The sequence below is a fragment of the Streptomyces sp. NBC_00285 genome, from assembly GCF_036174265.1.
Lineage (GTDB): Bacteria > Actinomycetota > Actinomycetes > Streptomycetales > Streptomycetaceae > Streptomyces.
The window spans coordinates 7,179,617-7,234,414 of the sequence record NZ_CP108055.1 but is presented as its reverse complement, the minus strand read 5'-3'; the positions used below and the strand labels follow the sequence as shown (position 1 = coordinate 7,234,414).

General features: G+C 70.4%; 55 protein-coding genes and 3 pseudogenes (2 of these 58 only partly in view). 33 read left to right on the top strand and 25 right to left on the bottom strand.

Annotated elements, in window-relative coordinates; all coding sequences use genetic code 11:
* Positions 1 to 312, top strand: the final stretch of a protein-coding gene (locus tag OHT57_RS33615) for an acyltransferase family protein (protein ID WP_328750478.1). It extends 759 nt beyond the left edge of the window; the window shows 312 of its 1,071 coding nt (coding positions 760-1,071); its start codon lies beyond the left edge, outside the window; its stop codon occupies positions 310 to 312.
* 252 nt (positions 313 to 564) lie between these two features.
* A complete protein-coding gene (locus OHT57_RS33610) occupies positions 565 to 1,065 on the top strand; it encodes a peptidylprolyl isomerase (RefSeq protein ID WP_328750477.1) in 501 nt (166 codons plus the stop codon).
* Between the two features lie 60 nt (positions 1,066 to 1,125).
* On the opposite strand, the gene ku is transcribed toward OHT57_RS33610, so the two are convergent.
* The gene (ku, locus tag OHT57_RS33605; RefSeq protein WP_443053512.1) at positions 1,126 to 2,175 is read right to left on the bottom strand and encodes a non-homologous end joining protein Ku; all 1,050 of its coding nucleotides are present in this window, start codon (positions 2,173 to 2,175) and stop codon (positions 1,126 to 1,128) included.
* 62 nt (positions 2,176 to 2,237) lie between these two features.
* On the opposite strand from ku, the gene ligD reads away from it, so the two are divergent.
* Positions 2,238 to 3,119, top strand: a complete 882-nt coding sequence (gene ligD / locus OHT57_RS33600) for a non-homologous end-joining DNA ligase (protein ID WP_328750475.1) — start codon at positions 2,238 to 2,240, stop codon at positions 3,117 to 3,119.
* Positions 3,120 to 3,467: 348 nt separating this feature from the next.
* Here ligD and OHT57_RS33595 read toward each other — a convergent pair whose 3' ends face one another.
* A complete protein-coding gene (locus OHT57_RS33595; RefSeq protein WP_328750474.1) occupies positions 3,468 to 4,271 on the bottom strand; it encodes a nuclease-related domain-containing protein in 804 nt (267 codons plus the stop codon).
* Positions 4,272 to 4,381: 110 nt separating this feature from the next.
* Between OHT57_RS33595 and OHT57_RS33590 the strand changes: the two genes are divergently transcribed.
* The 7 genes from OHT57_RS33590 (at position 4,382) to OHT57_RS33560 (ending at position 11,084) form a co-directional block, all read left to right on the top strand.
* Complete coding sequence (locus OHT57_RS33590; protein ID WP_328753403.1) at positions 4,382 to 4,888, top strand: protein-tyrosine phosphatase family protein; 507 nt, start codon at positions 4,382 to 4,384, stop codon at positions 4,886 to 4,888.
* Positions 4,889 to 5,047: 159 nt separating this feature from the next.
* A complete protein-coding gene (locus tag OHT57_RS33585; protein WP_328750473.1) occupies positions 5,048 to 5,806 on the top strand; it encodes a hypothetical protein in 759 nt (252 codons plus the stop codon).
* The gene (locus OHT57_RS33580) at positions 5,803 to 7,038 is read left to right on the top strand and encodes a HAMP domain-containing sensor histidine kinase (RefSeq protein ID WP_328750472.1); all 1,236 of its coding nucleotides are present in this window, start codon (positions 5,803 to 5,805) and stop codon (positions 7,036 to 7,038) included. The genes OHT57_RS33585 and OHT57_RS33580 overlap by 4 nt, the downstream gene beginning before the upstream one ends.
* Before the next feature lie 105 nt (positions 7,039 to 7,143).
* Positions 7,144 to 7,635 (top strand): SH3 domain-containing protein, encoded by a 492-nt coding sequence (locus OHT57_RS33575; RefSeq protein WP_328750471.1) that lies wholly within the window; start codon positions 7,144 to 7,146, stop codon positions 7,633 to 7,635.
* Between the two features lie 52 nt (positions 7,636 to 7,687).
* Complete coding sequence (locus OHT57_RS33570; protein WP_328750470.1) at positions 7,688 to 9,049, top strand: FtsW/RodA/SpoVE family cell cycle protein; 1,362 nt, start codon at positions 7,688 to 7,690, stop codon at positions 9,047 to 9,049.
* 17 nt (positions 9,050 to 9,066) lie between these two features.
* Positions 9,067 to 10,530: a peptidoglycan D,D-transpeptidase FtsI family protein gene (locus OHT57_RS33565; RefSeq protein WP_328753402.1), complete on the top strand. Its 1,464-nt coding sequence runs from the start codon at positions 9,067 to 9,069 to the stop codon at positions 10,528 to 10,530.
* 44 nt (positions 10,531 to 10,574) lie between these two features.
* Entirely contained in the window at positions 10,575 to 11,084 is a 510-nt protein-coding gene (locus tag OHT57_RS33560; RefSeq protein ID WP_328750469.1) for a DUF3291 domain-containing protein, read from the top strand.
* Here the strand turns inward: OHT57_RS33560 and OHT57_RS33555 are convergent.
* Positions 11,081 to 11,929 (bottom strand): DUF3824 domain-containing protein, encoded by an 849-nt coding sequence (locus tag OHT57_RS33555; RefSeq protein ID WP_328750468.1) that lies wholly within the window; start codon positions 11,927 to 11,929, stop codon positions 11,081 to 11,083. The two genes, OHT57_RS33560 and OHT57_RS33555, sit on opposite strands and share 4 nt — an antisense overlap.
* Before the next feature lie 9 nt (positions 11,930 to 11,938).
* Positions 11,939 to 12,208 (bottom strand): annotated as a pseudogene (locus OHT57_RS33550) (aminobenzoate oxygenase); the annotation flags it as partial.
* Between the two features lie 171 nt (positions 12,209 to 12,379).
* Between OHT57_RS33550 and OHT57_RS33545 the strand changes: the two are divergent.
* The 4 genes from OHT57_RS33545 to OHT57_RS33530 all read left to right on the top strand — a co-directional run bounded on the left by OHT57_RS33545 (position 12,380) and on the right by OHT57_RS33530 (position 15,738).
* Positions 12,380 to 13,318, top strand: a complete 939-nt coding sequence (locus OHT57_RS33545; RefSeq protein ID WP_328750467.1) for an AurF N-oxygenase family protein — start codon at positions 12,380 to 12,382, stop codon at positions 13,316 to 13,318.
* Between the two features lie 178 nt (positions 13,319 to 13,496).
* On the top strand, positions 13,497 to 14,144 hold the full coding sequence (locus OHT57_RS33540) for a TetR/AcrR family transcriptional regulator (protein WP_328750466.1): 648 nt from the start codon (positions 13,497 to 13,499) through the stop codon (positions 14,142 to 14,144).
* Positions 14,137 to 14,481, top strand: a complete 345-nt coding sequence (locus tag OHT57_RS33535) for a hypothetical protein (protein ID WP_328750465.1) — start codon at positions 14,137 to 14,139, stop codon at positions 14,479 to 14,481. Before OHT57_RS33540 ends, OHT57_RS33535 begins: the two co-directional genes overlap by 8 nt.
* 102 nt (positions 14,482 to 14,583) lie before the next feature.
* Entirely contained in the window at positions 14,584 to 15,738 is a 1,155-nt protein-coding gene (locus OHT57_RS33530; RefSeq protein ID WP_328750464.1) for a C40 family peptidase, read from the top strand.
* Here the strand turns inward: OHT57_RS33530 and OHT57_RS33525 are convergent.
* From OHT57_RS33525 to OHT57_RS33505, 5 genes are read right to left on the bottom strand one after another with little or no spacing between them, the layout of a single operon-like run.
* Positions 15,687 to 16,940, bottom strand: a complete 1,254-nt coding sequence (locus OHT57_RS33525; protein WP_328750463.1) for a styrene monooxygenase/indole monooxygenase family protein — start codon at positions 16,938 to 16,940, stop codon at positions 15,687 to 15,689. The genes OHT57_RS33530 and OHT57_RS33525 overlap by 52 nt on opposite strands.
* A gap of 24 nt (positions 16,941 to 16,964) precedes the next feature.
* On the bottom strand, positions 16,965 to 17,627 hold the full coding sequence (locus OHT57_RS33520) for a GTP-binding protein (protein ID WP_328750462.1): 663 nt from the start codon (positions 17,625 to 17,627) through the stop codon (positions 16,965 to 16,967).
* Positions 17,608 to 18,012, bottom strand: coding sequence for a DUF742 domain-containing protein (locus tag OHT57_RS33515; RefSeq protein ID WP_328750461.1), 405 nt, complete (start codon positions 18,010 to 18,012; stop codon positions 17,608 to 17,610). Before OHT57_RS33515 ends, OHT57_RS33520 begins: the two co-directional genes overlap by 20 nt.
* Positions 18,009 to 18,512 (bottom strand): roadblock/LC7 domain-containing protein, encoded by a 504-nt coding sequence (locus tag OHT57_RS33510; protein WP_328750460.1) that lies wholly within the window; start codon positions 18,510 to 18,512, stop codon positions 18,009 to 18,011. The genes OHT57_RS33515 and OHT57_RS33510 overlap by 4 nt, the downstream gene beginning before the upstream one ends.
* Positions 18,509 to 21,313 (bottom strand): sensor histidine kinase, encoded by a 2,805-nt coding sequence (locus OHT57_RS33505; RefSeq protein WP_328750459.1) that lies wholly within the window; start codon positions 21,311 to 21,313, stop codon positions 18,509 to 18,511. The genes OHT57_RS33510 and OHT57_RS33505 overlap by 4 nt, the downstream gene beginning before the upstream one ends.
* Positions 21,314 to 21,685: 372 nt before the next feature.
* Here OHT57_RS33505 and OHT57_RS33500 point away from each other — a divergent pair, with 372 nt between their 5' ends.
* The gene (locus tag OHT57_RS33500; RefSeq protein WP_328750458.1) at positions 21,686 to 22,495 is read left to right on the top strand and encodes a hypothetical protein; all 810 of its coding nucleotides are present in this window, start codon (positions 21,686 to 21,688) and stop codon (positions 22,493 to 22,495) included.
* A 48-nt stretch (positions 22,496 to 22,543) separates the two neighbouring features.
* Here OHT57_RS33500 and OHT57_RS33495 read toward each other — a convergent pair whose 3' ends face one another.
* Complete coding sequence (locus tag OHT57_RS33495) at positions 22,544 to 23,038, bottom strand: MarR family winged helix-turn-helix transcriptional regulator (RefSeq protein WP_328750457.1); 495 nt, start codon at positions 23,036 to 23,038, stop codon at positions 22,544 to 22,546.
* 235 nt (positions 23,039 to 23,273) lie between these two features.
* On the opposite strand from OHT57_RS33495, the gene OHT57_RS33490 reads away from it, so the two are divergent.
* A complete protein-coding gene (locus OHT57_RS33490) occupies positions 23,274 to 24,137 on the top strand; it encodes a lysozyme (protein WP_328750456.1) in 864 nt (287 codons plus the stop codon).
* Between the two features lie 92 nt (positions 24,138 to 24,229).
* Here the strand turns inward: OHT57_RS33490 and lon are convergent, their stop codons facing one another.
* Positions 24,230 to 26,647 carry an endopeptidase La gene (gene lon, locus OHT57_RS33485; RefSeq protein WP_328750455.1) on the bottom strand — a complete coding sequence of 806 codons (2,418 nt, stop codon included), beginning with the start codon at positions 26,645 to 26,647 and terminating at the stop codon, positions 24,230 to 24,232.
* A 204-nt stretch (positions 26,648 to 26,851) separates the two neighbouring features.
* Between lon and OHT57_RS33480 the strand changes: the two genes are divergently transcribed.
* Both OHT57_RS33480 and OHT57_RS33475 read left to right on the top strand, forming a co-directional pair.
* Positions 26,852 to 27,661, top strand: coding sequence for a GNAT family N-acetyltransferase (locus OHT57_RS33480; RefSeq protein WP_328750454.1), 810 nt, complete (start codon positions 26,852 to 26,854; stop codon positions 27,659 to 27,661).
* Positions 27,662 to 28,076: 415 nt separating this feature from the next.
* Positions 28,077 to 28,166: pseudogene (locus OHT57_RS33475) on the top strand (GNAT family N-acetyltransferase); the annotation flags it as partial.
* Between the two features lie 18 nt (positions 28,167 to 28,184).
* Here the strand turns inward: OHT57_RS33475 and OHT57_RS33470 are convergent.
* Positions 28,185 to 29,009 carry a rhomboid-like protein gene (locus OHT57_RS33470; protein WP_328750453.1) on the bottom strand — a complete coding sequence of 275 codons (825 nt, stop codon included), beginning with the start codon at positions 29,007 to 29,009 and terminating at the stop codon, positions 28,185 to 28,187.
* A 169-nt stretch (positions 29,010 to 29,178) separates the two neighbouring features.
* On the opposite strand from OHT57_RS33470, the pseudogene OHT57_RS33465 reads away from it, so the two are divergent.
* The 5 genes and pseudogenes from OHT57_RS33465 (at position 29,179) to OHT57_RS33445 (ending at position 36,380) form a co-directional block, all read left to right on the top strand.
* A pseudogene (locus tag OHT57_RS33465) lies at positions 29,179 to 29,831 on the top strand (spermidine synthase).
* Positions 29,832 to 29,954: 123 nt separating this feature from the next.
* The gene (locus OHT57_RS33460) at positions 29,955 to 30,692 is read left to right on the top strand and encodes a response regulator transcription factor (protein ID WP_328750452.1); all 738 of its coding nucleotides are present in this window, start codon (positions 29,955 to 29,957) and stop codon (positions 30,690 to 30,692) included.
* Entirely contained in the window at positions 30,689 to 31,795 is a 1,107-nt protein-coding gene (locus OHT57_RS33455; RefSeq protein ID WP_328750451.1) for a HAMP domain-containing sensor histidine kinase, read from the top strand. Before OHT57_RS33460 ends, OHT57_RS33455 begins: the two co-directional genes overlap by 4 nt.
* A gap of 295 nt (positions 31,796 to 32,090) precedes the next feature.
* Positions 32,091 to 35,894 (top strand): multifunctional oxoglutarate decarboxylase/oxoglutarate dehydrogenase thiamine pyrophosphate-binding subunit/dihydrolipoyllysine-residue succinyltransferase subunit, encoded by a 3,804-nt coding sequence (locus tag OHT57_RS33450; protein ID WP_328750450.1) that lies wholly within the window; start codon positions 32,091 to 32,093, stop codon positions 35,892 to 35,894.
* A 306-nt stretch (positions 35,895 to 36,200) separates the two neighbouring features.
* Positions 36,201 to 36,380: a DUF6104 family protein gene (locus tag OHT57_RS33445; protein ID WP_328750449.1), complete on the top strand. Its 180-nt coding sequence runs from the start codon at positions 36,201 to 36,203 to the stop codon at positions 36,378 to 36,380.
* A 558-nt stretch (positions 36,381 to 36,938) separates the two neighbouring features.
* Here the strand turns inward: OHT57_RS33445 and OHT57_RS33440 are convergent.
* Entirely contained in the window at positions 36,939 to 37,766 is an 828-nt protein-coding gene (locus OHT57_RS33440) for a hypothetical protein (RefSeq protein ID WP_328750448.1), read from the bottom strand.
* Positions 37,767 to 37,912: 146 nt separating this feature from the next.
* Here OHT57_RS33440 and OHT57_RS33435 point away from each other — a divergent pair, with 146 nt between their 5' ends.
* Together OHT57_RS33435 and OHT57_RS33430 are read left to right on the top strand one after the other, a co-directional pair.
* Complete coding sequence (locus tag OHT57_RS33435; RefSeq protein WP_328750447.1) at positions 37,913 to 39,028, top strand: DUF4097 family beta strand repeat-containing protein; 1,116 nt, start codon at positions 37,913 to 37,915, stop codon at positions 39,026 to 39,028.
* 1 nt (position 39,029) lies between these two features.
* Entirely contained in the window at positions 39,030 to 40,103 is a 1,074-nt protein-coding gene (locus tag OHT57_RS33430; protein WP_328750446.1) for a PadR family transcriptional regulator, read from the top strand.
* Positions 40,104 to 40,239: 136 nt separating this feature from the next.
* On the opposite strand, the gene OHT57_RS33425 is transcribed toward OHT57_RS33430, so the two are convergent.
* The 4 genes from OHT57_RS33425 to OHT57_RS33410 all read right to left on the bottom strand — a co-directional run bounded on the left by OHT57_RS33425 (position 40,240) and on the right by OHT57_RS33410 (position 43,667).
* A complete protein-coding gene (locus tag OHT57_RS33425) occupies positions 40,240 to 40,803 on the bottom strand; it encodes a Clp protease N-terminal domain-containing protein (protein WP_328750445.1) in 564 nt (187 codons plus the stop codon).
* Positions 40,803 to 41,012: a helix-turn-helix domain-containing protein gene (locus tag OHT57_RS33420; protein WP_007384656.1), complete on the bottom strand. Its 210-nt coding sequence runs from the start codon at positions 41,010 to 41,012 to the stop codon at positions 40,803 to 40,805. Before OHT57_RS33420 ends, OHT57_RS33425 begins: the two co-directional genes overlap by 1 nt.
* 97 nt (positions 41,013 to 41,109) lie before the next feature.
* A complete protein-coding gene (locus OHT57_RS33415) occupies positions 41,110 to 42,075 on the bottom strand; it encodes a zinc-binding dehydrogenase (RefSeq protein WP_328750444.1) in 966 nt (321 codons plus the stop codon).
* Between the two features lie 368 nt (positions 42,076 to 42,443).
* Positions 42,444 to 43,667, bottom strand: coding sequence for an NAD(P)-dependent malic enzyme (locus tag OHT57_RS33410; protein WP_328750443.1), 1,224 nt, complete (start codon positions 43,665 to 43,667; stop codon positions 42,444 to 42,446).
* Positions 43,668 to 44,358: 691 nt separating this feature from the next.
* Between OHT57_RS33410 and OHT57_RS33405 the strand changes: the two genes are divergently transcribed.
* Genes OHT57_RS33405 through OHT57_RS33395 form a run of 3 tightly spaced genes read left to right on the top strand, consistent with a single transcriptional unit; the run spans position 44,359 to position 47,035 of the window.
* A complete protein-coding gene (locus OHT57_RS33405) occupies positions 44,359 to 45,309 on the top strand; it encodes an ABC transporter substrate-binding protein (protein WP_328750442.1) in 951 nt (316 codons plus the stop codon).
* A 29-nt stretch (positions 45,310 to 45,338) separates the two neighbouring features.
* Positions 45,339 to 46,277: an amino acid ABC transporter permease gene (locus OHT57_RS33400; RefSeq protein ID WP_328750441.1), complete on the top strand. Its 939-nt coding sequence runs from the start codon at positions 45,339 to 45,341 to the stop codon at positions 46,275 to 46,277.
* The gene (locus tag OHT57_RS33395; protein WP_328750440.1) at positions 46,274 to 47,035 is read left to right on the top strand and encodes an amino acid ABC transporter ATP-binding protein; all 762 of its coding nucleotides are present in this window, start codon (positions 46,274 to 46,276) and stop codon (positions 47,033 to 47,035) included. Before OHT57_RS33400 ends, OHT57_RS33395 begins: the two co-directional genes overlap by 4 nt.
* A 58-nt stretch (positions 47,036 to 47,093) precedes the next feature.
* Here the strand turns inward: OHT57_RS33395 and OHT57_RS33390 are convergent, their stop codons facing one another.
* Positions 47,094 to 47,852, bottom strand: coding sequence for a class I SAM-dependent methyltransferase (locus OHT57_RS33390; RefSeq protein WP_328750439.1), 759 nt, complete (start codon positions 47,850 to 47,852; stop codon positions 47,094 to 47,096).
* 98 nt (positions 47,853 to 47,950) lie between these two features.
* Here OHT57_RS33390 and OHT57_RS33385 point away from each other — a divergent pair, with 98 nt between their 5' ends.
* The gene (locus tag OHT57_RS33385) at positions 47,951 to 48,580 is read left to right on the top strand and encodes a CGNR zinc finger domain-containing protein (RefSeq protein WP_328750438.1); all 630 of its coding nucleotides are present in this window, start codon (positions 47,951 to 47,953) and stop codon (positions 48,578 to 48,580) included.
* Here OHT57_RS33385 and sodX read toward each other — a convergent pair.
* Positions 48,484 to 48,921: a nickel-type superoxide dismutase maturation protease gene (sodX, locus tag OHT57_RS33380; RefSeq protein ID WP_328753401.1), complete on the bottom strand. Its 438-nt coding sequence runs from the start codon at positions 48,919 to 48,921 to the stop codon at positions 48,484 to 48,486. The genes OHT57_RS33385 and sodX overlap by 97 nt on opposite strands.
* Before the next feature lie 145 nt (positions 48,922 to 49,066).
* Here sodX and sodN point away from each other — a divergent pair, with 145 nt between their 5' ends.
* Positions 49,067 to 49,462, top strand: coding sequence for a superoxide dismutase, Ni (sodN, locus tag OHT57_RS33375; protein WP_005480378.1), 396 nt, complete (start codon positions 49,067 to 49,069; stop codon positions 49,460 to 49,462).
* 155 nt (positions 49,463 to 49,617) lie between these two features.
* Here sodN and ppk2 read toward each other — a convergent pair whose 3' ends face one another.
* The 3 genes from ppk2 to OHT57_RS33360 all read right to left on the bottom strand — a co-directional run bounded on the left by ppk2 (position 49,618) and on the right by OHT57_RS33360 (position 52,018).
* The gene (gene ppk2 / locus OHT57_RS33370) at positions 49,618 to 50,490 is read right to left on the bottom strand and encodes a polyphosphate kinase 2 (RefSeq protein ID WP_328750437.1); all 873 of its coding nucleotides are present in this window, start codon (positions 50,488 to 50,490) and stop codon (positions 49,618 to 49,620) included.
* Between the two features lie 118 nt (positions 50,491 to 50,608).
* Positions 50,609 to 50,842, bottom strand: coding sequence for a hypothetical protein (locus OHT57_RS33365; RefSeq protein ID WP_328750436.1), 234 nt, complete (start codon positions 50,840 to 50,842; stop codon positions 50,609 to 50,611).
* 21 nt (positions 50,843 to 50,863) lie between these two features.
* On the bottom strand, positions 50,864 to 52,018 hold the full coding sequence (locus OHT57_RS33360; RefSeq protein WP_328750435.1) for an inorganic phosphate transporter: 1,155 nt from the start codon (positions 52,016 to 52,018) through the stop codon (positions 50,864 to 50,866).
* 103 nt (positions 52,019 to 52,121) lie between these two features.
* On the opposite strand from OHT57_RS33360, the gene OHT57_RS33355 reads away from it, so the two are divergent.
* From OHT57_RS33355 to OHT57_RS33345, 3 genes are read left to right on the top strand one after another with little or no spacing between them, the layout of a single operon-like run.
* Positions 52,122 to 52,517 (top strand): helix-turn-helix transcriptional regulator, encoded by a 396-nt coding sequence (locus tag OHT57_RS33355; protein WP_328750434.1) that lies wholly within the window; start codon positions 52,122 to 52,124, stop codon positions 52,515 to 52,517.
* A gap of 9 nt (positions 52,518 to 52,526) precedes the next feature.
* Entirely contained in the window at positions 52,527 to 52,943 is a 417-nt protein-coding gene (locus OHT57_RS33350) for a VOC family protein (RefSeq protein WP_328750433.1), read from the top strand.
* A 43-nt stretch (positions 52,944 to 52,986) separates the two neighbouring features.
* Positions 52,987 to 53,727, top strand: coding sequence for a VOC family protein (locus tag OHT57_RS33345; RefSeq protein ID WP_328750432.1), 741 nt, complete (start codon positions 52,987 to 52,989; stop codon positions 53,725 to 53,727).
* On the opposite strand, the gene OHT57_RS33340 is transcribed toward OHT57_RS33345, so the two are convergent.
* The 3 genes from OHT57_RS33340 to OHT57_RS33330 form a co-directional block, all read right to left on the bottom strand.
* A complete protein-coding gene (locus OHT57_RS33340; RefSeq protein WP_328750431.1) occupies positions 53,714 to 53,944 on the bottom strand; it encodes a hypothetical protein in 231 nt (76 codons plus the stop codon). The two genes, OHT57_RS33345 and OHT57_RS33340, sit on opposite strands and share 14 nt — an antisense overlap.
* Entirely contained in the window at positions 53,941 to 54,273 is a 333-nt protein-coding gene (locus OHT57_RS33335) for a DUF952 domain-containing protein (protein WP_328750430.1), read from the bottom strand. Before OHT57_RS33335 ends, OHT57_RS33340 begins: the two co-directional genes overlap by 4 nt.
* Positions 54,274 to 54,527: 254 nt before the next feature.
* Positions 54,528 to 54,798: the 3' portion of a GNAT family N-acetyltransferase gene (locus OHT57_RS33330; RefSeq protein WP_328750429.1), read on the bottom strand. The gene runs 335 nt beyond the window's last position; the window shows 271 of its 606 coding nt (coding positions 336-606); its start codon lies beyond the right edge, outside the window; the stop codon is at positions 54,528 to 54,530.

The window sequence follows — 54,798 nt, the reverse complement described above, 5'->3', positions numbered from 1 at the left end:
TGCTCGCTGGTGCTGGCCGGGTGCTTCTTCGCCCTGGTGCCCGGGCGGCGGACCTGGTTCACCGTGCTGGGCGCAGGCACCCTCTACGGCTATCTCCTGCACGGCTTCCTCGTCCAGGGCGCCCGCTTCTGGGGCTGGTACGGGCCCGCGTGGGTCCATGGGCCTTTCGGCGTCGGCGTGGCCGCCCTCGTCGCCGCCACCGTCGTGACCCTGCTGTGTACGCCACCCGTCCGGCGGGCCCTTCGGTATGTGGTGGAGCCGGAGATGCGGTGGGCGTTCCGGCGGGAGGCGGTTCAAGCCGGGCGGACCTGAACCGCTTCGCCCTGCGGAGCACGGCACGAGGTCGTCCTCGACGGCTCGCGGAGCCGGCCTTCCCCGGCGTCACCCACACGGCGGTCATGGGCGGCCGACGGATCCGACGCTGTCGTACGGCGGTCGCGGGCGCGGGCGTCCTGGGAGGCAGGCGACGGCGAGCGGGCGGTGGTGGGTGTCCATGACCCCGGTACCCGCACAGCCGTGTGACAAGATGCTTCGGCCATGCCCCACCAGAAAGGGACGATTCCCATGTCCAGGGTCGAGCTGACCACTAACTTCGGCAGCATCGTTCTCGAGCTGGCCGACGCCGAGGCGCCCAAGTCCGTCGCGAACTTCCTGACGTACGTCGGCAACGGGCACTACGACGGCACGATCTTCCACCGTGTGATCGACGGCTTCATGGTCCAGGGCGGTGGCTTCACCCAGCAGATGCTGCAGAAGTCCACCCTTGAGCCGGTCCAGAACGAGGCCGACAACGGTCTGAAGAACAACGAGTACACCGTGGCGATGGCGCGTACCAGCGCCCCGCACTCGGCGACCGCCCAGTTCTTCATCAACGTCGGGGACAACGAGTTCCTCAACTACAAGTCCCAGACCCCGAACGGCTGGGGCTACACCGTGTTCGGCAAGGTCGTCGAGGGCAAGGACGTCGTCGACCGGATCAAGGTCGTGCCGACCGGCAGCAGCCGCGGTCACGGTGACGTGCCGGTCGAGCCGGTGATCATCGAGTCCGCGAAGGTCGTCGGCTGACGTCGCCGAACAGCTGACGGGACCTGCGGCTGCCGAGCCGTTTCGGAGGCAGTACGCAGGTCACGCGGTCTTCTTGCGGGCGGCCGTGGTCTTCTTCGCGGTCGTTGTCTTCTTCGCCGACGCCGTCCTCTTCGCGGCCGCGCTCTTGCCGGCTGTGCCGGTGCTCTTCGTTGACGACGCCGTCTTCTTCGTTCCCTGCGACGACTTCGCCGCCGTCTTCTTCGCGGCCGGGGTGCTCTTCGTGGCGGCCGTCGACTTCTTTCCACCCGTCTGCTTCGGTGCGGCCCGCGCCGACTTCCGCTGTGGCAGCTGCCTGACCTCCGCCTGCTCCTCGCCCCGCGACTCCTTGGCGTCCCGCACGCTCTTCTCCAGCGCGGCCATCAGGTCGAGGACCTTGCCGCTGTGGGCCGGTTCGGGGGACTGTGGCGGGGCCTCTCCGGCGGCCTTCGCGGCGACGACCTCCTCCAGTGCCTCGCGGTACTCGTCGTGCAGTTCGTCCAGGTCGATCTCGCCGAGGGTGTCCATCAGGGCGTCGGCGAGGTCGAGTTCCTTGTCGCTGACGGTGACCTTGGTGTCGGGGGCGAGTCCCTCCGGCGCGCGGACCTCGTCCGGCCACAGCAGGCCGTGCAGCGCGATGGCGTCCTCCACCACCCGCAGCATGCCCAGCCGCTCCCGCCCGCGCAGCGCGAACTTGGCGATGGCCACCTTGTTGCTGCGCTTCAGCGCCTCCCTCAGCAGGATGTACGGCTTGGCTGCGGGCACGCCGCCCGCCTGGAGGTAGTACGCGGCGTCCATCTGGAGCGGGTCGATCCGGTCGCCCGGGACGAAGGCGACGATCTCGATGGTCTTCGCCGTCGGAAGCGGCAGGTGGGCAAGGTCCTCGTCGGTGATCGGAATGACGGTGCCGTCCGCGTCCTCGTACGCCTTGCCGATCTCCGCCTGGCTGACCTCGCGGTCCTCCAGTTCGCACACCTTGCGGTAGCGGATGCGGCCGCCGTCCTCGGTGTGGATCTGGCGGAAGGAGATCGAGTGGCTCTCGGTGGCGTTCACCAGCTTGATCGGGATGCTGACCAGGCCGAACGAGATGGCGCCGTTCCATATGGATCTCACCAGCAGCACCCTTTCTGAGCTTTCGCACCGTTTTATTTAGATATGCGTGAGATTCTCATCGTATGACGCCGATCACAGAGGTGGAGGGGAGACGGCTCGCGCTCAGCAACCTGGAGAAGGTGCTGTATCCGGCGACCGGCTTCACCAAGGGCGAGCTGCTCCACTACTACGCCACGATCGCCGACGTCCTCCTCCCCCATCTGCGGGACCGCCCGGTCTCCTTCCTGCGCTATCCGGACGGGCCCGAGGGCCAGGTGTTCTTCACCAAGAACGTCCCCCCGGGTACGCCCGACTGGGTCACCACGGCCGAGGTCTCCCGTTCCGAGGGCCCGGCCCGGATGGTGCTGGTCCAGGACCTCGCGAGCCTGATGTGGGCCGCCAACCTGGTCACCGAGTTCCACACCCACCAGTGGCCGGTCGGCACCCTCGACGAGGCCGACCGTCTGGTCCTCGACCTCGACCCGGGCCCGCCCGCCACGGTCGTCGAGTGCTGCGAGGTGGCCCTGTGGCTCAGGGAACGGCTGGCGACGGACGGTATCCAGGCGTACCCGAAGACCGCCGGGTCGAAGGGGCTGCATCTGCTGGCGGCGGTCCGGGGATCGTCGTCCGACCGGGTGTCGGAGTACGCCAAGCAGCTCGCCATGGAGGCTGAGCGGGCGATGCCGCGGCTGGCTCTGCACCGGATGACCCGGAATCTGCGTCCCGGGAAGGTTTTCGTGGACTGGAGTCAGAACGCTGCCCGCAAGACCACGGCCACGCCGTACACCCTGCGGGCGCGGGCTCTTCCTCTGGTGTCTGCGCCGGTGACGTGGGCGGAGGTCTCGGGGTGTGGGGCGCCGGGGCAACTTGCCTTCCAGGCGGGGGACATGGGAGCACGGCTGGAGGATTACGGCGACCTGTTGGCTCCGCTTCTTGACCGTGCGGGGGCGGCGGCGTTGCCGTGAGGGGGTGCCGGGGTCGGGGGTTCGGTGAGTGCGGGTGCGGGTGCGGGTGCGTTGTGGTCGGTCGCGCAGTTCCCCGCGCCCCTTGGGTGGCTTGGCGGGTGCGGCGCCGTCGGGGCTGGTCGCGCAGTTCCCCGCGCCCCTGGGTGAGTGTCGGTCGGGTGGCTCCCCCGTGACTCTGGGTGGGTGCCGGGTCGGGACGGGTCGTTCCCTGTGCCCCTGGGTGCGCCACGTCGGGACGGGTGATTCGGCGGGTGCGGCGCCGTTGTGGCTGGTCGCGCAGTTCCCCGCGCCCCTGGGTGGGTGTCGTGCGCGCGGCTTGGGCTTGGCCCCCTGGCCCCTGGCTTTGGGTCAGGCCTTTGTCCAGGTGTGGCGGTCTCGGGCCATCGCGTGCAGGGCCTCCACGTCTGCCGGTTTCAGGACTCCGCCGAGTCGGGCGAGGCCTTCGAGGTCCGTGGCGTCGAGGATGCGGACCTCGCGGGGCGGGAGGGTGACCGTGATGTCGGTGGGGCCGACGAGGGCGAGGACCGGGCGGATCTCGGCCGTGAGGGCGTAGGAGGCCCGGTCGGCGTCGGCGCGGACGCGGCGCAGCAGTGGCTCGGGGGCGCGGCGGCCGAGGGCGACCATCGGGTCGGTGACCGTGACTCGCTGCTTGCGGGCGTACAGCGCGTGCACGGCGAACAGTCCGCCGGGGCCGATCACGAGATGGTGGACGTGGTCGCCGCCGGGGAGGGGGACGGAGTGCAGGGTGTGCCAGCCCGCTCCGTCCAGGCGGTCCAGGGCGTCGCCCACCGTCTGCTCGGCCTCCAGCGCGCGCCTGCGAGGGTCGCGGCGGAGCCGGTGCGAGGTTCCGGGGTCCCGGTCGAGAGCGATCTGGAGGACCTCGCCGGGCCGGTTGGGTGCGAGGTCGTCGTCCGGGTGGAGGGAGAGCCGGGCCAGTTCGGCGGGCGTCGGCACCGGGGGTGGGCCCACGGCCACCCGGCCGGTCAGGAAGGGCCCGAGGGCGTCCAGCACATCCTCTCGGCGGTCCTCGCTCAGCAGATTGACCCGGGCCGCCTCACGGTCGTACCAGGCGATGTTCCTGCCGTCCGTGAGGCAGACGTACAGACGTTCCTGACCGTGGCGCCAGGTCGGTACGACGCGCAGTCCGCTCATGCACCATCACCCCACCGACCATGGGAACAGGCGGGGTGCTGCGCAGGCAAGAAGGCGGCTACCTTTGGGTGGAGTTGCAGGGCTTGTCGCAGGGGCTTGGGGAGGCGCTGTTGCGGACCCGCAGGAAGCAACCCGATGTACCGGCTCCGGACCGGGCGTGGGACGAGGTCGTGCCCGGCCTGTGGATGGGCGGGCATGAGTTCCAGGGCCTTTCCGGGCAACGGGAGTTCGCGGTCGTACGGGACGAGTTCGACGTCGTGCAGACGTTATTGCGGCTGCCCGGCCACGGTCCCGATCCGGGCGTCGAGCACCATGTGTGGCCGATTCCGGACGGCCCGCTGGACGGGACGCAGCTCGCGGGCGTGATGCGCCTGGCACGGGCCGCGAGCGACGCACTGGACGAGGGCCGCAAGGTCCTCGCCCGCTGTTACCACGGCTACAACCGTTCGGGGCTGGTCGTGGCGCACGCCCTGGTCCACAGGGGGCATACGGCCGACGAGGCGATCCGGCTGATCCGGCGCCGGCGCTCGCCGTGGGCGCTGCACAACGAGCTGTTCGTGGAGTACCTCCGCGCCGGTCTGCCGACGGCCCGGCTGCTGGAGGAGCTGACCGAGTAGGGCCGTCCGGACCTGCCGGAACGCAAAGACGACTTCCACACGAATAAAGTGGCCGGGGCCGACGCACGCCCCCGGCCCGGAACCCAGGTGCACATCCGAGGTGCACATCCCAGTCGCACATCCCAGGTCAGACCTCAGGCGCACACCCCCAGGAGCACAGTGCCACCCGCCCGCCGCGCATCCCGTACGCCTCGCGCCGACACGGCACGCGCACGCCGTACGGCCCGTGCCGTCGCCGTGGTCGCGCTGCTGGTGGCGGCCGCGGCGGGCTGCGGTGACGCGGGCGACCTGGTCGGTGCTGGCTCGACGCCGACCGCGACCGGTCCGGACCGGCTCTGGCCGCAGCTGACGCCCGCCGCCAGCCCCGCCTTCACCATCGACGAGGTGGACACGGAGGTCGTCAAGGGCGTCTCCGTCCCCGGTGACGACATCCGCGCGGTGGACCCGGTCGCGGTCGTCCGCGCCGAGATCAGGTCGGCCCCCGGCGACTACTCCGCGGGGGGCTATGTGACGACGGCCCGGCTGATGGACGACTGCGGCAGGAGCGGCGCGGCCGGGAAGAAGTGCCCCGTCCTGCGGCCGTACTACCGCGACCTCACCGGCGACGGGCGTGAGGACCTGACGCTGGGCTTCCGCCAGCTGCCCGGCAGCATCACCGCCGTACGCGTGTACACCGTCGAGAAGCACCGGCTCGTGCAGGTCATGCACTGGGAGGACGCGGTCAGCGGGGTGGAGCTGGCCGGGCGGTCCGTCATCATCCGTTCGCCGTCCGAGGTGGCCGGGTACGAGTACCGGCTCCAGTGGACCTGGGACCCGGAACAGAAAGCGATGCTCCTCACCCACGACGAGATGCTCCGCACGGGCAAGAGCACCCATGGCCCCGGCAGCTCGCCCGGCCCGTCCGCGAGCACGCGATGAGACTCGCGCTTCCCCGCTGGTCCGGCACGCTCGCTGTGAAGGCCGCCGTCTTCATCACCGTCATGTGCTGCGCGCTCGCCGCGCTGCTCGGTGTCCTCGTGCACGTCTCGGTGACGAACCAGACCGTCGGCGAGGCGCGTGACCTGGCGTTGAGCCGGCTCAAGGACGCGACCGAGGCGTACGAGGCCGGGGACACGCTGAAGTGGGACGCCGGTGTGGATCCGCCGGACCTGCCCGGGTCGTTGCGGGCGCTGGCGGTCGCCGGGGACCGCGGCACGATGGTCGGCGTGCACGGCGGGCGCCCGACGATGTGGGCGGCGGGTCCGGTGGACGGGGACCGGTCGCTGGCCGTGGAGGTCGACTACTCGCAGAACGCGCGCACGATCGCGGCGCTGGACCGGGCGATCCTCTGGTCGTCGGGGCTGGCGATCACGGCGACGCTGCTGGTGGGTGCGTTCGCGGTCACCCGGGTGACCACACGGTTGCACACGACCGCGCGGGTGGCCCGGCGGATCAGTGCGGGCGACCTCGACGCGCGCGTCGACGATCCCCGTACGAAGGATCCGTCGCGGCCGCAGGACGAGGTGGCGGCGGTGGCCGCCGCGCTGGACACCATGGCGGCGTCCCTGCAGGGGAAACTGCTGAGCGAGCAGCGGTTCACGGCGGATGTCGCGCATGAGTTGCGGACGCCTCTGACCGGGTTGCACGCGGCCGCCGAGCTGTTGCCGCCGGGGCGGCCCACGGAGCTGGTGCGGGACCGGGTGGGGGCGTTGCGGACGCTGACCGAGGATCTGCTGGAGATCTCCCGGCTGGACACCGGGCGGGAGCGGCTCGAAGTGGACACGGAGCGTCTGGCGGCCGTGGCCGGGCGGGTGGTGCGGGCGTCGGGGACCGACACCGAGGTCGTCGTCGTGCGGGATGTGGCCGTGGACACCGACCGGCGGCGGCTGGAGCGGGTGCTGGGGAACCTGGTGACCAACGCGCACCGGCACGGGCGGGGGCCGGTGTCGTTGACCGTGGACGGGACGGTGGTGACGGTCCGGGACCACGGGGACGGGTTTCCGGACTACCTCGTCGAGCACGGGCCGCAGCGGTTCCGTACGGAGGGCGGGGCGCGCGGGCACGGGCTGGGGCTGACCATCGCGGTGGGGCAGGCGGAGGTGCTGGGGGCTCGACTGTCGTTCGCGAACGCCGAGGGCGGCGGGGCGGTCGCGACACTGACGTTGCGGTAGTTCCCGGGCGGGTTCTCCTATGGCCCCGCTCGAAAGGCGACCTTCTCGGCCTCCTCCTAACGTGGCGAACAGTCAGGTTCGTACCCCGCTCACGGAGGTAACCCCATGTCCCTGCGCTCCCGACTCTCCATAGCCGTCGCCGCCGGCGCTCTCGCCGTCACCGCCCTCGGCACACCTGCCGTCGCCGGTGACGACTGGGACGGCTCCGACGGCGACTGGGGGAACCAGCAGGACCAGACCCAGAATCAGGGCGAGGGCCAGGGCCAGGGCCAGGGCCAGTTTCAGGGCCAGGGCCAGGGCCAGAACCAGGACCCGGGTCACCACCAGACCCAGAACCAGAACCAGACCCAGAACCAGACCCAGCAGCTGTACAAGGGCGTCGTGACGGCGAGTTCGCTCGCGCTGCGCAGTGCGCCGAACCGCGGCGGGCAGATCATCCGGTGGGCCGACAACGGCGATTCCGTCAGGATCTTCTGCAAGACCGGCGGCCAGAACATCGACGGCAACTCCACCTGGTACCTCCTCACGGACGGCACCTGGGCCTGGGGGGCGGCCCGGTACATCCACGTCTTCGGCGCCACGCCACGCTGGTGCTGACACCCCGCACGAGCTAGGCAGACATCACTGCCTATTTGGGTAGGTTCCGGACATGAACAAGGCCGGAACCACCGTGGCCCCCGCGGACGCCCCCGCTCCCGCGGTACGCCTGCCCCGGCGCCGTGGCATCGAACTGGCCCTCATCGTCCTCGCCGTCCTGCTCTGCGTGTACGGCTACTGCGCTGTCGGCTTCGCCAAGAACGGCTCCGTCCCGCCCGGCGCCGTCGGTTACGGCGCCGGGCTCGGCGTGCTCGCGCTCGTCGCCCATATCGCCGTACGCCTGCGGGCGCCTCACGCCGATCCGCTCCTGCTGCCCATCGGCGTGCTGCTCAACGGCCTGGGCCTGGTGCTCATCCACCGGCTCGACCTGGAGACGCCCGGCGACCGCGCGGCCCCCGCCCAGCTGGTGTGGTCCACGGTCGGGGTGACCCTGTTCATCGTGGTCGTGCTCGCGCTGCGCGACCACCGTGTCCTGCAGCGGTACGCCTACGTCTGTGTCGCCGCCGCGCTGGTCCTGCTGATCCTCCCGATCCTGTTCCCCGCCGTGAACGGCGCCCGCATCTGGATCCGGATCGCCGGGTTCTCCATCCAGCCGGGCGAGTTCGCGAAGGTGCTGCTCGCGGTGTTCTTCGCCGCCTACCTGGCGGCCAACCGGAACGCCCTGGCGTTCGCCGGGCGACGGCTCTGGGGACTCCAACTGCCCACCGGCCGCGTCCTCGGACCGCTGCTCGCCATCTGGCTGATCAGCGTCGGAGTGCTGGTCCTGGAGCGGGACCTCGGCACCTCGCTGCTGTTCTTCGGCCTGTTCGTCGTTCTCCTGTACGTCGCCACCGGGCTCACCGGCTGGATCGCGCTGGGGCTGCTGCTGGCCGCCGTCGGCGCCTTCGCCGTGGGCTGGCTGGAGCCGCACGTGCACAGCAGGGTGGAGGACTGGCTGCATCCGTTCGCGTCGATCGACGCGGGCCAGGGCCCCAACCAGCTCGCGCAGTCCCTGTTCGCGTTCGCCGCGGGCGGGATCCTCGGCACCGGGCTCGGGCTCGGGCACTCGAACCTGATCGGCTTCGCCGCGAAGTCGGACTTCATCCTGGCGACGGCCGGCGAGGAGCTGGGCCTGGCCGGTCTGTCCGCGATCTTCCTGCTGTACGGCCTGCTCGTGGAGCGCGGCTACCGGGCGGGGCTCGCGCTGCGGGACCCGTTCGGGCGGCTGCTGGCGACCGGGCTCGCCTCGATCCTGGCGCTCCAGGTGTTCGTGATCGCGGGCGGGGTCGGCGGACTGATCCCGCTCACCGGCATGGCGATGCCGTTCCTCGCGCAGGGCGGCTCGTCGGTCGTCACCAACTGGGCGATCGTGGCCCTGCTGATCCGGGTGAGCGACTCGGCCCGCGGCCAGTACGACGGAGAGGAGACCCCGTGACGACGCGAGGGCCCGGCATGACCCGTTACATCCGGCACGCCGCCTTCTTCTGCGCCCTGCTGCTGACGGCGCTTCTCGTCAACGCCGTCCGCCTCCAGGTCTTCGAGGCGCGCGCCCACGACGAGAACCCGGCCAACCGCCGGGAGAACATCGCCCGTTACGGCCGACAGCGCGGCGACATCCTGGTGGGCGGGCGGCCGGTCACGGGATCCCGGGACACCGCGGAGCAGCTGCGCTACGAACGGACGTACACGGACGGGCCGTTGTACGCGCCGGTCACCGGGTTCGCCTCGCAGGAGTACGGCACGACCCTGCTGGAGCACGCCGAGGACGGGGTCCTGTCCGGCGCGGACCCGCTGCTGACGCCGTTCCCGCTGTGGAACGACTTCACGAGGAGGCACAACCCGGGCGGGAACGTCGTCACCACGCTCAACGGGGCCGCACAGAAAGCGGCTTACCGCGGTCTCGACGGGCGCAAGGGCGCGGTGGCGGCCGTGGAACCGTCGACGGGGCGGATCCTGGCGCTGGTGTCATCACCGTCGTACGACCCGGGGGCACTGTCGGGCAACGACCCGCGGGTGGGCCGGTCCTGGGCCCGGCTCAACGGCGACGCGGACAAGCCGATGCTCAACCGGGCGGTACGGCAGACCTATCCGCCGGGTTCGACGTTCAAGGTGGTCACCGCGGCGGCGGCGCTGGACGCGGGCGTGATCACGGACGTCGACGCGCCGACCGACTCGCCCGCGCCCTACACCCTGCCCGGCACCCGGACCTCGCTCACCAACGAGTCCGACGGCTGTGCGGACCTCTCCCTGCGGGATGCCTTCAGATGGTCGTGCAACACGGTGTTCGCCAAGCTCGGCGTGGCGGTGGGGGTGGCTGACATGACGGCCACGGCGCACGCCTTCGGCTTCAACGACCCCTCACTGCGGATCCCGTTCTCGGTGGCCCGGAGCACCTTCGACCCGACCGTCGACAAGGCGCAGCTGGCCCTGTCCTCGATCGGCCAGTACAACACCCGCGCCACTCCCCTCCAGATGGCGATGGTCTCGGCGGCCGTCGCCAACGGCGGGCAGATCCGCACGCCCTATCTGGTGGAGCGGACCACGACGGACGACGGCGCCCTGGTGTCGACGGCCGGTTCCCGTCCGGTACGGCAGGCGATGCATCCCTCGACGGCCGCACGGCTGAAGGAGCTCATGACGCAGGTGGTCACCGAGGGCACCGGCACCAACGCCGCCATCCCCGGTGCCGTCGTCGGCGGCAAGACCGGCACCGCCCAGCACGGCGTCGGCAACGCCGGGACGCCGTACGCGTGGTTCGTGTCCTGGGCGCAGGGCGAGCGGGACATCGAGCCGAAGATCGCGGTGGCCGTGGTGGTGGAGGACGCGTCGGCGGACCGGGGGGACATCACCGGGGGCGGGGTGGCGGCGCCGATCGCCCGGGCGGTGATGGAGGCGGTGCTCAACTCCAAGGAGTGAGACGGGGGTTGAACCGGACACGCTCCCGACCTACCGTTCGGTCCATGATTGAGGCCCCTGCGTACGAACTCGCCCAAGTGAACATCGGCCGCCTCAAGGCCCCTCTGGACTCAGCACAGTTGAAGGACTTCGTCGACAACCTCGACCCCGTGAACGCCGACGCGGACGCCGCCGACGGCTTCGTCTGGCGTCTGGAGGGCGAGTCGGGCGACGCCACGGACGTGGCCGTCTTCGGCGACGAGTGGCTGATCATCAACATGTCGGTGTGGCGCGACACCGACGCGCTGACGGCGTACATGTACCAGGGCCGGCACCGCGAGATGCTCGCCCGCCGCAGGGAGTTCTTCGAACGGGTCCAGGAGGCGATGGTCGCCCTGTGGTGGGTCCCGGCCGGCCACCGCCCCACGGTGGCCGAGGCCGAGTCCCGGCTGCTGCACCTGCGCACCAACGGGCCTACCCCGTACGCGTTCACGCTGCGGACGCCGCACCCGGCGCAGGGGGCGGAGCCGGTCTCGGCCCTGGAGATCCCGGACGATCTGGGGTGCTCGGTCTAGATCGGTCTGCGCATCTCCGAGCGGATCAACAGTGCCGTGGCCGCCAGCTTGTCCAGGTCCACGTCGGACGGGTCCTGGGTCATCGTGGAGGACCGGAGTTCGGCAACCGACGCGCCCGTGTTGGCGTCCGCCCAGGCACAGACGGGAACCGTCATGTCCGTACCGGCCTGGGTCTTGGTGAGGACCTCGCAGGTGACGGTGACGCCGTCGGAGCCGTCCGGATGGAAGTCCTGCGGCGCCAGGGCGAGCTTGGCACCCTCACCCTTGGTCGCTCCCTCCATCATGCTGTTCCGCGACCGATCGGGCGCCTTGAACCGGCCGTACATGCCCGACACCACGAGCGAGCCCTCCGTCGTGTTGCCGGCCAGGCTGTACTGAGCGACCGCGACCCCGTCGACCTTGGCGTTCGAGAAGCCGTCCGCCTCGTCCATGATCTTCTGCCCCTCGGAGCCGGAGACGTCCTGGGCGAGTTCGTACCGGCCGCTGAGCAGGGTCTTGGGGACGGAGAGGGTGTACTGGGCCGCCGGGTAACCGGCACCGCTCGCCTTCTCCACCCCACGCATGACCGAACCCGCCACCCCCAGGGCGACGAGTCCGCCCACGATGGCGAGGATCACCACGAGGGGGCGCCTCTTCGGGGGCGGGGCGACAGGCGGCGCCCCCCAGCCGTACGGCTGCTGCTGGGGGTACGGATTCCCGTACGGCGGCTGCTGCACGGGCGGCGGGCCGTACGGCTGCTGCTGGCCGTAGGCCTGCTGACCGTACGGCCCGGGAGCGTAAGGGCCCTGCGGAGGCTGCTGGTTGTAGGGGTTCTGCGGCCCGTACGGGCCTTGAGGCGTGGACACGTCAGTACGTTACTCCACGTGAGCGGCACCCTCTTCGATGGACTGCTCGACCTCCGCGACCCGCTCCCGCTCCTCCGTCTCGAAGCGCTCCGCGTCCAGTTTCTCGGCGACTTCCTCGTCCTGGGCCATCAGCAGGTCGAGGTTCGAGTCGCCCATCTCGAAGACGCCCATGTCGACGTGGGCCTGCTGCAGGCGTGGGCCCCACAGGCCGATGCCCTTGACGCAGGGGACGATCCGGGAGAAGAGCCACCGGCGGAAGAGGGCGAGGAGGCGGTCGCGGCCGTTGCCATTCTTTTGGCCAGGAAACATGGCCTCCCAGCTGAAGCGGGCCGCGCCCGTCGCCGGTACCTGCCAGTGGGGGTCCTCGGGGTCCGTGGTGTACAGGTCGGACGTCGACATATTGCGCGCAGGGGATTGACGGGCTTGCTGACAGGCAGTCTCATAAGAGCCATGACGAGTCTGACAGAAGTCGACGCGCTCGCAGGGCTGCGTGACGCGCTCGGTCTGCTCAAGGACCGGGAGCAGGTGGCCCAGCGGCTGCTCGACTCCTCCGCGAAGCACTCCTTCGATCCGGACAAAGAACTGGACTGGGACGCGCCCTTCGAGGAGGGCAAGTGGTTCTGGCCGCCGGAGCTGGTCTCGCTGTACGACACCCCGATGTGGCGTCGGATGAGCGAGGAGCAGCGGATTCTGCTGTCGCAGCACGAGGCCGCGGCGCTGGCCTCGCTGGGGATCTGGTTCGAGCTCATCCTCATGCAGCTGCTGGTCCGTCATATCTACGACAAGGCGGCCACGAGCGCGCATGTGCGGTACGCGCTCACCGAGATCGAGGACGAGTGCCGACACTCGAAGATGTTCGCGCGGCTGATCTCGCGGGGTGAGACGCCCTGGTATCCGGTGAGCCCGGCCCATCAGCGGCTCGGGCGGCTGTTCAAGACGATCTCCACGACGCCGGGGTCCTTCACGGCGACGCTGCTGGGCGAGGAGGTCCTCGACTGGATGCAGCGGCTGACCTTCCCGGACGAGCGCGTGCAGCCGCTGGTCCGAGGCGTGACGCGGATCCATGTGGTGGAGGAGGCGCGGCACGTGCGGTACGCCCGCGAGGAGCTGCGGCGGCAGATGGTCACGGCTCCGCGGTGGTCGCAGGAGTTCACGCGGGTGACGTCCGGGGAGTTCGCGCGGGTGTTCTCCGTGGCCTTCGTGAATCCGGAGGTGTACACGAATGTGGGCCTCGACCAGCGGGAGGCGCTGGCGCAGGTGAAGGCCAGCGGGCACCGGCGGGAGGTCATGCAGACGGGTGCGAAGCGGCTGACCGACTTCCTGGACGACATCGGTGTGCTCAGGGGTGTGGGTCGAAGGCTGTGGAGGTCGTCGGGACTACTGGCCTGACGCAGGCTGCGGGCCGGTGGGGGCTGGTCGCGCAGTTCCCCGCGCCCCTGAGTGGGTGCAGTCGAAGCATGCTCAGCAGCACCCACCTAGGGGCGCGGGGCTGTATCGATTTGCGGCTCCGCCGCGTGGGCGCGATCAGCCACGACGGACCCGCAGACGGCCGACTACCCTTCGAGGCATGACCCCCTCCGCGCCCGCCTACCGCAGACTCGGTGTCGAGGAGCGACGCAGTCAGCTTCTTGAGGCCGCCCTCGGCCTGTTCGCGCACCACGTGCCGGAGGACGTCTCGCTGGACGACGTGGCCGAGGCGGCCGGGGTCTCGCGTCCCCTCGTGTACCGGTACTTCCCGGGCGGCAAGCAGCAGCTGTACGAGGCCGCGCTCCGGTCCGCCGCCGACGAACTGGAGCAGTGCTTCGACGAACCCCGGGACGGCCCTCTCCTCGTCCGGCTCTCCCGGGCCCTCGACCGCTATCTCGCCTTCGTGGACCAGCACGACGCCGGCTTCAGCGCCCTGCTCCAGGGCGGCAGTGTCGTCGAGACGTCCCGGACCACCGCCATCGTGGACGGCGTACGACGGGCCGCCGCCGAGCACATCCTCAGCCACCTCGGCGCCGCCGAACCCGGGCTGCGGCTGCGGATGACCGTGCGGATGTGGATCACGGCCGTGGAGGCGGCCTCCCTGATCTGGCTCGACGAGGGCAGGCAGCCCGCCGTGGAGGAACTGCGGGACTGGCTGGTGGAGCAGTTCGCCGCCGCGCTCACCGTGACCGCGAACCGTGACCCGCAGACCGCCTCGCTGGTCACGGCCCTCGCGGCGGATGGCTGACACTGGTGCCGTGAAGAGCGAAGACACCCCCTTCGAGGGCGGCCCCATGGACGGCCGGGTGCTGCCCGTGCTGCTGGGACCGACCGGGCAGCCGCCGAAGACGTACACCATTCCCGTCCCCGACGCGGCCGGCGGCCCGCCCACCGTGCTGGTGTACAGGCGCGCGCCGAGGGGCCACACCAAAAGGCTGGGGATCCAACTGGGGTGGAAGTACGAGTACTCCCCCGAGGGTGAGGCCGGAGAGGGCAGGTCGGGCGGCGGGCTGAAGTGGCCCTGGTCCAAGGTCGGCAAGGCGGACGACAGGCCGGACGCCGGACCGGACGACACCCACGGGTGACGGGGTTGCGCCGAACGCCCACACCCGGCGCGCGAAAACCTGAGCGCCGCCTGATGCTCACCGTGCGGACCAGAGGGGCTGCTCCGCACGGGAGGTGATGGCGTGTCAGGAAGGCTTCTGCGTCTGGTGTGTACGGCGGCGGTGGCGGCCGGCACGTTCCTGGCACCGCTGCCCGCGGCCGCCGTACCGGAGCCGGAACCCCGTGAACGTTCCGTGGCCGAGCTGCTGACGGACCTTCAGCGGCTGTACCGGGACGCCGAGAAGGCCACCGAGACCTACAACGCCACCGAGGAGAAGCTGCGGCACAAGCGTGCCGAGCTGACCCGGCTGGACTCCGCGCTCTCCGAGGCCCGGCTCTCCCTCCACGACAGCCGGGGGGCCGCCGGGCGGCTGGCCCGGCAGCAGTACCAGAACAGCAACGACATCTCGCCGTACGTACGCCTCCTCCTCGCCCGGGACCCGCAGCACGCCCTCGAACAGGGCCATGTCATCGGCCAGTTGGCGAAGGAGCGCGCCCAGACGGTCGGTCGGCTGACCGGCACCGAGCACCGCGCCGACGAACTGGCCCGCAGGGCCCGCCGGACGCTCGACGAGCAACTCACCCTCGCGGCCCGGCAGAAGAAGGACCGGGACGACGTACGCGACAGGCTCGACGACGTGGCGGGGCTCCTCGCCTCCCTCACCGCCGAACAGCTCACCAGGCTGGCCGAGTTCGAGGAGAAGGGGGTCGAGAAGGCCCAGAAGGAGCTGACGGCCTCCGGCGCCCTGGGCGAAGGCGACCGCAGTGCGACCCGGGAGGGCGAGGAGGCCCTGGGGTACGCCCGGCGCCAGCTGGGGAAGCCGTACGAATGGGGCGCGGAGGGCCCGAAGACGTACGACTGCTCGGGCCTGACGTCGCAGGCCTGGGCGCATGCCGGCACCCCGATCCCGAGGACCAGTCAGGAGCAGTGGGCGCAGCTCCCGAGGGTCCCGCTCGATGAGCTGCGGCCCGGTGACCTGGTGATCTACTTCCCCGAGGCCACGCACGTGGCGATCTACCTGGGCGAGGGCCAGGTGATCGAGGCCCCGAGAACGGGCGAGCAGGTCAAGATCTCCCCGATCGCAGCTCACCCGCTGCTCGGAGCCGTACGCCCGGATCACCTACCTGAAGGGGCGCGGGGAACTGCGCGACCAGCCACGGCGGACCCGCACCCGCGCGGCGACGATCAGCCTCCCGCCACCGACGCCACGTACGCGCCCGCCTTGTCGGGCTCGTAGAAGAAGTTCTCGAAGTCGGCCGGGGCGTCGAAGCCGTTGGCGAACCGGTCCGCCACCGGCTGCAACTGGCCTCCCGCGCCGATCAGGTTGAGGATGTGCTCCGGGGGCGGCGCGAGCATGGCGTTCGTCCACTTGGTGACGTGCCGGGCGGTGTCCCAGTAGCGGTCGAACGTCGCCCGCATCCAGGCCTCGTCGAACTCCTTCTCCCCCTGGTCGAGGATGGAAGCGAGATACGAAGCCGCGCACTTGGACGCGGAGTTGGAGCCCTGCCCGGTGATCGGGTCGTTGGCGACGACGACGTCGGCGACGCCGAGGACCAGTCCCCCACCGGGCAGCCGGCCTATCGGATTGCGCACGGTGGGCGCGTACCGGCCGGCCAACGTGGCGCCGGCGTCGGTGAGTTCGGCCTTGGTGGCGCGCGCGTACTCCCAGGGCAGGAACTTCTCCATGAGTTCCAGGGTCAGGGAGAGGTGCTGCGTCGGGTCCTTGACGCCGTTGAAGGCGTCGAGCGGGCCGCCTGGTATGCCCTCCCAGAACAGGATGTCGGCGCGCCCGGAGGTGGTGAGCGTCGGCATGACGAACAGTTCGCCGACCCCGGGGACGAGGTTGCAGCGGACGGCCTCGGTGTCCGGGTGCTCGGGGCGGGGGCCCAGGCCGTGGACGTAGGAGACCGCGAGGGCGCGCTGTGGCTCGGTGTACGGGGAGCGCTCCGGATCCCGCGCGAACATGGAGACCAGCTCGCCCTTGCCGGCGGAGACCAGCACGAGGTCGTACGTACGGGAGAAGTAGTCGAGGTCGCCGACGGCCGCGCCGTGGATGACGAGCTGGCCGCCGCGCTGGGCGAAGGTCTCCATCCAGCCGGCCATCTTCACCCGCTGGTCGACCGACTGCGCGTACCCGTCGAGACGTCCCAGCCAGTCGATCGCGCGCTGCGAGGGCCCCGGGTCGAAGGAGCCGGGAGCCGCAACGGAGACGCCGAGCCCCTCGATCCTCGGGGCCTGGGACTCCCAGAAGTTCAGCTTCAGGTCGCGCTCGTGCTGGAGAGCCGTGTGGAACATGCACTGCGTCGACATGACCCGTCCGGCGCGGATCTCGTCCGCTGTCCGGTTGGACATCAGGGTGACCTCGTACCCGTGCGACTGGAGGCCTAGGGCTAGTTGGAGTCCGGACTGGCCGGCTCCGACGACGAGTATCTTCCGCATGCGGGTGATGGCTCCTGACCAGGGCTACTCGGGGGTGACGTCCAGTGCGTGGCGGACGAGGGAAAGGAGCGTCTCGATCACCGAGATCTTCCGCCGCGCGTCCATGATCATGACAGGTATGTGGGCGGGGATCGTCAACGCCTCCCGCACATCGTCCGGTTCGAAGCGGTCACTGCCGTCGAAGTGGTTGACCGCGACGACGTAGGGCATCCCGCAGCCGTCGAAGTAGTCCAGCGCCGGAAAGCAGTCCTTGAGCCGTCTGGTGTCCGCGAGGACCACCGCGCCGATCGCTCCGCGCACCAGGTCGTCCCACATGAACCAGAACCGCTCCTGGCCCGGCGTGCCGAAGAGGTAGAGCACCAGGTCGTCGTCGAGCGTGAGGCGGCCGTAGTCCATGGCCACGGTGGTGGTGGCCTTCTCCGGGGTGCCGGTGAGGTCGTCGACCTGCTCACTGGCCTCGGTCATCAGCGCCTCCGTCTGGAGGGGCTCGATCTCCGAGACGGTGCCCACGAGGGTGGTCTTGCCGACGCCGAAGCCGCCGGCCACGACTATCTTCGTGGCGATGGGCGCCCGGGTGCGGTCCGTCTGCCAGGACTTCAGGTTGTCGTCGGTCTCGGCATCGACGAACGGGGTGACGCCGAAGCCGCCGAAGGAGGCGGCCGCGGTGTCAGAGACGACGGAGTCCACTCAGCACCCTTTCCAGCAGAGCGCGGTCGGGACGGCCCGTGCCATGACCGGTCCCGGTGCCGTACACACGGATCTTTCCCTGGTCCGCGAGGTCGCTGAGGAGCACACGGACCACGCCGAGCGGCATCTTCAGCAGCGCGGCGATCTCGGCCACCGTGCGCATCCGGCGGCACAGTTCGACGATGGCCCGCAGCTCCGGCATGACCGAACGCAGCGAGCCGTTGCTCAACTCCTTGCGCTCCTCGGGGGCTTCGAGAGCCGCCACGAAGGTCTCGACCAGGAGGACGTGACCGAAGCGGGTGCGGCCACCGGTGAGGGAGTACGGACGGACGCGGGCGGATTTACGGTCGCCGCCGCGGACCGGGAGCCCGGGCCTGTTCGTCATCGGGCGTCCTCCGTCCCGTCGTTCTCCAGCGACTGCCGTAGCTCGCTGCGGAGTTCGGGGGTCAGGACGTGACCGGCCCGGCCGACGAACAGCGCCATGTGGTACGCCACCACGCTCATGTCGCAGTCCGCGGTGCCGTGGACACCGAGCAGCGAGCCGTCGCTGATCGACATCACGAAGAGGCTGCCGTCGTCCATCGCGATCATGGTGTGTTTGGTGGAGCCGAAGTCCATGAGCTTCGCGGCGCCGAGCGTGAGGCTGCCGATGCCGGAGACGATGGTCGCGAGGTCCGCGGAGGAGCCACGGGGGCCCGAGGGCTTCCCGTCACGTGCCTCACGTGCTTCCGCGTTCCGCTCGGCGTCGGAGGAGAGCAGGAGCAGACCGTCCGAGGAGACGACGGCCACGGACTGGACGCCCGGTACCTCCTCGACGAGATTGGTCAGCAGGAAGTGGAGATTGCGGGCTTCACGACTCAGTCCGAAGGTACTGGGCGCGGTCAACTGCTTGCCTCCTCGGCTGTGCCCCCCGTGAATTCTTCGGATGCGGTGCTGTGCGTGTCGGGCAGTCGGGTCTCGCCGGTCTGTTCCTCGATCTCCGCCGCCACGTCGCGGTGACCGGCCTCCGCCCCCCGGCGGAAGCCACCGAGCCTGCGGCGGAGGGCTTCGGCGTCCACCGCGCTGTTGCGCTGACGGGGTGCCGGGGCGGACGCGGTGATCTTCGGGGTGCGCTTGGGGAGGCCCTTGTCGGTGAGGGGCTCTTCGTCGGCGCGGGTGTGTTCCTCGTTCGCGGTACCGACCGCACCGCTTTCGTCGTCGGGTTCGACGAGTCCGCTGGGTGCGTAGGGCACATGGGGTTCGTGCTGTTCATGGGGTTCGACGGCTTCGTGGGCCTCGTCGGCCCTGGGGGCGCTCCGGGCCTCGACGGGTTCGCCGGCCGTCGGCTCCGGTGGTACCGGGGCAAGGAGTTCCATCGTCGTTTCGGCGGGGGACTCCGGCTTGCCGTGTTCCGTCGGTTCGTCCGCCGCCGCCTCGCGTACGGCCTCCTCCGCAAGCGTCACCAGCGGGTCGGCGGACTGCGAACGACCGTTCAGGACATTGGAGTTGACCTCCGCGTCCGCTCCCGGGAGGGAGAAGGAGTGGGTCGCGCCGGTCACCGGGCCGCCGACGGCCGGGACGGCGGACGTGGGGGCGGCGGTGAGCAGGGTCTTCGGGAGGACGACGACCGCGGCCACGCCTCCCTGCTTCTGCTCGCGCAGCTGCACGCGCACGCCGTGCCGGTGGGCGAGGCGGGCCACCACGTACAGGCCCAGGCCGAGTCCCTCGTCACCGTCGTCGTACGACTCGTACGCGGCCTCCGGGTCGAATTCGGCGAGCCGGGAGTTGAGGGTGCTCATGCGTTCGGCGGTCATGCCGATGCCCTCGTCCTGGACGGAGAGCATGACCTCGCCGCTCTCCAGCAGCCAGCCGGAGACCTCGACGGGCAGGTCGGGCGGGGAGAAGGAGCTGGCGTTCTCCATCAACTCGGCCAGCAGGTGCGAGAGGTCGTCCGCGGCGAACCCGGCCACGTGGGCGTGCGGCGGGAGGGCCGCGATACGGACCCGTTCGTAGCGCTCGATCTCGCTCACCGCGGCCCGCACGACGTCGACCAGTGGGACCGGGCCCGCGCTCTGCTGCACGTGCTCCGTACCGGCCAGGACGAGGAGGTTCTCGCTGTGCCGGCGCATGACGGTGGCGAAGTGGTCGAGCTTGAAGAGGGTGGCGAGCCGGTCGGGGTCCTGCTCGCGCTCCTCCAGGCCCTCGATGACCGCGAGTTGACGCTCGACGAGACCCAGGGTGCGCAGGGCGAGGCTGACGAAGGTGCCGCCGATGGTGGTGCGCAGCCGCGCCAACTGGGCGGCGGAATCGGTGAGTTCGCCCTTGAGCTGCTCGCGCGCGTCTGCCATCTTCTGCCGCTGTCCGACCAGGTGCTTGCGGTCGGCCTCCAGGGTGGTGACCCGCTCGGCGAGGGCGACGGAGTGCGCGTGCAGGGCGTTGACGGAGCGGACGACCTGAGCGAACTCGTCGTTGCGGCCCGTGAAGGCGACCGCTTCCTCGGCGGTGGGGTCCTCGGCCCCGGCGAGCCGGGCGGAGCCGCGGCGCAGCACGGACAGCGGGCGGGTGAGGGTGCGGGCCATGGCGGTGGCGATGCCGACGGCGAGCAGCATCAGCGCGCCCAGGACCGCGACCCGCAGCTCAAGCGCGGTGACGTCGTCGTCGCGCAGCTGGGCCAGCTCCTTGACGCGGCGCTCGAACAGCGCGGACTCGGCGCCGCGCATGAGGTCGACGCGGGCGGAGAGGGCCGCGTCGAGCTTGGCCGTGCCGGTGCCCAGGTCGCCGGTGGTGAGGGTGGGCTGGTCGGTGAGGACGGCGAGGTACTTGTCGGCGGAGTTGACCTCGGGGCCGGTGACCGTGGAGTCGTAGCTCGCCTTGGCGGCCGCGGGCGCGGAGTCCTGGAAGTCGGCGAGGGCGGCGTCCGAACGCAGCCGGGCCTGCTGGGCGGTGGCACTGAGCGCGTCGCGCTGCTTGGCGTCGGCGGCCGAGGACACCTTCTTGGTGCTGGTGAGGCCGGTGATCGGGTCGTAGTCGCTCTGGGTCGACGTCGGCACGCTGAGCGCCGCGAGCAGCAGTCCGCGGGTGGCGGCGGCCTGCTGTACGGCGGAGTCCAGTTCGGCGAGGGAGTAGGCGCCGGAGCCCGCGCGGGGCGGCATCCGCTCGGCCAGTTCCTCCGCGAGCCGGTGCAGTTCCGTGATGGCGGCGGAGTAGGCGTCGTGCGCTTCGAGGGCGGTGCTCTTGCCGGTGAGCGCGGACCGTCGTACGGCGGTGATGTCGTCGAGGTCGGCGCGCAGGGCCGTGGAGACGTCGGTGTCGGCGCGCAGTTCCTCGACCTGGCGGTCGACGCGGGCGCTGGACTGCTCGGTCGGTGCCTTCGCCTTGAGGCGGCCGGCGGCGATGTAGGAGGTGACCTCGTCGCGTTCGTCGGCGAGCGAGTGGGCGAGCGCGAGCGCGTCCTGGGTCTGTCCGGCGAACGTCACCAGGTCCTGGGAGTCGTGGAGTTCTGAGGACGCGGTGATCAGGGACGGGGCGCCGGCTCCGGCGACGGCTGCGGCCACGACGGCGGCGGCGAGAATCAGCCGCGTGCGGACGTGAGTGGCGCGGCCCTTGCCGACGGGAGTCCCGGGGGTGCCGGGCGTGGCGGCTGTGCGCTCCGCGCCCGTGCCGGAGGCCGTCTGCTTGCCTGTGCGACGAGGCCGCGTCTTCTGCACCGCTGCTCGCATTCCTGAACTCGTGAAACCCATGGGCCCGGGGTGACGCTCCGTCAACTGGCGTGCACACCGGGGTACGATTCCCGACCCTCCCAGCGCCGGTGGGCGGTGGCCGCGCATCGCCGGGGCCGCCACCCGAAGGAGTGAACCCCGGAGGGGAGTTGGCGGGCAAGTTCCTGCGGTAGACGCACGGACCCTGTGCGATCTGCCGGTTGGACGCCGACCACGACCGGTGGCAGTATTCGCCAGCACGTCCGCCCGGAGCAAACCATTCCACCTCAAACCAGGCGCCTGACCTGCGCGACTGCGTCAATTCCGCGCCCGTTGCCACTCTTTGGCGAAGCTTGTGGAGGGCTCGTGCAGACTGGCTGAATGCGTACGGAACTTGTCTCCGAGCCCGGCGATCCGAACCGCCCCAACGAGGACTTCGCGAGCGTCGCTCTACCCGCGTCCGGGCGGGGCGGCGTACTGATCACCCTCGACGGAGTCACCCCTCCCGACGGCCCGACGGGCTGTCCGCATTCCGTCCCCTGGTTCACGGCACGCCTCGGCGGGGCACTGACCGAACTGGCCGTTTCGCTCATGGATGTTCCGTTGGCCGAGGTGCTGTCGCGGGCGATCGCGCGCACGGCGGAGGCCCACGGAAAGGGCTGTGACCTTTCTCACCCGCGTACGCCCCAGGCGACCGTGGTGATGGCGCGCTGGTCCCCGTCGAGGGTCGAGTACCTGGTCCTGTCGGACTCGGCGCTGCTGGTGGAGGCCCCGGACGGCACGGTGACCCCGCATCTGGACGACCGCCTCTCCCGCCTCCCCCGCGCCTCCCTGGCCACGGACGCGCTGATCGACGCCGACCTCCGCAACAAGGAGGGCGGCTTCTTCACGGCGGCCGCGGATCCCGCGGTGGCGGAGCGAGCCGTCACGGGGGTGCTGCCCCGCTCCTCCGTCCGCACCCTGGTGGCCATGACGGACGGGGCGACCCGGTGGGTGGAGAAGTTCCAGGAGGGCGGCTGGGACGACTGCTTCACCTTCGTACGGAAGGAAGGGGCACGGGCCCTCGTGGAGCGCGTACGGGACCTGGAGCGGGGGGACGCGCAGGAGCGGGCGTTCCTACGGCGGAGCAAGACGCACGACGACGCGACGGTGGTGTACGCGGAACTGGACCGGGCGCCGGGCTCGCCCTGAGGTACTGGTCTCCGTCAGGCCTGGGGGCTCGGGCGGGACGCCCGGGCGCTACCTCTCCATTCCCCGGTTCAGCTGGTGCAGCAGGCGTGCCAGTTCGGTGACCTCGTCGGAGTCCCAGTGCGCCAGTCGGCCCGCGTACCGGGCCCGCCGTGCGTCGCGGACGCGTTTCACCCGGGAGCGGCCCTCCTCCGTGAGGTCGACCAGCCAGGCACGACCGTCCGCCGGATCGGGCTCGCGGGTGACCAGGCCCAGTTCCTCCAGGGCCCGCAGCTGGCGCGACATCGTGGCCTTGCCGACGCCGATGTAGCCGGCCAGTTCGGTGGCTCGCTGACGGCCGCATTCATCCAGACGGACGAGCAGACCGTAGGCCGCCGTCTCCAGGTCGGGGTGGACCTCGCGGGCCATCTCCCCCTGATTGGCCCGCGCACGTCGCAGCAGAACGGTCAACTCCCGTTCGAGAGCCAGGAATCCGGGCTGGTCCACACCGCCCGGTGACGCCTCGGCGCCACCCCTGCGCCCGCCGCCGTTTCCTTCTTCGTGCACGTCAGCCCCTGCCTCGGATTTCCCGGTCCTGAAGGTTTCCGCCAAATTGCGCCATCGCCGCAGCTCCGCAAGTATTTCGCAGGGCTGGACCAACGGCAGCCTCCGGTCCCCCTTCCCGCCCCCTCGTCCCCGTACGTAGCGTCTCCACCGGGCAGCCACTGGCATGCGCATGCCAGATTCAGCACGGCCCCGCATGTTCCCTTTACGAGCATCACCGAGCCTTCGGAGGCACGCCATGCCCGTGCACAGACCCGGACCGATATCCGCCCGGCGCCTCTTTCTCGTCGGACTCCTGCTCACCGCGCTCTCCCTGCTGCACCTCCCCGCCTCGACCGCCGACTCCTCCGAGAAACCCGGAGTGTCCGAGTCCGCCGAGGCCACCGCCACCCCGGCCCGCGGCTCCGCCCGCATGGGTATGGGCGTCGTCACGCATGACGGCCGGGGCGGTCTTCCCACCGGCACCCGCGCCGCCGCCCAGGCGGAGGGCGTCGACGTCGCCAGCTACCAGGGCAACGTCTCCTGGTCGACCCTGTGGAACAGCGGGGTCCGATGGGCGTACACCAAGGCGAGCGAGGGGACGTACTACACGAACCCGTACTTCGGCCAGCAGTACAGCGGCGCCTACGGCGTCGGAATGATCCGGGGCGCCTACCACTTCGCCACCCCCGACACCACGAGCGGCGCAACGCAGGCGAACTACTTCGTCGACCACGGCGGCGGCTGGTCCCAGGACGGCAGGACGCTGCCCGGCGTGCTCGACATCGAGTGGAACCCGTACGGCGACGCCTGCTTCGACAAGAGCCAGAGCGCGATGGTCACCTGGATCCGTGACTTCCTGAACCAGTACAGGGCGCGGACCGGCCGGAACGCCGTCATCTACACGGCCACCAGCTGGTGGACCCAGTGCACCGGCGACTACGGCGGCTTCGCCTCGGCCCACCCGCTGTGGATCGCGCGGTACGCGTCGACCGCGGGGACGCTCCCGGCGGGCTGGAACACGTACGCCATGTGGCAGTACACCTCGTCCGGACCGACGGTCGGCGACCACGACCGCTTCAACGGAGGACTCGACCGGGTGCAGGAACTCGCCAACGGCTGAGCCGCTACGCGGACACGGCGAAGAGCGGACACGGCGAAGGCCCGGGCCTCCCTCACGAGAACCCGGGCCTTCACCTCATCCAGTCACGTCCGTCACGCCGCGACCGGAACCTTCGGCGCGACCCCGTTCGTGGCCGGGGCCAGCGCCAGCTCCAGGACCTGTCGGACGTCGGTGACGGCGTGGACGTCGAGCTTGTCCAGCACCTCCGCCGGGACGTCGTCCAGGTCGGCCTCGTTGCGCTTGGGGATGATCACGGTCGTCACCCCGGCGCGGTGCGCGGCGAGCAGCTTCTGCTTCACGCCGCCGATCGGCAGGACCCGGCCGGTCAGCGAGACCTCGCCGGTCATGGCCACGTCCGTGCGGACCAGTCGGCCGGACAGCAGCGACGCCAGCGCCGTCGTCATGGTGACGCCCGCGCTCGGACCGTCCTTCGGGACCGCGCCCGCCGGGAAGTGGATGTGCACACCCCGGTCCTTCAGATCGCCCACCGTCAGTTCGAGCTCCGCGCCGTGCGAGCGCAGGAAGGACAGGGCGATCTGCGCGCTCTCCTTCATCACGTCACCCAGCTGGCCGGTCAGTGTCAGACCCGCCGCGCCCGTCTCCGGGTCGGCCAGCGACGCCTCGACGAAGAGCACGTCCCCGCCCGCTCCGGTGACCGCGAGGCCGGTGGCGACACCGGGGACCGCCGTACGGCGTTCCGCGGGGTCCTGTGCCGACTCGGGCACATGGTGCGGACGGCCGATCAGACCGCGCAGTTCCTCGTCCGTGACCGTGAACGGCAGTTCGCGCTCGCCGAGTTCGTGCTGGGCCGCCACCTTGCGCAGCAGCCTCGCGACGGACCGCTCCAGGGTGCGGACGCCCGCCTCACGTGTGTACTCGCCGGCGAGCTTGCGCAGGGCGCTCTCGTCGATGACGACCTCGTCGGCCGCGAGCCCGGCCCGCTCCAGTTGGCGCGGCAGCAGGTGATCGCGGGCGATGACGACCTTCTCGTCCTCGGTGTAGCCGTCGAGGCGGACCAGCTCCATACGGTCGAGCAGGGCCTCCGGGATGGCCTCCAGGACGTTCGCCGTCGCCAGGAACACGACGTCGCTCAGGTCGAGTTCGACCTCCAGGTAGTGGTCGCGGAAGGTGTGGTTCTGCGCCGGGTCCAGTACCTCAAGGAGGGCCGCCGCGGGATCACCGCGGAAGTCGGAGCCCACCTTGTCGATCTCGTCGAGCAGGACCACCGGGTTCATCGACCCGGCCTCCTTGATCGCCCGTACGATCCGGCCGGGCAGCGCGCCGACGTACGTCCGCCGGTGTCCGCGGATCTCCGCCTCGTCCCGCACACCGCCGAGGGCGACGCGGACGAACTTGCGACCCATGGCGTGCGCGACGCTCTCGCCGAGGCTGGTCTTTCCGACCCCGGGAGGCCCTACGAGTGCGAGTACGGCACCGCCGCGCCGGCCGCCGACGACCCCGAGCCCCCGGTCGTTGCGGCGCTTGCGGACCGCCAGGTACTCGGTGATCCGCTCCTTCACGTCCTGCAGGCCCGCGTGCTCGGCGTCGAGGACCGTCTTGGCGCCCTGGATGTCGTACGCGTCCTCGGTCCGCTCGTTCCACGGCAGTTCGAGGACGGTGTCCAGCCACGTGCGGATCCAGGATCCCTCGGGTGACTGGTCGGAGGACCGCTCCAGCTTGTCGACCTCCTTGAGCGCGGCCTCCCGCACCTTCTCCGGCAGGTCCGCGGCCTCCACACGCGTGCGGTAGTCGTCGGACTCCTCGCCGTCCTGCTCGCCGTTGATCTCCCGCAGTTCCTTGCGTACGGCTTCCAGCTGACGGCGGAGCAGGAACTCCCGCTGCTGCTTGTCGACGCCCTCCTGGACGTCCTTGGCGATGGTCTCGGCGACGTCCTGCTCGGCGAGGTGGTCGCGGAGGTGTCCGGTGGCGAGCTTGAGGCGGGCGACCGGGTCGGCGGTCTCCAGCAGTTCGACCTTCTGCTCGGTCGTCAGGAACGGTGAGTAACCGGAGTTGTCGGCGAGCGTGGAGACGTCGTCGATGGCCTGGACCCGGTCCACGACCTGCCAGGCACCGCGCTTGCGCAGCCAGGCGGTGGCGAGGGCCTTGTACTCGGTGACCAGTTCGGCGACATGGCCGGGCAGCGGTTCGGGAACGGTCTGGTCGACGCTCGTCCCCTCGACCCAGAGGGCGGCACCCGGGCCGGTCGTCCCGGCGCCGATCCGCACCCGGCTCCGGCCGCGGATGAGGGCGCCCGGGTCACCGTCGGCCAGGCGGCCGACCTGCTCGACGGTACCGAGCACACCGGTGCTCGCGTAGGTCCCGTCGATGCGTGGCACCAGGAGGACCTTCGGCTTGCCGGACTCCGAGCGGGCGGCGGCGGCCTGAGCGGCCTCCACAGCTGCACGTACGTCGGTGTCGTTCAGGTCCAGCGGAACCACCATGCCGGGCAGCACGACCTCGTCGTCGAGCGGCAGCACAGGCAGAGTGAGCGATGTGGACGTCGAAGCCATGATCTCCCCTTCGGCATTCAAGTTGAGCTATGCCGACTCAATGCACGTGAGCCTCTGCATGTTCCCCACCCACCGCCCTGTTCGCTGTGGGCGATCACGACTGCCGGAATCGGCACTTCGGGGCCTATCTTGAGCTCGGTAATAGTTGAAGTTGTTCATCGACTATTACATCTGTCACTGGATCGGCCATTGCGGAGGAGTCACATGGACGGGGTCGTACGGGCATGGGTGGACGGCTGGGTCGTGTCCCGCGGGGCCGCCCCGCCGGAGCGGGAGCCCTGGGGGTTCACGGTCGACGTCGGCCTGGTCGCGCAGGTGTCGCGGCACGTCTTCGCGGCCCTGGGCGACGACGTGGACGAGGAGGCCGTGCGCAAGGTGGCCGACGGGGTGACGGGCACCGGGGTGTGGCTCAAGGTGTTCCAGAACCCGGAGGTGGTCGGGGCCTGGCTGGGCGAGGGCTGGTGGGTGGACCCGGAACCGGGCTACCTGATGACGATCCCCCTGACGACCACACAGGCCGGGCGGACGGGCCGCCTCCCGGACCTGGTTGCGGGCACGGGCACCCCGAAGGCTGAGCAGACCGACGCTCCGGCGGCCGGACGTACGAACGGTCCGCAGACCCGACGCACCGGCACCCCCGGAACAGGACCTGCCGACGCCCCGGCAGCCGCACGCATGAACGTCCCGGACGGCTACCGGATGCGGGTGTGGTCCGCCGGTGGTGCCAGGCGGATGCTCGTCACCGCGCCGGACGGCTCTCTCGCGGCACGTGGCCAAGTCGCCCCGACAGGCGCGACCGCCGTCTTCGACCAGATCGAGACCGCGCCCGCCCATCGCCGCCGAGGCCTGGGCAGCGTCGTCATGCGCACGCTCCAGGCCTCGGCGGCCGCCGAGGGCGCGGAGACCGGCGTCCTCGCGGGAACGCCGGCGGGACGCGCGCTGTACGAGTCTCTGGGCTGGCATGTGGAAGCTCCGCTCACCAGTGCGAAGTTCGTGGGACCGGGCGCTGGGTGACCGTCCGTCGCCGCTTCACGGAAACCCGGAGGCGGCCCGGGACGGCCTCTGTCATGCTGCGCCGGTGATCCACCCGATACCTCCGGATCCGCCACCGGCCGCATGGCGGACAACGCCCGGCCGGCGCTCCGTCTTCCCGGCGGCCTCGGATCTGGTCCCCGGCGCACCGCGGACGTCTGCGGCCCGGTGACCGCGAGCCACCATCCGGCCGAAGGACGGGCCGAGAGGATCACCCGGGCGGACTTCGGCACCACCGCCCATGACGGCCGTACCGAAGCCTCCGCCCGAGCGGCATCGTCAGCCCAGCCGCTCTGAGCGGTCACATCAGGCGGACGGCCGACACACGCGCGTGCACGGCGATGACCGGACCCACCACCCCACCGGACCACACGGGGGACCAGCAACGATGACCACGTCCGACGACAGCGCGCCCATCCTGCGCCGGCTCGGCTTCCACGCGGTGACCACGACGACGCCGTACGTCTGGACGCCGCCAGGCCGCTGACAGCAGCGCCGGGGGGGGCTAGCTGTTCGGAAGGGGACGACGCGCACGGTGCGACCGTCGCACCAGGGGCCAGGTCGCGACGCCGATCGTGAGGGCGATCAGGTGGCCCCAGTCGGTCATCGGGTCGGTGAAGGCGATCAGGTCCGCCACCAGGATCCAGCCGAAGAGAGCGAGCAACGGCCAGCGCAGCCACGGCCTGAACAGCCCGGTCAGCGCGCCGAGGCTCGCGGCCACGCCGAAGCTGACGCCGTAGTCCAGTCGGTGCAGTGAGCTGGCGGGCAGGTGGCCGACGAGCACCGCGAGGCCGATGGGCACCTCGGTGGCGAGCGTCGCGCCCATGTGCCCGAGGAGGAAGACACCGGCCGTGCGCAGTCCCCCGATCCGTCGCTCCAGCGCGGTGAGGACGAACAGCAGGGCGACGGCGTACGGCGAGAGGATCCCGCCGGCGATCCACAGCGCGCTGGCCGGCAGTACCAGCAGGGGCGTCCGGACGAGGTGCGCGACGTCGGTGCTGGAGCCCTGGTGCAGGGTGTGCACGAGGGCGGGGTCCAGATGCGCGGCGACGAGTGAGACGGCGGCCAGGACGGCGCCGTAGCCGAACGTGAACGGTGTGCCGGTGGGGGTGGGGAGCAGCCGCCGGAGGCGGGGAACGCGAAGCCGGGGCCCGGGCCGGGCGACCGGAACGGCCGCTGCGGTCTGCGGATCCGCAGTCGCCGCCTCCGTCAGGCCCCGCTGCCGGGGCATCCCGTCGAGCAGTACCGCCACATCCGGAAAGGAGGCATCCGGTGCGGGCGGGTCCGAAGGGGGCGCGTCGGAGGGAGCTGTCGGCGCGGTCCGTTCCAAGGTGAGGTGCCCCTTCCGTTTCACCCCAGCCTTCGCGCCCGACCCACCCGCTGTCTGTGACCGACGCCACCTCGCACCCGATTCACAGGTACTTCTCAAGAAGAACGGCCCCGTACGCCGCACCTGCCGGGACGGGCCGACGCCCACCTCGCACGCCGTCCCCGAAGTCCTGGACCGTCGCGAGGGCCCTGGAGGAGAGGTCATCCTGCGGCGCCACGGCAGCTTGCTCCGGATCATCGCCAACGGCGGTTTCCTGACGGCCACTTCGGACGGTCGCTCGGAGCGCGGACTCCGGGACGCGGCGCTCGGCGCACTCGACGGCCGTCCTGATCCGCACGTCCTCATCGGCGGCCTCGGCGTCGGCTTCTCGCTCGCACACGCCGCCGCGAATCCCTGCTCGGGCCGCATCTCAGGGTCGTGGAGCGGGAGCCGCCCGGCGTCGACCGGCACCGCGGGGACAGGCCCGTGTCGGTGCTGCCCATCGAGGCACTCGCCGATCCGCGGACCAACAATCTGGAAACGGATGTAGTCGGATTCGTCAATGAGACATGCGCCACTTTTGACGCGCTCTGCCTCGACATGACCAACGGGCCCGATCGGACGGTCACGGAGGGCGACGGCGGACTCTACGCGCGTGCCGGACTCACAAGCTGCGCAAGGGTGTTGAAGCCGGGCGGAGTACTGGCCGTGCGGTGAGCCCGGCCCTCTGCGGAATTTGCGGGATCACTGGCAAATGCCGGGTTCCGGCAGGTACGTACCGAGGAGATCCCCGTTGCCCGGGGCGTTCCCGACGTCGTCCCTCTCGCCGTCCGACCTGGATAGCAAAGCTGTGGTGACTCCCCGTACTCTGCTTCCCTACGCCGATCATTCAAGCGTCAATCGCAGTCATGCGCAGACAAGGAATCACCCCACATGGTTCCGGAAAGCACTCCCCAGGGGCGGGCGATGGAGCAGACACAGACCTCCCACAACGGTTCGACGGCCACTCCGGGCGCACAGCGCCGGGTCCTGGTCGTCGAGGACGATCCGACGATCGTCGACGCCATCGCGACCCGCCTGCGCGCCGAGGGATTCCTCGTGCAAACGGCGGTCGACGGTCCGTCGGCGGTGGACACGGCCGAGGCCTGGCAGCCGGACCTGCTGATCCTCGACATCATGCTGCCCGGTTTCGACGGTCTGGAGGTCTGCCGTCGCGTGCAGGCCGCCCGTCCGGTGCCGGTCCTCATGCTGACCGCGCGGGACGACGAGACCGACATGCTCGTCGGGCTCGGCGTCGGCGCCGACGACTACATGACCAAGCCGTTCTCCATGCGTGAGCTGGCCGCTCGCGTGCACGTCCTGCTGCGGCGGGTCGAGCGGGCCGCGCTGGCCGCGGCCACACCTCGCTCGGGCATCCTGCGCCTCGGCGAGCTGGAGATCGACCACGCGCAGCGCCGGGTGCGGGTGCGCTCGGAGGACGTGCACCTCACGCCCACCGAGTTCGACCTCCTGGTGTGCCTCGCGAACACCCCGCGCGCGGTGCTCTCCCGTGAGCAACTGCTCGCCGAGGTGTGGGACTGGGCGGACGCCTCCGGCACCCGCACCGTCGACAGCCACATCAAGGCGCTGCGCCGGAAGATCGGCGCCGAGCGGATCCGCACGGTGCACGGCGTGGGCTACGCCCTGGAGACCCCGACGCCATGAGCGACGGTCCGGCCGGCCGGAGAAGCCCCAGGGAGCCCTGGGGCGGCGTGAGCCCTTTCTCGATCAAGACCAAGCTGGGCGCGCTGGTCGTCATCGCGGTCCTCATCACCACCGGGCTGATGATGATCGCGATGCGCACAGCCACCGAGCTGCGCTTCATCACGGTCTTCTCGATGATCGCCACACTGCTGATCACGCAGTTCGTGGCGCATTCGCTCACCGCGCCACTGGACGACATGAACGCGGTCGCCCGGTCCATCTCGCACGGCGACTACACCCGCCGGGTGCGTGAGAACCGGCGTGACGAGCTGGGCGACCTGGCCCAGACGATCAACCGCATGGCGGACGACCTGGAGGCACAGGAACGTCAGCGCAAGGAACTTGTGGCAAATGTCTCCCATGAGCTGCGCACCCCCATCGCGGGGCTGCGGGCAGTGCTGGAGAACATCGTCGACGGGGTCACCCAGGCCGACCCCGAGACCATGCGCACGGCCCTGAAGCAGACCGAGCGGCTCGGCCGGCTGGTGGAGACGCTGCTGGACCTGTCCCGGCTGGACAACGGCGTCGTACCGCTGAAGAAGCGCCGTTTCGAGGTGTGGCCGTACCTGTCGGGCGTGCTGAAGGAGGCCAACATGGTCGCCACCGCACGCGCGGGCATCGCGTCCGGGTCCGGCAGTCACACGCGCAACGACGTCCATCTGCACCTCGACGTGTCCCCGCCGGAGCTGACCGCGCACGCCGACCCGGAGCGCATCCACCAGGTCGTCGCCAACCTCATCGACAACGCGGTCAAGCACAGCCCGGCACACGGACGGGTGACGGTGAAGGCGCGGCGCGGGGCCCTGCCCGAGTCGCTCGAACTGGAGATCCTCGACGAGGGCCCCGGCATTCCGCGCTCGGAGTGGCACCGCGTCTTCGAGCGGTTCAACCGCGGCCAGGTCATGCGGCCGCACGGTCCGGGCAGCGACGGCGGCACCGGTCTGGGGCTCGCGATCGCGCGCTGGGCCGTGGATCTGCACGGCGGCCGGATCGGCGTGGCCGAATCCGAGCGGGGCTGCAGGATTCTTGTCACCCTGCCGGGACTTCCCTCTCTGCCAAGTTGACGTAAAGTTCGACGCGGAGCCACAAGATCCATCTCTGTTCCGCGCTGACGGACACGTGTGATCAGGCAGAGGGCCGCGCGGTCGTCGCGAGGAGCCCCGCCGGGCCCGTCCTTCAGCCATGTCTCACAGCGCGGAACCTCGGTTGTTTCCCGCCATTTCCTGCTGTGAAACCCGCTCTTTCATGTGACTTACACGACGATGGACCGACCCGGCCTGACCTTCGCGGTCTTGGGGGCGTAGCCTTTATTCCCGCTGTCCATCACCTTGTGAGAAGCGGAAGAGGGCGGTTGCCGCCGTGTCGCCACAGTCCCCCAGTAACTCGAGCATCTCGACCGACGCAGACCAAGCGGGCAAGAACCCCGCTGCCGCGTTCGGCCCGAACGAGTGGCTCGTCGACGAGATCTATCAGCAGTACCTCCAGGACCCGAATTCGGTAGACCGAGCCTGGTGGGACTTCTTTGCCGACTACAAGCCCGGGGCCGCTGCCGCCCCGGCTCCGGCGGGTACTGCGGCCGCGGGGGCCGCAGGGACCACCTCCCCAGCGGCTCCGGCGCCGTCTGCGGCTCCGGCTCCCGCCGCCCCGGCCCAGGCTCCCGCGCCGGCTCCGGCCGCCAAGCCCGCCGCAGCGGCTCCGGCCCCTGCCAAGGCCGCTGCTCCGGCTGCCGCCCCGGCACCTGCCGCCAAGCCGGCCGCCGCGAAGCCCGCCGCCACCGGTGGTTCCGCCGCGGAGGGCCCGGAGTTCGTGACCCTGCGCGGTCCCGCCGCCGCGGTCGCGAAGAACATGAACGCCTCCATCGAGGTCCCCACGGCCACGTCCGTGCGCGCGGTCCCGGTGAAGCTGCTGTTCGACAACCGCATCGTCATCAACAACCACCTGAAGCGCGCCCGGGGCGGGAAGATCTCCTTCACCCACCTCATCGGCTACGCGATGGTGCAGGCCATCAAGGCCATGCCGTCGATGAACTACTCCTTCGCGGAGAAGGACGGCAAGCCCACCCTGGTCAAGCCGCCGCACGTCAACTTCGGCCTGGCCATCGACCTGGTGAAGCCCAACGGCGACCGTCAACTGGTCGTCGCGGGCATCAAGAAGGCCGACACGCTGAACTTCTTCGAGTTCTGGCAGGCCTACGAGGACATCGTCCGCCGCGCCCGTGACGGCAAGCTGACGATGGACGACTTCACGGGCGTCACGGTCTCCCTGACGAACCCGGGCGGCCTCGGCACCGTCCACTCGGTCCCGCGTCTGATGCCCGGCCAGTCGGTCATCATGGGCGTCGGCTCCATGGACTACCCCGCGGAGTTCCAGGGCACCAGCCAGGACACCCTGAACAAGCTCGGCATCTCGAAGGTCATGACGCTCACGTCGACCTACGACCACCGGGTCATCCAGGGCGCCGCTTCCGGCGAGTTCCTGCGCGTCGTCGCCAACTACCTCCTCGGCGAGAACGGCTTCTACGACGAGATCTTCGAGGCGCTGCGCATCCCCTACGAGCCGGTCCGCTGGCTCAAGGACATCGACGCCAGCCACGACGACGACGTCACCAAGGCCGCCCGCGTCTTCGAGCTGATCCACTCCTACCGGGTCCGCGGCCACGTCATGGCCGACACCGACCCGCTGGAGTACCGCCAGCGCAAGCACCCCGACCTGGACATCACCGAGCACGGCCTCACCCTGTGGGACCTGGAGCGGGAGTTCGCGGTCGGCGGCTTCGCCGGCAAGTCCCTGATGAAGCTGCGCGACATCCTCGGTGTGCTGCGCGACTCGTACTGCCGCACCACCGGCGTCGAGTTCATGCACATCCAGGACCCGAAGCAGCGCAGGTGGATCCAGGACCGCATCGAGCGCTCGCACACCAAGCCCGAGCGCGAGGAGCAGCTGCGCATCCTGCGCCGGCTGAACGCCGCGGAGGCCTTCGAGACCTTCCTGCAGACGAAGTACGTCGGCCAGAAGCGGTTCTCCCTGGAGGGCGGCGAGTCCGTCATCCCGCTGCTCGACGCGGTGCTGGACTCGGCCGCCGAGTCCCGCCTGGACGAGGTCGTCATCGGCATGGCCCACCGCGGCCGGCTGAACGTCCTGGCGAACATCGTCGGCAAGTCGTACGCGCAGATCTTCCGCGAGTTCGAGGGCAACCTCGACCCGAAGTCGATGCACGGCTCCGGCGACGTCAAGTACCACCTGGGCGCCGAGGGCACCTTCACGGGCCTGGACGGCGAGCAGATCAAGGTCTCGCTGGCCGCGAACCCCTCCCACCTGGAGACGGTCGACCCGGTCATCGAGGGCATCGTCCGCGCCAAGCAGGACATCATCAACAAGGGCGGCACGGACTTCACGGTCCTGCCGGTCGCCCTGCACGGTGACGCGGCCTTCGCGGGCCAGGGCGTGGTGGCCGAGACCCTGAACATGTCGCAGCTGCGGGGTTACCGCACCGGCGGCACGGTCCACATCGTCATCAACAACCAGGTCGGCTTCACGGCCGCCCCGGAGTCCTCCCGCTCGTCGATGTACGCGACGGACGTGGCGAGGATGATCGAGGCCCCGATCTTCCACGTGAACGGCGACGACCCCGAGGCCGTCGTCCGCGTCGCCCGCCTGGCTTTCGAGTTCCGTCAGGCGTTCAACAAGGACGTGGTGATCGACCTCATCTGCTACCGCCGTCGCGGTCACAACGAGTCGGACAACCCGGCCTTCACCCAGCCGCTGATGTACGACCTGATCGACAAGAAGCGCTCGGTGCGCAAGCTGTACACCGAGTCCCTCATCGGTCGCGGCGACATCACCCTGGAAGAGGCCGAGCAGGCCCTGCAGGACTACCAGGGCCAGCTGGAGAAGGTCTTCACGGAGGTCCGCGAGGCCGTCACGGCCCAGCCGGCCGCCGGGCCCGTCTCGGACCCGCAGGCCGAGTTCCCGGTCGCCGTGAGCACCGCGATCTCCTCGGAGACCGTGAAGCGGATCGCCGAGTCCCAGGTCAACATCCCCGACACCTTCCACGTCCACCCGCGTCTGCTGCCGCAGCTGCAGCGCCGGGCGTCGATGGTCGAGGACGGCACGATCGACTGGGGCATGGGCGAGACCCTCGCCGTCGGCTCGCTGCTGCTGGAGGGCACCCCGGTCCGTCTGTCGGGCCAGGACTCCCAGCGCGGCACCTTCGGCCAGCGTCACGCGGTCCTCATCAACCGTGAGACGGGCGAGGAGCACACCCCGCTCCAGTACCTCGCCGAGGAGCAGGCCCGCTACAACGTCTACAACTCCCTGCTCTCCGAGTACGCGGTCATGGGCTTCGAGTACGGCTACTCGCTGGCCCGGCCCGACGCGCTCGTGCTGTGGGAGGCGCAGTTCGGCGACTTCGTCAACGGCGCGCAGACGATCGTCGACGAGTACATCTCGGCGGCGGAGCAGAAGTGGGGCCAGACCAGCGGCGTCACCCTGCTGCTCCCCCACGGCTACGAGGGCCAGGGCCCGGACCACTCCTCGGCCCGCGTCGAGCGCTTCCTCCAGCTGTGCGCGCAGAACAACATGACGGTCGCGATGCCGACCCTCCCGTCGAACTACTTCCACCTCCTGCGGTGGCAGGTGCACAACCCGCACCACAAGCCGCTGGTGGTCTTCACCCCGAAGTCGATGCTGCGCCTCAAGGCCGCCGCGTCGAAGGCGGAGGAGTTCACCTCGGGTCAGTTCCGCCCGGTCATCGGCGACTCGACGGTCGACGCGGCAGCGGTCAAGAAGGTCGTCTTCTGCTCCGGCAAGGTCTACTACGACCTCGACGGCGAGCGTCAGAAGCGCGGAGGCACGGACACCGCGATCATCCGCCTGGAGCGTCTGTACCCCCTCCCGGGTGCCGAGGTCCAGGCCGAGATCGCCAAGTACCCGAACGCCGAGAAGTACCTGTGGGTCCAGGAGGAGCCGGCGAACCAGGGCGCGTGGCCCTTCATCGCGCTCAACCTGATCGACCACCTGGACCTCGCGGTCGGCGCGGACGTTCCGCACGGCGAGCGGCTGCGGCGCATCTCGCGCCCGCACGGCTCCTCCCCGGCCGTCGGTTCCGCGAAGCGGCACCAGGCGGAGCAGGAGCAGCTGGTGCGCGAGGTCTTCGACGCATGAGCCTCTGAACCCGCCTGATCTGTGGGCCCGTTCCCGAGCGACTGGGGAACGGGCCCACAGTGCCACCCGGCTCCGCCGCACGCGTCTAGGGCCCTTCTGATGGATCTCCGTGGGAGAAGGAGCGGCGTTCGGTGCGTGCGCTCGGCGTGCGGTGTGAAGGGTCATGTGGCGGAGCCACCTGGCCCTTCGCGCCGTGCGTCGAGGGTGCGTGCCGGGCGTCGCGACGCCGCGGAGATCCATCAGAAGGGCCCTAGGCTGGTGGAAGCCCGTCCGATCCCCCCATCACGCACGCAGGAGAGCAGCGCCATGTACTTCACCGACCGCGGCATCGAGGAACTGGAGAAGCGGCGCGGCGAGGAAGCGGTCACGTTCGAGTGGCTCGCCGAGCAGCTGCGGACGTTCGTCGACCTCAACCCGGACTTCGAGGTACCGGTGGAGCGACTGGCGACGTGGCTGGCCCGGCTGGACGACGACGAGGACGAGTAGCCAGTCGCCCGGGCGTGCGGCCGCCTACTGGTAGCAGGGCGGGCCGCACAGCACGGTGACCGTGCCGCTCTCGCGGACCGCGGCGGAGGTGCTGTGAGTGACGGCCGCGGGGGTCCTGCTGGTCTCCCACGGCATGGGCGCGGCCATGGCCTGGGGCCCGAGGGCTGTAAAGGCCGCGGTGGCCACGAACACGACGGCCAGGGCACGCTTGCGCAGACGCATCCGAACTCCTTTACCGACCGGTTGGGTTCGACCGTCGGCGCCTGTCCCGGAAACGCTGCCGAGGCCGGCTCCCAGTGTCACCGTGAGCGCCGCCCCGGCCAAGGTCTCCGCCCAGGGCTCGGGCACATCTCCCTACGACCACCCCTACCGGCGGACCGTGTTCCGCCCCCGCTCGACGACGGCCACGGCGACTCCCGCGCCTGCGCCTGCGTCCGCGCACGCAACCAGCACGTCTGTCCTGGCCCGGGGCACGACCGCCATCAGCCCGTGCGAATACGTCCGGGCCTCACCGGCCCACCCGCGCGCCTCGGTCTCGCTCTGCGGGCGCGGCCCGTCTCAGTCCCGCGGGTGTGTCAGGCCGTACGCCACCCCCAGCACCCCGTGCGCCAGCAGGAGCGTCCCCGCAGCGAGCCAGCCGGTGCTGCGGTGCCGTAGGCCCCAGGCGGCCAGCGGGAGGCCTGCCGCCATCTGGGCGAGGGCCAGGCCCGGCCAGGGAAGCCAAGGAATCGGGCGGGGTCCCGCTGGCGCGCTGAGGCCGTCGGGGACCGTTTCCGGGCGGCAGTCCCACTCGACCGGGCGGGCGTCCGGCTGGACGCGGGCGGTCGCGCGGAGGCGGTCGGCGGGTTCGCCGGGGGTGAGGCCGGTGGGGAGCGTCATGCCCACGCGCGTGAGGACCGCCAGCAGGCCGCGCAGGCGGGCGCGGGCGTCGGACGCGGGGTCGGGTTTCGTCAGGGGGTCGAGGGACTGGACGTCCAGGACCGGGTCGAGGGCCAGGCGGGTCGCGAAGGTGCGCATCGCCTCGTCCTCGCCGGCCGGGGTGCCGTTGGCGAGCCAGACGTAGCCGACGGGGCGGCGGAAGCCGGACGCGAGGGTGTAACCGCTGCGGTCGGCGTCCCACCACAGCGCGAGTACGGGCCAGGGGGCACCGACGGCCAGGGCGGTGGCCCAGCCGGTCAGGACGCGGTCGACCGGCTCCTCGCCGGACAGCCAGGGCTTGCCCTCCGGTACGAGGACGCTCCAGCCCTCGCCCGCGCGCGTGAGCAGCATGGGCTCGCGCAACAACCGGGCGGCGGGGCCGACGGAGTCCGGCTCGGCCCGGCAGAGCAGCAGGCCGCCGGGGGCGGGACCGGCGCGACCGGTACGGGAAGTGGCTTCCGAGGGCATGGTCACACGCTAGGGCGATTACCGACGTTTAGTCACATTTAAGGACCAGGGGTCCCCAGGACGAGTGTCTTGACTTTCGAGAGCCACGATATATCGTGAATTGCAGGAGACGCGATATGGCGCGTTGCTACGGGGAGGTCTGCAGCATGTCCGAGTGGTCCGTCACTGAGCCCAGGAAGCTCACCTTCGACGAGCCGGTACGAGAGCTCCACGTCCGCATCGTGAACGGAACGGTGAACGTGGTGGGCACGGAAGAAGGTTCCGCGCGCCTGGAGGTCTCCGAGATCGAGGGGCCACCTCTGATCGTCACCCAGGAGGGCGGAACCCTCACGGTGGCCTACGAGGATCTGCCCTGGAAGGGCTTCCTCAAGTGGCTCGACCGCAAGGGCTGGCGGCGCAGCGCGGTCGTCTCTCTGGCCGTGCCGGCCGAGACCCGCGTCGAGGTGGGCGTGGTCAGCGCCGGGGCCGTGGTGTCCGGCGTGCGCGGACCGTCGGTGGTGAAGGGGGTCAACGGCGACACGACACTCGTCGGCCTCTCCGGCCCCGTCCGCGCCGACACCGTCTCCGGGAACCTGGAGGCCCAGGCCGTCACCGGCGACCTGCGATTCAACTCGGTCTCGGGCGATCTCACGGTCGTGGAAGGTTCCGGCCCCTCCGTGCGGGCCGACTCCGTCAGCGGCTCGATGATCGTCGACCTCGATCCGGACGGCCCCACCGATGTGCGGCTGACCAGTGTCTCCGGCGAGATCGCCATCCGGCTGCCCCAGCCCGCGGACGCGGAGGTGGTGGCCAACACCGCGAGCGGCACGATCTCCAACGCCTTCGAGGGCCTGCGGGTGCACGGCCAGTGGGGCGCCCACAAGGTCACCGGCCGACTCGGCGCCGGCACCGGCAAACTCCGCGCCACCACCGTCTCCGGCTCCATCGCCCTGCTGCGTCGCCCGCCCAGGGAGGACGAGGAGGAGCCGTGGGACAGGACGGACCCCTTCGCGAAGGACACCGACAAGGAATCTGACACGGCTGCCGATTGGGCTGAGGATTCGGCCGCGGACACAGGCGCAGGCACAGGCACAGGTACGGCTGGTGAAACTGCCTCCACCGAGCCTGCCGACACCATCGACCCGGCGGACGGCGGACACAGCACCTCGGGGGAAAATGACGTCTCCGGCCGGGCCGACGGCCCCGATCCGACGGACGATCCGACACGCGGCGACCTGACCCGCGACCCGGCCGACGGCACGACCGACAAGAAGGTGCTCTGACATGCCCCCCGTCTTCGCCCACGGCCGCCTCCGTCTCTACCTGCTGAAGCTGCTGGACGAGGCCCCGCGCCACGGCTACGAGGTGATCCGGCTCCTGGAGGAGCGCTTCCAGGGCCTGTACGCCCCCTCGGCGGGCACCGTCTACCCGCGGCTGTCCAAGCTGGAGGCCGAGGGACTGGTCACCCACACCACCGAGGGCGGCCGCAAGGTGTACTCCATCACCGACGCGGGCCGCGCCGAACTGGCCGACCGCAGTGGTGAACTGGCCGACCTGGAGCTGGAGATCCGTGAGTCGGTCGCCGAGCTCGCCGCCGAGATCCGGGCCGATGTGCGCGGCGCGGCGGGCGATCTGCGGCGCGAGATGAGGGCCGCCGCCACCGAGGCCCGCCAGGGCAGCGGCGCCAAGGCCGGCGGCGAACACGAGGGGCCCTTCGGGGACTTCACCGAGTTCGGCGACAAGGAGGCGTGGCGCACCGCCAAGGAGGAGATGCGCCGCGTCAAGCAGGAGTGGAAGGAGCAGGCCCGGCGCGCCAAGGACGAGAGCCGCCGTGCCCGCGAGGAGGCCCAGCGGGCCCGCCGGCAGGCCAAGGAGGCCCAGGACCGGGCCCGGGAGCAGGCGCAGGAGGAGGTGCAGCGCATCGCCCGGCGGGTCCAGGAGCAGGTGCAGGACCACTTCGCCCGCGGCGACTGGCCGACCGGGGTGCGCGAGGGGCTGACCGAACTGGCCAAGGAGTTCGGCGAGTTCGGGAAGGACTACGGCAAGGAGTTCGGGAAGGACTTCGGCTTCGGCCGGGGCGGCGCGAGGTCCGAGAAGGCCGAGGGGACGGCACCCGGCACCGAGTACTCGCACACCCCGGAGGACTTCCCCGCGGAGTACGAACCGTCCTGGGCCCACGAGGACCCGACCGGAGACCCGGCCCGCGACCTGGACCGCCTGCTCGACCGCTTCCGCGACGACATCCGCGACGCGGCCCGCGACCACGGCATCACGGCGGGTCAACTCCGTGATGCCCGCGGCCACCTGTCGGCGGCGGCGGCACACATAGGAGCACTGCTACGAGCCCCGAAGACATGAGCCACGCCGCATCCGGCAGTACCCGGCCCCGATCCCCCGGCCCGGCGGCCCAAGTTCGCAAAGGGGTTCGCGGCGGGACGGGGCCTCATCACCCTTGGGCGCGTCGCCATCGAACCCCGTCGCGGCCCTCTCCTGCTCAGCCGGCCTGTGCTGCTTCACCGCCGTACAGGACCCGGACGACCGACTCGTACGTCACCCCGTGGTCGGCGAGGACTTCCGCCGGCACGCCCGGCCTGACCGTCAGGGCCAGCAGGAAGTGCTCGTCGCCGATATGGCGGTCACGCCGGGCCACGGCGATGCGAAGAGCCTTCTCCAGGGTCTCCTTGGCGCCCCTCCCGAAGGAACGCCGCCCGGACCACCACCCCCGGTCCTTGCGGTCGCCGGACATCGCTCCGACCCCGTGCACCTCCTCGACCCGGGCGACGATCTCGGAGACGTCGATCCCGAGCCCGGCCAGCGCCTCGGCCTCCGCCTGGGACAGCCCTGCCCGGCGTCGCGCCTCACCCAGCGCCTCCCGGATCGCGTCCCCGCGTCCGGTGAGGCCGAGGGCAGCCAACGCGATCGAGGCCCGGCCGGCCTCCCGGTCCAGCAGCGCGAGCAGCAGGTGCTCTGCGTCCACGGCCTGCGCGCCCATCTCCTCGGCGTGCCCGGCCGCGCCCACGACCACCGCCCGGGCGTCCTTCGTGAACCGCTCGAACATCAATGCCTCCCGTACTTCTTGTGCACGGCCTGCCTGCTCACTCCGAGTTCCGCGGCGATCTCCTGCCACGACCAGCCCTGATTGCGCGCACTGCGCACCTGCACCGACTCCAGTTGCTCCAGCAGCCTGCGCAGTGCGGCGACGGCACGCAGTCCGACCCGGGGATCGCGATCGCCCGCGCGCTCGGCGAGATCCGTTGCTTCGGTCATGACGTCAACTTACGTTGACATCTCACGCACGTCAACCGTAGTTGACAAAGCCGACGGCCGGCCCGTACCCGGGCCGGCCGTCGGTGAGAAGAGGACGTCAGCTGTTCGTGAGCACGACCTTCCCGAACTGCTCACCCGACTCGACGCGTTGGAAGCCCTCGCGGGCGCGGTCCATCGGGAGCACCTCGTCGATGACGGGACGCACCCCCGTGGCGGCGCAGAACGCCAGCAGATCCTCCAGCTCGTCCTTGGTGCCCATGGTCGACCCCACGACCTTGAGCTCCAGGAAGAAGATCCGGGTCAGTTCGGCGTGCGAGGGGCGGTCGCCGCTCGTGGCACCGGAGATGACCAGCGTGCCGCCCGGCCTGAGCGACTTCACGGAGTGCGACCAGGTGGCCGCGCCCACGGTCTCGATGACGGCGTCGACCCGCTGCGGCAGCCGCGCGCCCGACTCGACGGCCTCAACGGCTCCCAGCTCCACCGCGCGCTTGCGCCTGGCCTCGTCTCTGCTGGTGGCGAAGACCCGCAATCCGGCGGCCTTCCCCAGCACGATCGCGGCAGTGGCGACCCCGCCGCCGGCACCCTGCACGAGCACGGAGTCGCCGGGCCGGACCCCCGCGTTGGTGAAGAGCATCCGGTACGCCGTCAGCCAGGCCGTCGGCAGGCAGGCGGCCTCCGCGAACGACAGTTCCTTCGGCTTGGGGAGGACGTTCCAGGTCGGCACGGCCACCTGTTCGGCGAATGTCCCCTGATAGCGCTCGGTGAGGATGGAACGGGGCTCCTTGGGGCCGACCCCGTGCCCGCTCTGCCCGACGACGGAGTGCAGGACGACCTCGTTGCCGTCCTCGTCGACACCGGCCGCGTCACAGCCGAGGATCATCGGCAGCTTGTCCTCTGCGAGGCCCACGCCGCGCAGGGACCACAGGTCGTGGTGGTTGAGGGAGGCGGCCTTGACGTCGACGACACTCCAGCCGGGGCGGGCTTCGGGGGCCGGGCGCTCCCCCAACTCCAGTCCGGAGAGCGGGTCGTCGCGGTCGATTCGGGCGGCGTAGACAGCGAACATGACCTTGACGATAGGGTCCGCGGCCAACGCGTGGAACAGGAACGCGTTGTGACACACGCCCTGTTGCGGATCAGGGCGCCCATAGGGGTGCCGGGTGAGGCTGCCGTACGTCAGCAGCCTGGTGGGGACGGGTCGCGCAGTTCCGCGCGCCCCTAACAACAGTGGGTAACCCACCCACCCCCCACCCCGGCCCCGACCCACCCACCGCACCCGCAGCGGATCGCCGCAGGCGCAAAGGGGCGCGGGGAACTGCGCGAAAAACGCCCGCCCCCACCAACCCGCAGACACCCGACAACCGAACCCCGCGAACCGCCGGAGGCACCCGCCCGGAACCCCCGGACGAGACCACCTCGGCGAAACGATCATGCTCAGCGCCGAGCGACACCCTCCGCACGAGCCGCCGCAGCAACCGCCGCAGTGACCGCCGGAGCAACCCGCTCGTCGAACGGCGACGGAATCACGTAATCGGCGGCGAGATCGTCACCGACCACCGAAGCCAGCGCCTCCGCCGCCGCGATCTTCATGCCCTCCGTGATCCGCGAGGCCCGCACCTGAAGGGCCCCGGCGAAGATCCCCGGAAACGCCAGCACGTTGTTGATCTGGTTCGGGAAGTCGGACCGCCCGGTGGCCACCACGGCCGCGTACTTGCGCGCGACATCCGGGTGCACCTCGGGATCCGGGTTGGCCATCGCGAACACGAAGGCACCCTCGGCCATGGAGGCGACGGCCGCCTCCGGGACCGTACCGCCGGACACGCCGATGAAGACGTCGGCGCCGGCCAGTGCGTCCTCCAGCGACCCGGACAGGCCGGCCTTGTTGGTGAACCCGGCGACCTCCCGCTTCACGGACGTGAGGTCGTCCCGGTCGCCGGACACGACACCGCGCCGGTCGGCGACGGCGACGTCCCCGATGCCCGCCTCGACGAGCATCTTGGCGATGGCGACCCCGGCCGCACCCGCGCCGGAGATCACCGCACGCAGGTCCCCGATGCCCCGCCCGCTCAGCCGCGCGGCGTTCCGCAGGGCCGCGAGCGTCACGACCGCGGTGCCGTGCTGGTCGTCGTGGAAGACGGGGATGTCGAGCCGCTCCTGGAGCCGGCGCTCGATCTCGAAGCAGCGCGGGGCCGAGATGTCCTCGAGGTTGATGCCGCCGAAGGACGGGGCGAGCCGCACCACGGTCTCGATGATCTCGTCGACGTCCGTGCAGGCCAGGGCGAGCGGAACCGCGTCCACGCCGCCGAACTGCTTGAACAGGATCGCCTTGCCCTCCATCACCGGGAGGGAGGCCTCGGGCCCGATGTCACCGAGTCCCAGCACGGCCGTACCGTCCGTCACGACGGCGACGACCGACGACTTCCACGTGTAGTCGTGGACGAGGTCCGGCTGCTCGGCGATGGCGCTGCACACCTTCGCCACGCCGGGCGTGTACGCGAGGGACAGGTCGTCCCTGTCGCGGATCGGCACGGTGGCCTGCACGGCCATCTTGCCGCCGCGGTGCAGCGCGAACGCGGGGTCGAAGGTATCGAGGGGCTCCGCCCCGCCGTCCTGGCCCGTATCGCTGTCGCTGCGAGGATTGACGATCTCCGCTGCCACTTTGTCTTACCCCTTAGGTCTTCATGGTTTGAGGGTGACCGCTCCTGGTGAGGAACGGGCGGGCACCGCGCACGGCCCTGGTCGTGGACACCTACGGATACGTACGAGCCGCTGCGCGACGGGCGCGCCGCACACGCGCCCTGAGCCCCGGATGAGGGGTGTAAAGAACCTTCTTACCGGACGACCGGCGCCGAGGACGAGTCCAATACGTCCAAGGTCACACGCCTCAGCGCAAATCGATCATCGATCATCGGAGCGCGGTGAGATGAATCATGGGGCGCGATCCGGCCAGGCCGTCGAGAGCCCTTGACGACCGCCGAGCGGGCGCTCAGGTCACCGCGCGCCGACCTCGGTCCATGCGCCCGCGCCACGGATCGCGCCGAAGATCTTCCGGCCGGAATGCCAGATTCCCGCAGATGGTCCGGTCGTGATGTACGGACATGGTGCGGTTCGGGGGTCACCCGTTATCCGATTTTGACATGACCGTCGCCCAGAATGGTCCAGTCCGAATGGCAAGATGCCGTAATCACATGAGGTCGCGACACTCGAAGGCGTGTGCTCTCGTCGACCTACGGAACCAAGGCGCCACCTCACCGCCTGAGGCACAGCCGAAGTTCCGTGGCAGCCGCCGGTCCCGTCGGCAGCCGTCCCGCCCATCGGCAAGTCCATCCATCCGCCGGAGGAACCCACCATGACCGCAAGCTCCACCCGTCGTACGACCGTCGCGCGCTCCAGGACAGCAGCGGTAGGTGCGATCGCGGTCGCAGGCGCCCTGATTCTCACCGGGTGCGGTGACCAGACCGGCAGCGGCAGCTCCGATGAGTCGTCCAACAGCGCGCCACTGTTCGGCAAGCTGCCCGCGAAGATCCAGAAGGCCGGCGTCATCAAGGTCGGCACCAACGCCGAGTACGCCCCCATGGAATACCAGGAGGGCGGCAAGATCGTCGGTGTCGACCCCGACATCGCGGCCGCGCTGGGCAAGCAGCTGGGCGTGGAGTTCAAGTTCACCTCCGGCTCGTTCGACGGCCTGATCAGCTCTCTGAACTCCGGCCGGTACGACGTGGCCATGTCCTCCATCACGGACACCAAGGCACGCCAGGAGGGCCTGGACGACAAGGGCAAGAAGCTCGGCCCGGGTGTCGACTTCGTCGACTACTTCACGGCCGGCACCGCCATCTACGTCCAGAAGGGCAACCCGAAGAAGATCAGCTCGGTCGACGACCTGTGCGGCCAGACGGTCGCCGTGCAGACCGGTACGACGTACGAGCAGATGCTGAAGGACCAGTCCAAGAAGTGCACCGACGGCGGTAAGAAGAAGCTGACCATCGAGTCCTTCGACAACGACACCGAGGCGCAGACCCGGGTGAAGTCCGGCGGCGCCGTCGCGGGCGTCAACGACTACCCGGTCGCCGTCGACATCGCCCGCAAGGCCGACGGCGGCAACGCCTTCGAGGTGGTCGGCGAGCAGGTCGACGCAGGTCCCTTCGGGCTCGCCGTGAACAAGGAGAACAAGGAGCTCACGAGCGCCCTGGAGGCAGCCGTGAACGCCATCATCGAGGACGGCTCGTACAAGAAGATCCTGGCGAAGTGGGGCGCCCAGACCGGCGCCATCGACAAGGCCGCCGTCAACGGCGGCAAGTGACGGACCCGCACCACTGAAGGGCAGTCACTGTGACTGACAAGATCGACAAGGAACCGGCGGACACGCCAGGGACGCCCATCGCCCCCGAGGCGATCAAGGCCATTCCCGTACGCCACTACGGCCGGTACGTCAGCGCCGTCGTCGTGCTGGCGCTGGTGGCGCTGCTGGTCAACGCGTTCGCCACCGCCGAGAAGATCCAGTGGAGCGCGGTCGGCGACAAGCTGTTCGACTCCACGGTCCTCGCGGGTGCCGGCCGCACCCTGCTGATCAGCGTCCTGTCGATGATCCTGGGCGTGGTCCTGGGCATCGTGCTCGCCGTGATGCGGCAGTCGAAGAACCCGGTGACCAGTTGGGTGGCCTGGGCCTACATCTGGTTCTTCCGCGGGACGCCGGTCTACGTCCAGCTCCTGCTCTGGTTCAACCTGGCGCTGATCTTCCCGCTCCTCAATCTCGGTCCGATCTACAAGGACGAGATGACGGACGTCATGACCCCGTTCATGTGCGCGCTGCTGGGCCTCGGCCTCAACGAGGCGGCGTACATGGCGGAGATCTGCCGCGCCGGCCTGCTGGCCGTGGACGAGGGCCAGACGGAGGCCTCGCACGCGCTCGGCATGAGCCATGCCAAGACGCTGCGCCGGATCGTGATCCCGCAGGCGATGCGGGTGATCGTGCCGCCGACGGGCAACGAGTTCATCAACATGCTGAAGACCTCGTCACTGGTGTACGCGGTGACGTACAACGAACTGCTGCGCGCCACCTCGACGATCGGCTCGACCAGTTACGCGGTGATGGAGATGCTGTTCGTGGCCTCCATCTGGTACCTGGTCATGACCAGCGTGTTCAGCGTCTTCCAGTACTACCTGGAGCGTCGTTTCGCGCGCGGCTCGTCGCGGAACCTGCCGCCGACGCCGTGGCAGCGGATCAAGGTCAACCTGATGGCGTTCAGCAGTGAAAGGGGCGGGGCATGACCGCCATGGTGAAGGCCGAAGGTGTCCACAAGTCCTACGGTCTGGTCGAGGTCCTCAAGGGCATCGACCTGGAAGTGAAGCAGGGTGAGGTCTTCTGCCTCATCGGCCCGTCGGGCTCCGGCAAGTCGACGTTCCTGCGCTGCATCAACCACCTGGAGAAGATCAACGCCGGGCGGCTGTACGTCGACGGCGAGCTGGTCGGCTACCGCCAGAAGGGCGACAAGCTGCACGAGCTGAAGGACAGCGAGGTCGCTCTCCAGCGCCGTGACATCGGCATGGTGTTCCAGCGGTTCAACCTGTTCCCGCACATGACGGCCGTCGAGAACGTCATGGAGGCGCCCGTCCAGGTCAAGGGCACGAGCCGGACCCAGGCCCGGGAGCGTGCGCAGGAGCTGCTGGAGAAGGTCGGCCTGGCCGACAAGGCGGGCACCTACCCCGCGCAGCTCTCCGGCGGCCAGCAGCAGCGGGTGGCGATCGCCCGGGCCCTGGCGATGGACCCGAAGCTGATGCTCTTCGACGAGCCGACCTCGGCCCTCGACCCGGAGCTGGTCGGTGATGTCCTCGACGTCATGCGCGACCTCGCCGAGTCCGGTATGACGATGGTCGTCGTCACCCACGAGATGGGCTTCGCCCGCGAGGTCGGCGACAGCCTGGTCTTCATGGACGGCGGCGTGGTCGTCGAGTCCGGCGACCCCCGCGAGGTCCTGGCCAACCCCCAGCACGAACGCACGCAGGCGTTCCTGTCGAAGGTGCTGTAGCGGTACGACGTCGAAGGGGCGGTACGGGATTCCCGTACCGCCCCTTTCGCGTGGGCGTCTACTTGAGGGCGAGCAGCAGCGTGTCCGAGGGTGAGCACCACACCGGCCGGGCCTCCCCGAAGCCCTTCTCGCGCAGCACGCGTGCGTGCCACGCGGCGGACGGCATGTCCCCGTCGGCGTGTTCGCCGTAGATCTCGAAGCGCCTGGCCGTCGGCGCGGCGAGGACCGGGTCCTCCGCGGCGAGCTGCCACCATTCGGCCCAGTCGAGGGCGCCGTCCCGCGTGGCCTGATCCATGTGGGCGTGGCGGTGGGCACGTTCCGCCGCGTTGATCCGGGGCGTGGCTTCGTCGATCATGTGGTCCGCGTTCATGAAGACACCGCCGTCGCGGACGAGTTCCGCGATCCGGCCGTAGAGGGCCGCGAGGGGTTCGCTGTGCAGCCAGTGCAGGGCCGTGGCGGTCAGGACGGCGTCGTAGGCGTCGTACGGCAGTTTCGCGGGCCAGTCCGGGTCCTTGAGGTCGGCGGTCACGAAGGAGACCCGCGCGTCGCCCGCGAAGGTGCCCTCGGCGATCGCGAGGAGCGCGGGGTCGAGGTCGACGCCGGTGCTGGTGGCCTCCGGGAACCGGGCGAGCAACCTGGCCGTGACACTTCCCGTGCCGCAGGCGAGGTCGAGCACGCGCGGCCGGGGCCCGACGAGTGCCTCGACCATGTCCAGCATGATCCGGAACCGGTCCTCGCGGTCCGGCATGTACACCTCTTGCTGCCGGTCCCAGCTCTTCTGCCAGGCCTTCCAGTCGGTAGTGAGTTCGGCCGTCATGGGAGCCCCTGTCCAGTCGCAGTCGTAATACCCTGGAAGCACGATCAGCTGTTACCCGACCGCACGACGACGATAGAACGCCTCCGTAAGGACTACAAGTGGAACTGGCCTATTACTCGGATTACGCCGTCCGTCTCGTCAACAGCGAGGACCCGGCCCGGGGCAAGGACTCCCTGACCTCGGTGGAGGCCGTTCGCGACCTGTTCGGCGGCAACGGCACGGGGGCCCGCCGGGCCACCGACGCCGACGTCACCCGGTTCCGTTCGGTCCGGGCACGGCTGCGCTCGGTCTTCGAGGCGGCGGACGGCGACGACGAGACGCTCGCCGTGGACCTGCTGAACTCCCTGCTGCTGGAGTTCCCGGTGAGCCCGCAGATCTCCGGGCACGACTTCCGCGACGACAACGGCCGCCCACTGTGGCACATGCACCTGGCGGACCACCCGTCCAACGCCACCGCCGGTTACGCGGCCATCGCCGCGATGGGTCTGGCCTTCCACCTCACCGAGTACGGCGTGGACCGGCTGGGCCTGTGCGAGGCGGCCCCCTGCCGCAACGCCTACCTCGACACCTCCACCAACCGCTCCCGGCGCTACTGCTCCGACCGCTGCGCCACCCGCGCCAACGTGGCCGCCTACCGGGCCCGCAAGCGCCTGGAGGCCGAGCGGTCGGGGAAGACGGGCCGGACAGCGGACAGCGCCCAGCGCACCGCGGACAGCGGCGAGCGCTGACCGGCCCGGAGCGGCCGGTACCGCAGCCGGGCCTTCCCGAGCACGAGATCCTCCGGTACGACGCCGTAGTCCGTGCTGTCGCCGCCCGCGAACGTGTTGTCCCCGAGCACCCACCAGCCGCCCTCGCGACGCTCCACCGCCCGTTTGACGACGAGCAGGTCCTGCTGGAAGGGATGCCGCAGGATCACGATGTCTCCGGCGCCGATCCTGGCGCCCCAGTGCACGACGAGCTGGTCCCCGTGCCGGAGCGTGGGCACCATCGACGGCCCGGTCACCTCGGCCACCCCCACGAAGGACAGCAAGGACCGCCCCCGCTCGGTCTCCTGCGACAGCTCCGGCATCCCCGGCACCTCCCCGGTCCGTTCATCCACCAGTCCCAGTCTGACCCCGGACTTTTGTCCTAAGCCCATGGGGGCACCCGCGATTTAGCCACTCCCAGGGAGTAATGTCGCACCTGAGAAGACGATCACGAGGAAGGAACGCTCCATGCTTTCCCGCCTGTTTGCCCCCAAGGTCAAGGTCAGCGCACACTGCGACCTGCCCTGCGGTGTGTACGACCCGGCCCAGGCCCGCATCGAGGCGGAGTCGGTGAAGGCCGTGCAGGACAAGATGGCCGCCAACGACGACCCGCACTTCCAGGCTCGCGCCACGGTCATCAAGGAGCAGCGCGCCGAGCTCGCGAAGCACCACGTTTCCGTGCTCTGGAGCGACTACTTCAAGCCCCCGCACTTCGAGAAGTACCCGGAGCTGCACCAGCTGGTCAACGACGCCCTCAAGGCCCTCTCGGCCGCCAAGGCCTCGACGGACCCGGCCACCGGTCAGAAGGCTCTGGACTACATCGCCCAGATCGACAAGATCTTCTGGGAGACCAAGAAGGCCTGACCTCCGCGTCAGCCTCCACCGACCCGCGATCGGTGCACCATCGCAGGTCGACGGGAACCCGAAGGGGCCCGGCCGGTTCCATACCGGCCGGGCCCCTTCGCCGTCCCGGATCAGCTCACGTTCGAGCCCTGTCACGACCGGTCCCGCCGAGGGCCCTAGTCCTCGCCCGCCTCCAGCAGCCCCGCCGCCGCGCCCACGACCCGCGGGTCCGGGGTGCCGACGACCTCCTCGTCCTTGTCGGAGTAGTCGAAGCGGGCCAGCACGCTGCGCATGGCCTCCACGCGGGCGCGCTTCTTGTCGTTGCTCTTGACCACCGTCCAGGGAGCGAAGTCGGTGTCCGTCTCGCGGAACATGGCGACCTTCGCGGCGGTGTAGTCGTCCCAGCGGTCCAGGGACGCGAGGTCCATGGGGCTGAGCTTCCACTGCCGTACGGGGTCGATCTGGCGGATGGTGAAACGGGTGCGCTGCTCGCCCTGGGAGACCGAGAACCAGAACTTCAGCAGGTCCACGCCGTCGTCGACGAGCATCCGCTCGAACAGCGGGGCCTGCCGCATGAAGCGCCGGTACTCGTCGTCCGTGCAGAAGTCCATGACCCGCTCCACACCGGCCCGGTTGTACCAGGACCGGTCGAACAGCACGATCTCGCCCGCGGTCGGCAGGTGTTCGACGTACCGCTGGAAGTACCACTGCCCGCGCTCGCGCTCGGTCGGCCTCTCCAGCGCCACCACGCGCGCGCCACGGGGGTTCAGGTGCTCCGTGAAGCGCTTGATGGTGCCGCCCTTGCCGGCCGCGTCCCGTCCCTCGAAGACGATGACGAGCCGGCGCCCGGTCTCCTTGATCCAGCTCTGCAGCTTCAGCAGCTCGATCTGCTGGAGCCGCTTGTGCCAGTCGTACTCCTTGCGCTCCATGCGCTGCGCGTACGGGTAGTTCTCCCGCCAGGTGTCGATCGGGCTCCCGTCCGGGCGGATGAGCACGGGGTCGTCGGGATCGGTGTAGTCGACCTTCAGGTCGGTCAGCAGGGGCGTCACCCTTGCTCCCCTCTCATCTCGGTGGATCAACGGCTCAGTGGCTCACTGGCTCACTGGCTCGGCCAGTGCGTGGGTCGGTGGGCCGGCCGGGAGGCCAACCGGTCCCTACGGCTACCCGTCAGTGGAACTGCGGCACGATCAGATAAATGCCGTACACCACCACCGCGGCGCAGGCGAGAAAGCACAGGCCCGCCTGCGCGACGCCGACGGCGGAGGTGCCCTCACCATCCTCGCGCGCGCCCTCGAAACGGGCGAGGCCGAGGACGCCGAGGGCGAAGACGACGACCACGGCGACGGTGACGCCGATGCTCACCGTGGTGACCTGGCCGAGTGCGGTCCAGTCGATGCTCATGACAGGAACTCCTGGGAGGGCTCAGGCGGCCGTGCCGACGCGGGTCGGCGGCTCGGTGCGGATGGTGACCTCGTGGGCGTCGTTGACGTTGTGCGCGCTCACCGGGTTGCGGCGGGAGGCCAGGACGATGCCCGCGGCGACGGCCGCGCCGATCAGGGCGACCACGACGGTGCCGAAGTTGCCGCCGTGCTTGACGGCGCTCGCGGAGATGCCGCCGACGAGCGCGGCGGCGGGCAGCGTGATCAGCCAGGCGAGCACCATCTTGCCCGCGATGCCCCAGCGGACCTCCGCCAGCCTGCGCCCGAGGCCCGCGCCGAGGATGCTGCCCGAGGCGACCTGGGTGGTGGACAGGGCGAAGCCGAGGTGGGCGGAGGTCAGGATGACGGTCGTGGACGCGGTCTCGGCGGCGAAGCCCTGCGGGGACTGGATCTCCGTGAGCCCCTTGCCCATGGTGCGGATGATCCGCCAGCCGCCGAGGTAGGTGCCGAGGCCGATCGCGAGACCCGCCGAGGCGATGACCCAGACCGGCGGACCGGCGTCATGGCCGAGGGCGCCCGCCGAGATCAGGGTCAGCGTGATGACGCCCATGGTCTTCTGGGCGTCGTTGGTGCCGTGCGCGAGGGAGACCAGGGACGCGGAGGCGATCTGGCCGAGCCGGAAGCCCTTGGTCACGGAGTCCTTGCGGCCGCGGGCGGTGAGCTTGTAGGCGAGGTAGGTGGCGATCAGCGCCGCCACTCCCGCCACGACCGGGGAGGCCACGGCCGGGATCAGGATCTTCTCGACCACCTTGTCGAAGTGCACGCCGTGGGAGCCGGCCCCGACCCACACCGCGCCGATGAGTCCGCCGAAGAGCGCGTGCGACGAGCTGGACGGCAGGCCGACCAGCCAGGTCAGCAGGTTCCACAGGATCGCGCCGACCAGCCCGGCGAAGATCATCCCCGGTGAGACCAGGGTGTCGTCCACGATGCCGCCGGAGATCGTCTTGGCGACCTCGGTGGACAGGAAGGCGCCCACGATGTTGAGGGCACCGCTCACCAGGACCGCGGTCCGCGGTTTCAGTGCGCCGGTCGCGATGGACGTGGCCATGGCGTTGGCCGTGTCGTGGAATCCGTTGGTGAAGTCGAAGGCCAGGGCCGTGACGATGACGACCGCCACGAGGAACGTGATGTGGTCCATGCCTCTCATGGGAACAAGCGCTTCCGTACGGCAGGCGAACGTGAGGCAAAGCCCGTTCCAGGTCCGTGCACCCAGCTCGTGAGCATCGTGCGATCCTGGCGTGATGGTGAGCATCGAGGACCTGGTGCGGCTGCGGCAGTCGCGCGACCGGATGGACCGCGAGTACACCGAGCCGCTCGACGTCACCGCGCTCGCCCGCACCGCGCTGATGTCACCGGGGCACTTCCAGCGCAGCTTCCGCACGGCGTTCGGCGAGACGCCGTACGGCTATCTGATGACCCGGCGCATCGAGCGCGCCAAGGCCCTGCTGCGCCGGGGCGACCTGTCGGTCACCGAGGTCTGCATGGCCGTGGGCTGCACCTCCCTCGGCTCCTTCAGCGCCCGCTTCACCGAGCTGGTGGGAGAGACCCCGAGTTCCTACCGCGCCCGCCGCCACGAGGAGATCGCGGGGATCCCCCCGTGCGTGGTCCGCAGGCACACCCGGCCCCGACGGGCCTAGCGTGGACCCATGGACATCAAGCTCAAGAACTGCTTCATCGCGGTGGACGACCACGACAAGGCGATCGCGTTCTACCGGGACGTGCTGGGCATGGAGGTGCGCAACGACGTCGGGTACGAGGGAATGCGCTGGGTGACGGTCGGCTCGCCGCTCCAGCCGGACATGGACATCGTCCTGGAACCGCCCGCCGCCGACCCGGACGCCTCCCCCGCCGACAAGGAGGCCATGGCCCGGCTGCTGGCCAAGGGTCTGCTGCGCGGGGTCAACTTCACCACCACCGACTGTGACGCCCTGTTCGCCCGGGTCCGGGAGTCCGGCGCCGAGGTGATCCAGGAACCGATGGACATGCCGTACGGCGTGCGGGACTGCGCGTTCCGGGACCCGGCGGGCAACATGCTCCGCTTCATGGAACGGTCCGACAGCTGAAAACCCCGTGGCGGCGGCGGACCACCGACCTACGATCACCGGTATGAGCACCCGCTGGACGTATGCCTTCGTGGACCGGCCCGTCGCGCGCTTCGCGCAGGCCTGCGACTTCTGGACGACCGTGACGGGTACGCGGCTGTCCGAATTCCGGGGCGGGCGGCGGGAGTTCGTGACCCTGCTGCCCGAGGATGCCGACTCCTGCGTCAAGCTCCAGGCGGTCGCCTCCGGCCCGGGCGGCGCCCATCTCGACTTTCCCGTCGACGACGTACGGGAGTTCGCGAGGTCTGCCGAGGCGCTCGGCGCACGGGTGGTCGCCGATCAGGGGACGCTGGTCGTACTGCGCTCCCCCGCGGGCCAGTTGTTCTGCACCGAGCCCTGGCGCGGGCAGTCGACCCGGCCGCCGGTGATCCACGGCAGCCGCCTCGACCAGGTCTGCCTCGATGTCCCGCCGTCGCTCCACAGCGCCGAAGTCGCCTTCTGGTCCGCCCTGTTGCCGGACTGGGACTCGGTGGCCGGTTCGCTGCCCGAGTTCCACGTGCTCAAGCCCCCGCCCGGCCTCCCGATCCGCATCCTCCTCCAGCGCCTCGGCGACGAACGCCCCGTCGCCGCCCATCTGGACCTCGCCTGCGCGGACATCGAGTCGACCCGCGCCGAACACGAGCGCCTGGGTGCCGAGTTCGTCGCCCGTCACCGCAACTGGACGGTGCTGCGCGACCCGGCCGGCGGCCTGTACTGCCTGACGCGCCGGGACCCGGAGACCGGCGGCCTGCCTAGCGGCTCCTGAAGAAGCACAGGGTCCGGCCCTTGTCGTCGGGGGTGGAGCGGGAGCACGCCGTCTCCCACCCCTCCGGGAGCGAGGGCGTCGGACTCGCCCGCTCCCACACGTACGGCCCCGACGGCTCCTCCGAGTCCCGCAGCCAGATCGTGAGCCCGCCCGCGACGACCACGAGAGCCGCCCACACCACCAGCGCCCGGCGCCATGAGCGGCGGCGGTCGCTCACCCCCACGGTTCCACGTCGACGACCGCGTCCACCGGCAGCGGTCCGTAGATGTGCGGGAACTCCTCGGCGCCGGGCTCGGGGGCCTCGTACTTCAGCGGTACGTCCAGCCGTGCGGGGTCGATGACGAGGAGCACGAGTTCGTCGGGCCCGGCGTAGGAGCCGTAGACGAAGGCGGCGACGGCAGGCACCTGTTCACGCGTCGAGCAGTGGATGAAGCCCTGCTCCTGGAGGGTGCGGCCGCGCGTCGACATCTCGTACGTGCCCCGGGCCCGGGCCTCCTCCCAGAGGGAGCGCTCGGTGAGGTGCACGATGGGGTTCGTTGTGGACATGCCGTCACGTTAAGGCCTTCGCCGCACCGCGGTCGCGTCGAGAGGCGGGTCCGGTCACCGTCCGGCGCACTGGCCATCCGGCCGCACCCCGGCGTCCTCAGCGGCGCCCCACCACGGTCCCACCCACAGGCGAGACCGGACCGAGGTCGGCGTTCCGGACGGTCGGGTGGGACGGGTCGTGGGGACGATCGTGCCTGTGACCTGGTCAGGGGCTCGACGCCGTACCGATCGCCCCCGCACGCGCCGAGCGTGCCCTACCGCCGCTGTCCGGGTTCGCGCCACATCGGCCACATCCGGGGGCCGTCCGGCAGCTCCAGCGGCTGCTCCACCGGCTCGAACCCGAGCCGCTCGTACAGCTCCCGACTCCGCTCGCTGCTCGCCTCCAGATACGCCGGCACCCCCTCCCGGTCGCACCGGTCGAGCACCGAACCGATGAGCGCGGTCCCCAGGCCCTCCCCCTGCCGGGCAGGGTCCACGCCGATCATCCACAGATACTCGTGGGCCCGGCCCGTGGGATGCACCTCG

What these genes read in the sequence shown, in the direction of transcription:
- OHT57_RS33610 (WP_328750477.1), top strand. Translation starts at nt 565, where the DNA reads ATGTCCAGGGTCGAGCTGACCACTAACTTCGGCAGCATCGTTCTCGAG.
- ligD (WP_328750475.1), top strand. Translation starts at nt 2,238, where the DNA reads ATGACGCCGATCACAGAGGTGGAGGGGAGACGGCTCGCGCTCAGCAAC.
- OHT57_RS33595 (WP_328750474.1), bottom strand. Translation starts at nt 4,271, where the DNA reads ATGAGCGGACTGCGCGTCGTACCGACCTGGCGCCACGGTCAGGAACGT.
- OHT57_RS33580 (WP_328750472.1), top strand. Translation starts at nt 5,803, where the DNA reads ATGAGACTCGCGCTTCCCCGCTGGTCCGGCACGCTCGCTGTGAAGGCC.
- OHT57_RS33575 (WP_328750471.1), top strand. Translation starts at nt 7,144, where the DNA reads ATGTCCCTGCGCTCCCGACTCTCCATAGCCGTCGCCGCCGGCGCTCTC.
- OHT57_RS33570 (WP_328750470.1), top strand. Translation starts at nt 7,688, where the DNA reads ATGAACAAGGCCGGAACCACCGTGGCCCCCGCGGACGCCCCCGCTCCC.
- OHT57_RS33565 (WP_328753402.1), top strand. Translation starts at nt 9,067, where the DNA reads ATGACCCGTTACATCCGGCACGCCGCCTTCTTCTGCGCCCTGCTGCTG.
- OHT57_RS33560 (WP_328750469.1), top strand. Translation starts at nt 10,575, where the DNA reads ATGATTGAGGCCCCTGCGTACGAACTCGCCCAAGTGAACATCGGCCGC.
- OHT57_RS33545 (WP_328750467.1), top strand. Translation starts at nt 12,380, where the DNA reads ATGACGAGTCTGACAGAAGTCGACGCGCTCGCAGGGCTGCGTGACGCG.
- OHT57_RS33540 (WP_328750466.1), top strand. Translation starts at nt 13,497, where the DNA reads ATGACCCCCTCCGCGCCCGCCTACCGCAGACTCGGTGTCGAGGAGCGA.
- OHT57_RS33535 (WP_328750465.1), top strand. Translation starts at nt 14,137, where the DNA reads ATGGCTGACACTGGTGCCGTGAAGAGCGAAGACACCCCCTTCGAGGGC.
- OHT57_RS33525 (WP_328750463.1), bottom strand. Translation starts at nt 16,940, where the DNA reads ATGCGGAAGATACTCGTCGTCGGAGCCGGCCAGTCCGGACTCCAACTA.
- OHT57_RS33515 (WP_328750461.1), bottom strand. Translation starts at nt 18,012, where the DNA reads ATGACGAACAGGCCCGGGCTCCCGGTCCGCGGCGGCGACCGTAAATCC.
- OHT57_RS33500 (WP_328750458.1), top strand. Translation starts at nt 21,686, where the DNA reads ATGCGTACGGAACTTGTCTCCGAGCCCGGCGATCCGAACCGCCCCAAC.
- OHT57_RS33490 (WP_328750456.1), top strand. Translation starts at nt 23,274, where the DNA reads ATGCCCGTGCACAGACCCGGACCGATATCCGCCCGGCGCCTCTTTCTC.
- lon (WP_328750455.1), bottom strand. Translation starts at nt 26,647, where the DNA reads ATGGCTTCGACGTCCACATCGCTCACTCTGCCTGTGCTGCCGCTCGAC.
- OHT57_RS33480 (WP_328750454.1), top strand. Translation starts at nt 26,852, where the DNA reads ATGGACGGGGTCGTACGGGCATGGGTGGACGGCTGGGTCGTGTCCCGC.
- OHT57_RS33460 (WP_328750452.1), top strand. Translation starts at nt 29,955, where the DNA reads ATGGAGCAGACACAGACCTCCCACAACGGTTCGACGGCCACTCCGGGC.
- OHT57_RS33455 (WP_328750451.1), top strand. Translation starts at nt 30,689, where the DNA reads ATGAGCGACGGTCCGGCCGGCCGGAGAAGCCCCAGGGAGCCCTGGGGC.
- OHT57_RS33445 (WP_328750449.1), top strand. Translation starts at nt 36,201, where the DNA reads ATGTACTTCACCGACCGCGGCATCGAGGAACTGGAGAAGCGGCGCGGC.
- OHT57_RS33440 (WP_328750448.1), bottom strand. Translation starts at nt 37,766, where the DNA reads ATGCCCTCGGAAGCCACTTCCCGTACCGGTCGCGCCGGTCCCGCCCCC.
- OHT57_RS33435 (WP_328750447.1), top strand. Translation starts at nt 37,913, where the DNA reads ATGTCCGAGTGGTCCGTCACTGAGCCCAGGAAGCTCACCTTCGACGAG.
- OHT57_RS33430 (WP_328750446.1), top strand. Translation starts at nt 39,030, where the DNA reads ATGCCCCCCGTCTTCGCCCACGGCCGCCTCCGTCTCTACCTGCTGAAG.
- OHT57_RS33425 (WP_328750445.1), bottom strand. Translation starts at nt 40,803, where the DNA reads ATGTTCGAGCGGTTCACGAAGGACGCCCGGGCGGTGGTCGTGGGCGCG.
- OHT57_RS33420 (WP_007384656.1), bottom strand. Translation starts at nt 41,012, where the DNA reads ATGACCGAAGCAACGGATCTCGCCGAGCGCGCGGGCGATCGCGATCCC.
- OHT57_RS33415 (WP_328750444.1), bottom strand. Translation starts at nt 42,075, where the DNA reads ATGTTCGCTGTCTACGCCGCCCGAATCGACCGCGACGACCCGCTCTCC.
- OHT57_RS33405 (WP_328750442.1), top strand. Translation starts at nt 44,359, where the DNA reads ATGACCGCAAGCTCCACCCGTCGTACGACCGTCGCGCGCTCCAGGACA.
- OHT57_RS33395 (WP_328750440.1), top strand. Translation starts at nt 46,274, where the DNA reads ATGACCGCCATGGTGAAGGCCGAAGGTGTCCACAAGTCCTACGGTCTG.
- OHT57_RS33390 (WP_328750439.1), bottom strand. Translation starts at nt 47,852, where the DNA reads ATGACGGCCGAACTCACTACCGACTGGAAGGCCTGGCAGAAGAGCTGG.
- sodX (WP_328753401.1), bottom strand. Translation starts at nt 48,921, where the DNA reads ATGCCGGAGCTGTCGCAGGAGACCGAGCGGGGGCGGTCCTTGCTGTCC.
- sodN (WP_005480378.1), top strand. Translation starts at nt 49,067, where the DNA reads ATGCTTTCCCGCCTGTTTGCCCCCAAGGTCAAGGTCAGCGCACACTGC.
- OHT57_RS33365 (WP_328750436.1), bottom strand. Translation starts at nt 50,842, where the DNA reads ATGAGCATCGACTGGACCGCACTCGGCCAGGTCACCACGGTGAGCATC.
- OHT57_RS33360 (WP_328750435.1), bottom strand. Translation starts at nt 52,018, where the DNA reads ATGGACCACATCACGTTCCTCGTGGCGGTCGTCATCGTCACGGCCCTG.
- OHT57_RS33355 (WP_328750434.1), top strand. Translation starts at nt 52,122, where the DNA reads ATGGTGAGCATCGAGGACCTGGTGCGGCTGCGGCAGTCGCGCGACCGG.
- OHT57_RS33350 (WP_328750433.1), top strand. Translation starts at nt 52,527, where the DNA reads ATGGACATCAAGCTCAAGAACTGCTTCATCGCGGTGGACGACCACGAC.
- OHT57_RS33345 (WP_328750432.1), top strand. Translation starts at nt 52,987, where the DNA reads ATGAGCACCCGCTGGACGTATGCCTTCGTGGACCGGCCCGTCGCGCGC.
- OHT57_RS33335 (WP_328750430.1), bottom strand. Translation starts at nt 54,273, where the DNA reads ATGTCCACAACGAACCCCATCGTGCACCTCACCGAGCGCTCCCTCTGG.